The organism is Ectothiorhodosinus mongolicus, assembly GCF_022406875.1.
GTDB lineage: Bacteria > Pseudomonadota > Gammaproteobacteria > Ectothiorhodospirales > Ectothiorhodospiraceae > Ectothiorhodospira > Ectothiorhodospira mongolica.
Genome location: NZ_CP023018.1, coordinates 150,917 through 208,587 on the forward strand (window position 1 = coordinate 150,917; position 57,671 = coordinate 208,587).

At 56.5% G+C, this 57,671-nt stretch carries 54 protein-coding genes, 1 tRNA gene and 1 pseudogene (2 of these 56 running past the window's edge); 16 read left to right on the forward strand and 40 right to left on the reverse strand.

Annotated elements, in window-relative coordinates; translation table 11 throughout:
* The 9 genes from CKX93_RS00510 to CKX93_RS00550 form a co-directional block, all read right to left on the reverse strand.
* A protein-coding gene (locus tag CKX93_RS00510; RefSeq protein WP_234982763.1) for a trimeric intracellular cation channel family protein crosses the window boundary here: on the reverse strand, window positions 1-309 show its 5' portion. The gene continues 279 nt to the left of window position 1, outside the view; the window shows 309 of its 588 coding nt (coding positions 1-309); the start codon lies at window positions 307-309; its stop codon lies off the left edge, out of view.
* A gap of 99 nt (window positions 310-408) precedes the next feature.
* A tRNA-Ser gene (locus CKX93_RS00515) sits at window positions 409-499 on the reverse strand.
* Between the two features lie 106 nt (window positions 500-605).
* Complete coding sequence (csrA, locus tag CKX93_RS00520) at window positions 606-788, reverse strand: carbon storage regulator CsrA (protein WP_076754305.1); 183 nt, start codon at window positions 786-788, stop codon at window positions 606-608.
* 44 nt (window positions 789-832) lie between these two features.
* Window positions 833-2,056, reverse strand: a complete 1,224-nt coding sequence (locus CKX93_RS00525; RefSeq protein WP_076754307.1) for an aspartate kinase — start codon at window positions 2,054-2,056, stop codon at window positions 833-835.
* Window position 2,057: 1 nt separating this feature from the next.
* Entirely contained in the window at window positions 2,058-4,673 is a 2,616-nt protein-coding gene (gene alaS, locus CKX93_RS00530) for an alanine--tRNA ligase (RefSeq protein WP_076754308.1), read from the reverse strand.
* Window positions 4,670-5,119: a regulatory protein RecX gene (locus CKX93_RS00535; RefSeq protein WP_159435508.1), complete on the reverse strand. Its 450-nt coding sequence runs from the start codon at window positions 5,117-5,119 to the stop codon at window positions 4,670-4,672. Before CKX93_RS00535 ends, alaS begins: the two co-directional genes overlap by 4 nt.
* Window positions 5,112-6,143: a recombinase RecA gene (gene recA, locus CKX93_RS00540; protein ID WP_076755173.1), complete on the reverse strand. Its 1,032-nt coding sequence runs from the start codon at window positions 6,141-6,143 to the stop codon at window positions 5,112-5,114. Before recA ends, CKX93_RS00535 begins: the two co-directional genes overlap by 8 nt.
* 90 nt (window positions 6,144-6,233) lie before the next feature.
* Window positions 6,234-6,737: a CinA family protein gene (locus CKX93_RS00545; RefSeq protein WP_076754310.1), complete on the reverse strand. Its 504-nt coding sequence runs from the start codon at window positions 6,735-6,737 to the stop codon at window positions 6,234-6,236.
* A 14-nt stretch (window positions 6,738-6,751) separates the two neighbouring features.
* Complete coding sequence (locus CKX93_RS00550) at window positions 6,752-7,186, reverse strand: host attachment protein (RefSeq protein WP_076754312.1); 435 nt, start codon at window positions 7,184-7,186, stop codon at window positions 6,752-6,754.
* Window positions 7,187-7,269: 83 nt separating this feature from the next.
* Here CKX93_RS00550 and mutS point away from each other — a divergent pair, with 83 nt between their 5' ends.
* Both mutS and fdxA read left to right on the forward strand, forming a co-directional pair.
* Entirely contained in the window at window positions 7,270-9,861 is a 2,592-nt protein-coding gene (gene mutS / locus CKX93_RS00555; protein ID WP_234982765.1) for a DNA mismatch repair protein MutS, read from the forward strand.
* A gap of 81 nt (window positions 9,862-9,942) precedes the next feature.
* Window positions 9,943-10,266, forward strand: coding sequence for a ferredoxin FdxA (gene fdxA, locus CKX93_RS00560; protein ID WP_076754314.1), 324 nt, complete (start codon window positions 9,943-9,945; stop codon window positions 10,264-10,266).
* Between the two features lie 41 nt (window positions 10,267-10,307).
* On the opposite strand, the gene ispF is transcribed toward fdxA, so the two are convergent.
* The 10 genes from ispF to CKX93_RS00610 all read right to left on the reverse strand — a co-directional run bounded on the left by ispF (window position 10,308) and on the right by CKX93_RS00610 (window position 17,908).
* Entirely contained in the window at window positions 10,308-10,805 is a 498-nt protein-coding gene (gene ispF / locus CKX93_RS00565) for a 2-C-methyl-D-erythritol 2,4-cyclodiphosphate synthase (RefSeq protein ID WP_143339900.1), read from the reverse strand.
* Window positions 10,802-11,506, reverse strand: a complete 705-nt coding sequence (gene ispD / locus CKX93_RS00570) for a 2-C-methyl-D-erythritol 4-phosphate cytidylyltransferase (protein ID WP_076754316.1) — start codon at window positions 11,504-11,506, stop codon at window positions 10,802-10,804. Before ispD ends, ispF begins: the two co-directional genes overlap by 4 nt.
* On the reverse strand, window positions 11,506-11,793 hold the full coding sequence (ftsB, locus tag CKX93_RS00575) for a cell division protein FtsB (protein ID WP_076754318.1): 288 nt from the start codon (window positions 11,791-11,793) through the stop codon (window positions 11,506-11,508). The genes ispD and ftsB overlap by 1 nt, the downstream gene beginning before the upstream one ends.
* A gap of 23 nt (window positions 11,794-11,816) precedes the next feature.
* Window positions 11,817-13,094 carry a phosphopyruvate hydratase gene (gene eno / locus CKX93_RS00580; RefSeq protein ID WP_076754319.1) on the reverse strand — a complete coding sequence of 426 codons (1,278 nt, stop codon included), beginning with the start codon at window positions 13,092-13,094 and terminating at the stop codon, window positions 11,817-11,819.
* Window positions 13,095-13,128: 34 nt separating this feature from the next.
* Window positions 13,129-13,977: a 3-deoxy-8-phosphooctulonate synthase gene (kdsA, locus tag CKX93_RS00585; RefSeq protein WP_076754320.1), complete on the reverse strand. Its 849-nt coding sequence runs from the start codon at window positions 13,975-13,977 to the stop codon at window positions 13,129-13,131.
* Window positions 13,977-15,632 carry a CTP synthase gene (locus CKX93_RS00590; RefSeq protein ID WP_076754322.1) on the reverse strand — a complete coding sequence of 552 codons (1,656 nt, stop codon included), beginning with the start codon at window positions 15,630-15,632 and terminating at the stop codon, window positions 13,977-13,979. Before CKX93_RS00590 ends, kdsA begins: the two co-directional genes overlap by 1 nt.
* A 94-nt stretch (window positions 15,633-15,726) precedes the next feature.
* On the reverse strand, window positions 15,727-16,449 hold the full coding sequence (locus tag CKX93_RS00595) for a TonB family protein (RefSeq protein ID WP_076754324.1): 723 nt from the start codon (window positions 16,447-16,449) through the stop codon (window positions 15,727-15,729).
* Window positions 16,446-16,871, reverse strand: a complete 426-nt coding sequence (locus CKX93_RS00600; protein WP_076754326.1) for an ExbD/TolR family protein — start codon at window positions 16,869-16,871, stop codon at window positions 16,446-16,448. Before CKX93_RS00600 ends, CKX93_RS00595 begins: the two co-directional genes overlap by 4 nt.
* A complete protein-coding gene (locus CKX93_RS00605; RefSeq protein ID WP_076754328.1) occupies window positions 16,868-17,260 on the reverse strand; it encodes an ExbD/TolR family protein in 393 nt (130 codons plus the stop codon). The genes CKX93_RS00600 and CKX93_RS00605 overlap by 4 nt, the downstream gene beginning before the upstream one ends.
* A 3-nt stretch (window positions 17,261-17,263) precedes the next feature.
* Window positions 17,264-17,908, reverse strand: coding sequence for a MotA/TolQ/ExbB proton channel family protein (locus tag CKX93_RS00610; protein WP_076754330.1), 645 nt, complete (start codon window positions 17,906-17,908; stop codon window positions 17,264-17,266).
* Window positions 17,909-18,097: 189 nt separating this feature from the next.
* Between CKX93_RS00610 and metK the strand changes: the two genes are divergently transcribed.
* The 3 genes from metK to pdxH are packed head-to-tail and all read left to right on the forward strand — an operon-like array spanning window position 18,098 to window position 21,424.
* Window positions 18,098-19,255, forward strand: a complete 1,158-nt coding sequence (gene metK, locus CKX93_RS00615) for a methionine adenosyltransferase (protein ID WP_076754332.1) — start codon at window positions 18,098-18,100, stop codon at window positions 19,253-19,255.
* A 14-nt stretch (window positions 19,256-19,269) separates the two neighbouring features.
* Window positions 19,270-20,763 (forward strand): phytoene desaturase family protein, encoded by a 1,494-nt coding sequence (locus CKX93_RS00620; protein ID WP_076754334.1) that lies wholly within the window; start codon window positions 19,270-19,272, stop codon window positions 20,761-20,763.
* A 22-nt stretch (window positions 20,764-20,785) separates the two neighbouring features.
* A complete protein-coding gene (pdxH, locus tag CKX93_RS00625) occupies window positions 20,786-21,424 on the forward strand; it encodes a pyridoxamine 5'-phosphate oxidase (RefSeq protein WP_076754336.1) in 639 nt (212 codons plus the stop codon).
* Between the two features lie 22 nt (window positions 21,425-21,446).
* On the opposite strand, the gene CKX93_RS00630 is transcribed toward pdxH, so the two are convergent.
* From CKX93_RS00630 to CKX93_RS00640, 3 genes are read right to left on the reverse strand one after another with little or no spacing between them, the layout of a single operon-like run.
* The gene (locus tag CKX93_RS00630) at window positions 21,447-22,730 is read right to left on the reverse strand and encodes a vWA domain-containing protein (protein ID WP_200799799.1); all 1,284 of its coding nucleotides are present in this window, start codon (window positions 22,728-22,730) and stop codon (window positions 21,447-21,449) included.
* A gap of 4 nt (window positions 22,731-22,734) precedes the next feature.
* The gene (locus CKX93_RS00635; protein WP_076754340.1) at window positions 22,735-23,829 is read right to left on the reverse strand and encodes an AAA family ATPase; all 1,095 of its coding nucleotides are present in this window, start codon (window positions 23,827-23,829) and stop codon (window positions 22,735-22,737) included.
* The gene (locus tag CKX93_RS00640; protein ID WP_076754342.1) at window positions 23,819-24,805 is read right to left on the reverse strand and encodes a hypothetical protein; all 987 of its coding nucleotides are present in this window, start codon (window positions 24,803-24,805) and stop codon (window positions 23,819-23,821) included. Before CKX93_RS00640 ends, CKX93_RS00635 begins: the two co-directional genes overlap by 11 nt.
* Before the next feature lie 136 nt (window positions 24,806-24,941).
* On the opposite strand from CKX93_RS00640, the gene zapE reads away from it, so the two are divergent.
* On the forward strand, window positions 24,942-26,006 hold the full coding sequence (gene zapE, locus CKX93_RS00645; protein WP_076754344.1) for a cell division protein ZapE: 1,065 nt from the start codon (window positions 24,942-24,944) through the stop codon (window positions 26,004-26,006).
* A gap of 47 nt (window positions 26,007-26,053) precedes the next feature.
* On the opposite strand, the gene tilS is transcribed toward zapE, so the two are convergent.
* The 4 genes from tilS to rnhB are packed head-to-tail and all read right to left on the reverse strand — an operon-like array spanning window position 26,054 to window position 32,480.
* A complete protein-coding gene (gene tilS, locus CKX93_RS00650; RefSeq protein WP_076754345.1) occupies window positions 26,054-27,340 on the reverse strand; it encodes a tRNA lysidine(34) synthetase TilS in 1,287 nt (428 codons plus the stop codon).
* A gap of 8 nt (window positions 27,341-27,348) precedes the next feature.
* Complete coding sequence (locus CKX93_RS00655; protein WP_076754347.1) at window positions 27,349-28,305, reverse strand: acetyl-CoA carboxylase carboxyltransferase subunit alpha; 957 nt, start codon at window positions 28,303-28,305, stop codon at window positions 27,349-27,351.
* Window positions 28,306-28,359: 54 nt separating this feature from the next.
* Entirely contained in the window at window positions 28,360-31,878 is a 3,519-nt protein-coding gene (dnaE, locus tag CKX93_RS00660) for a DNA polymerase III subunit alpha (RefSeq protein WP_076754349.1), read from the reverse strand.
* Complete coding sequence (gene rnhB / locus CKX93_RS00665) at window positions 31,878-32,480, reverse strand: ribonuclease HII (protein WP_234982767.1); 603 nt, start codon at window positions 32,478-32,480, stop codon at window positions 31,878-31,880. Before rnhB ends, dnaE begins: the two co-directional genes overlap by 1 nt.
* 101 nt (window positions 32,481-32,581) lie before the next feature.
* On the opposite strand from rnhB, the gene CKX93_RS00670 reads away from it, so the two are divergent.
* From CKX93_RS00670 to CKX93_RS00695, 6 genes are read left to right on the forward strand one after another with little or no spacing between them, the layout of a single operon-like run.
* Complete coding sequence (locus CKX93_RS00670) at window positions 32,582-33,556, forward strand: Gfo/Idh/MocA family protein (RefSeq protein ID WP_076754350.1); 975 nt, start codon at window positions 32,582-32,584, stop codon at window positions 33,554-33,556.
* The gene (locus CKX93_RS00675; protein ID WP_076754352.1) at window positions 33,553-34,650 is read left to right on the forward strand and encodes a DegT/DnrJ/EryC1/StrS family aminotransferase; all 1,098 of its coding nucleotides are present in this window, start codon (window positions 33,553-33,555) and stop codon (window positions 34,648-34,650) included. The genes CKX93_RS00670 and CKX93_RS00675 overlap by 4 nt, the downstream gene beginning before the upstream one ends.
* A gap of 1 nt (window position 34,651) precedes the next feature.
* Entirely contained in the window at window positions 34,652-35,830 is a 1,179-nt protein-coding gene (gene lpxB, locus CKX93_RS00680; protein ID WP_076754353.1) for a lipid-A-disaccharide synthase, read from the forward strand.
* On the forward strand, window positions 35,827-37,662 hold the full coding sequence (locus tag CKX93_RS00685) for a Na/Pi cotransporter family protein (protein WP_076754355.1): 1,836 nt from the start codon (window positions 35,827-35,829) through the stop codon (window positions 37,660-37,662). Before lpxB ends, CKX93_RS00685 begins: the two co-directional genes overlap by 4 nt.
* On the forward strand, window positions 37,637-37,891 hold the full coding sequence (locus CKX93_RS00690; protein WP_076754357.1) for a hypothetical protein: 255 nt from the start codon (window positions 37,637-37,639) through the stop codon (window positions 37,889-37,891). Before CKX93_RS00685 ends, CKX93_RS00690 begins: the two co-directional genes overlap by 26 nt.
* Before the next feature lie 60 nt (window positions 37,892-37,951).
* Window positions 37,952-38,644, forward strand: coding sequence for a PH domain-containing protein (locus CKX93_RS00695; protein ID WP_143339901.1), 693 nt, complete (start codon window positions 37,952-37,954; stop codon window positions 38,642-38,644).
* On the opposite strand, the gene lpxA is transcribed toward CKX93_RS00695, so the two are convergent.
* The 13 genes and pseudogenes from lpxA to rpsB all read right to left on the reverse strand — a co-directional run.
* Window positions 38,628-39,422: an acyl-ACP--UDP-N-acetylglucosamine O-acyltransferase gene (lpxA, locus tag CKX93_RS00700; protein ID WP_076754360.1), complete on the reverse strand. Its 795-nt coding sequence runs from the start codon at window positions 39,420-39,422 to the stop codon at window positions 38,628-38,630. The two genes, CKX93_RS00695 and lpxA, sit on opposite strands and share 17 nt — an antisense overlap.
* Window positions 39,419-39,874, reverse strand: coding sequence for a 3-hydroxyacyl-ACP dehydratase FabZ (gene fabZ / locus CKX93_RS00705; protein ID WP_076754361.1), 456 nt, complete (start codon window positions 39,872-39,874; stop codon window positions 39,419-39,421). The genes lpxA and fabZ overlap by 4 nt, the downstream gene beginning before the upstream one ends.
* 30 nt (window positions 39,875-39,904) lie before the next feature.
* The gene (gene lpxD / locus CKX93_RS00710; protein ID WP_076754363.1) at window positions 39,905-40,885 is read right to left on the reverse strand and encodes a UDP-3-O-(3-hydroxymyristoyl)glucosamine N-acyltransferase; all 981 of its coding nucleotides are present in this window, start codon (window positions 40,883-40,885) and stop codon (window positions 39,905-39,907) included.
* Between the two features lie 13 nt (window positions 40,886-40,898).
* Window positions 40,899-41,426, reverse strand: coding sequence for an OmpH/Skp family outer membrane protein (locus tag CKX93_RS00715; RefSeq protein WP_143339902.1), 528 nt, complete (start codon window positions 41,424-41,426; stop codon window positions 40,899-40,901).
* Between the two features lie 39 nt (window positions 41,427-41,465).
* Window positions 41,466-43,721, reverse strand: a complete 2,256-nt coding sequence (bamA, locus tag CKX93_RS00720) for an outer membrane protein assembly factor BamA (RefSeq protein ID WP_143339916.1) — start codon at window positions 43,719-43,721, stop codon at window positions 41,466-41,468.
* A 56-nt stretch (window positions 43,722-43,777) separates the two neighbouring features.
* Complete coding sequence (gene rseP / locus CKX93_RS00725; protein WP_076754368.1) at window positions 43,778-45,139, reverse strand: RIP metalloprotease RseP; 1,362 nt, start codon at window positions 45,137-45,139, stop codon at window positions 43,778-43,780.
* A complete protein-coding gene (ispC, locus tag CKX93_RS00730) occupies window positions 45,136-46,341 on the reverse strand; it encodes a 1-deoxy-D-xylulose-5-phosphate reductoisomerase (protein WP_076754369.1) in 1,206 nt (401 codons plus the stop codon). The genes rseP and ispC overlap by 4 nt, the downstream gene beginning before the upstream one ends.
* Before the next feature lie 41 nt (window positions 46,342-46,382).
* Window positions 46,383-47,204, reverse strand: coding sequence for a phosphatidate cytidylyltransferase (locus CKX93_RS00735; RefSeq protein ID WP_076754371.1), 822 nt, complete (start codon window positions 47,202-47,204; stop codon window positions 46,383-46,385).
* Window positions 47,197-47,949, reverse strand: a complete 753-nt coding sequence (uppS, locus tag CKX93_RS00740; protein ID WP_076754373.1) for a polyprenyl diphosphate synthase — start codon at window positions 47,947-47,949, stop codon at window positions 47,197-47,199. Before uppS ends, CKX93_RS00735 begins: the two co-directional genes overlap by 8 nt.
* Before the next feature lie 19 nt (window positions 47,950-47,968).
* Complete coding sequence (frr, locus tag CKX93_RS00745; RefSeq protein ID WP_076754375.1) at window positions 47,969-48,526, reverse strand: ribosome recycling factor; 558 nt, start codon at window positions 48,524-48,526, stop codon at window positions 47,969-47,971.
* A gap of 6 nt (window positions 48,527-48,532) precedes the next feature.
* Window positions 48,533-49,261 (reverse strand): UMP kinase, encoded by a 729-nt coding sequence (pyrH, locus tag CKX93_RS00750; RefSeq protein WP_076754377.1) that lies wholly within the window; start codon window positions 49,259-49,261, stop codon window positions 48,533-48,535.
* A 42-nt stretch (window positions 49,262-49,303) separates the two neighbouring features.
* Entirely contained in the window at window positions 49,304-50,182 is an 879-nt protein-coding gene (tsf, locus tag CKX93_RS00755; RefSeq protein ID WP_076754379.1) for a translation elongation factor Ts, read from the reverse strand.
* Window positions 50,183-50,557: 375 nt separating this feature from the next.
* Window positions 50,558-51,313 (reverse strand): annotated as a pseudogene (gene rpsB, locus CKX93_RS00760) (30S ribosomal protein S2); the annotation flags it as partial.
* A gap of 191 nt (window positions 51,314-51,504) precedes the next feature.
* On the opposite strand from rpsB, the gene map reads away from it, so the two are divergent.
* From map to dapD, 4 genes are read left to right on the forward strand one after another with little or no spacing between them, the layout of a single operon-like run.
* A complete protein-coding gene (gene map / locus CKX93_RS00765; protein ID WP_076754380.1) occupies window positions 51,505-52,281 on the forward strand; it encodes a type I methionyl aminopeptidase in 777 nt (258 codons plus the stop codon).
* A complete protein-coding gene (gene glnD, locus CKX93_RS00770; RefSeq protein ID WP_076754382.1) occupies window positions 52,281-54,983 on the forward strand; it encodes a [protein-PII] uridylyltransferase in 2,703 nt (900 codons plus the stop codon). The genes map and glnD overlap by 1 nt, the downstream gene beginning before the upstream one ends.
* Before the next feature lies 1 nt (window position 54,984).
* On the forward strand, window positions 54,985-56,169 hold the full coding sequence (gene dapC, locus CKX93_RS00775) for a succinyldiaminopimelate transaminase (RefSeq protein ID WP_076754384.1): 1,185 nt from the start codon (window positions 54,985-54,987) through the stop codon (window positions 56,167-56,169).
* A gap of 40 nt (window positions 56,170-56,209) precedes the next feature.
* Window positions 56,210-57,031, forward strand: coding sequence for a 2,3,4,5-tetrahydropyridine-2,6-dicarboxylate N-succinyltransferase (gene dapD / locus CKX93_RS00780; RefSeq protein WP_076754386.1), 822 nt, complete (start codon window positions 56,210-56,212; stop codon window positions 57,029-57,031).
* Here dapD and rlmD read toward each other — a convergent pair.
* Window positions 57,006-57,671, reverse strand: the 3' end of a protein-coding gene (gene rlmD, locus CKX93_RS00785; RefSeq protein WP_076754387.1) for a 23S rRNA (uracil(1939)-C(5))-methyltransferase RlmD. Its footprint extends 672 nt past the window's final position; only the last 666 of its 1,338 coding nucleotides appear in the window; its start codon lies off the right edge, out of view; the stop codon is at window positions 57,006-57,008. The two genes, dapD and rlmD, sit on opposite strands and share 26 nt — an antisense overlap.

The following is a 57,671-nucleotide window of genomic DNA, read 5'->3' on the forward strand; positions in this document are numbered from 1 at the left end:
CAGAGCGATTTGGGTGCCTACAGCGCAAAATAGTCCCAAGCCGATGGCATCAGGCCAAAGCATGGCTCGCTCAGTGATTTCTAAATGGCGACTGCGCAAAAAGACGATGGCCAGCAGCGTCAACCCGAGGACCAGCCACAGTAGTTCGACGTTATCCACCCAAAATAAAGGACGCCGGTCCAGCAGCAAATCGCGCAGAGTGCCGCCGCCGAAGGCCGCCACACTGGCCACCACGCCAATACCCACAGCATCCATGCGCTTACGCGCCGCTTCAATCAAACCGGAAGCCGCAAACGCCAAGGTGGCCATGATTTCCACAGCGTATTGGGAAGTGGATAAGAGCGTCGATGACATAGAAAAAGGGGTACGACCCCAATCAAAGGGGTCGTACCCCTTTTTTTCAAAAAATGGCGGAGAGGGAGGGATTCGAACCCTCGATGGGCTTTTGACCCATACTCCCTTAGCAGGGGAGCGCCTTCAGCCACTCGGCCACCTCTCCGGCGTTTATTTTTCTCGCTGAGCCAAGCGGCAGAAAAACACCAACAGGCTGCAACAGGTTCGCGATCTTACCTGCTCACCGCACAGGCGTAAAGCCTAAGAGGAAGTCATGACTCCTCAGAGCTGCCCTCGCGCTGGATACGCTCGTAAATTTCTTCGCGATGCACAGAGACATCTTTGGGCGCATCGATGCCTAGGCGCACCTGATTGCCCTTCACTCCCAGCACAGTAATCGAAATATTATCGCCAATTTTTAGCGTCTCGCCGATGCGACGCGTGAGAATCAACATAGCCACCTCTCCATTTTATGTTAGCAATGACCCAAACGTGGGTATCAGGCTGGCGCTTGTTCGAGCTCGAACGCATCATGCAAAGCACGTACGGCCAATTCCAGATACTTTTCGTCGACGACAACCGATATCTTGATCTCGGACGTAGAAATCATGCGTATGTTAATACCCTCTTTCGCCAGGGTCTGGAACATCTTACTCGCGATACCGGCATGGGATCGCATCCCCACACCGACAATAGAAACCTTAACAATCTTGTCGTCACCGCAAACTTCTCTAGCCCTCAACTCACCCGCAGCTGCCTCGACAATAGCCATCGCTTTGGCAAAGTCATTGCGATGCACGGTGAAGGTGAAATCGGTGGTGGCATCTGCCCCCACGTTTTGCACAATCATATCGACTTCGATGTTGGCATCCGCCACCGCACCAAGAATACGGTAAGCCACACCCGGCTGATCGGGCACACCCGCGACCGTCAGCTGCGCTTCGTTCTGGTTAAAGGCAATGCCCGAGATCAGGGCTTGTTCCATACTTCTTTCCTCGAAAGTGATCAGCGTACCCTCGCCTTCCTTAAAAGAAGACAGGACACGCAAGGGTACATTGTATTTCCCAGCAAACTCCACTGCCCGGATCTGCAACACTTTCGATCCCAGGCTGGCCATCTCCAACATTTCTTCAAAGGTAATGCGCTCAAGGCGCCGAGCATGCGGCACGACACGCGGATCTGTGGTGTAAACGCCATCGACATCGGTAAAGATCTGACACTCGTCGGCCTTCAATGCCGCCGCCAACGCCACAGCCGTCGTATCTGAGCCACCGCGTCCCAAGGTAGTAATATTGCCGTGTTCATCGACGCCTTGGAAACCGGCTACCACCACAACTCGACCGTCTGCCAGATCGCGACGCACACGCGCACCATCAATCTCCTGAATTCGCGCCTTATTGTGGGCGCTATCCGTGCGGATATGCACCTGGGCACCGGTGTATGAACGTGCCGGACAGCCCTTACTCTCTAGAGCCATGGCCAAAAGCGCAATCGTCACCTGCTCTCCGGTAGACAGCAGCACGTCCAGCTCCCGGCCATCAATACCCTGCCTAATCTCCCGCGCCAGACCCAGTAGCCTGTCAGTCTCGCCACTCATGGCCGAGACAACAACAACCACATCATGGCCCTCACGACGCGAGGCCATGACGCGATCAGCGACATTTTGGATGCGGTCGATGCTGCCAACCGAAGTGCCGCCATATTTTTGTACCAAAAGAGCCATGTCAGATCCGGGCCTCCACCCAGGAAGAAACCGAAGCCAGTGCCTGATCCAAACCCTCAGGCGCATTACCACCGGCCATCGCCATATCTGGCCGTCCACCACCGCGGCCACCCACCTGCTCGGCCACCATATTCACCAAATCTCCGGCCTTAATGGTTTTGTTGTGCGCGGCCGTCACCCCCGCCACCAAACTCACTTTGCCTTCAGCAACCGTAGCCAACACCACCACGCCCTCGCCCATTTTGTTCTTCAGCTGATCTACAGTATCGCGCAACGACTTGGGATCTGCGCCGTCCAAACGCGCACTCAGCAACTTAATACCCTTCACTTCAACGGCCTGCTCCAACAACTGTCCCCCAGCATCCGTTGCTAGCCGACCTTTCAAGCTCGACAATTCCTTTTCTAATAGTTTTTGCCGCTCAAGAGACTGTTGCAAACGATCCAAGAACTCGGCAGGGGTTGTTTTTAATAGCGCGGCAGCGGCAGCATGCGCTGATTCTATAGCAAGAACATGCTCCAATGCCGCGGCACCCGTGATCGCCTCTACCCGGCGCACACCCGAAGCCACACCGCTCTCGCCAATGATCTTGAACAAGCCAATATCACCAGTGCGCGCCACATGCACACCGCCGCAAAGCTCCATGGAATAAGGCCCCAAAGTCAGCACACGCACTTCATCGCCATACTTCTCACCAAACAGAGCTGTCGCGCCCGCCGTCAATGCCTCTTTAATCGGCATTACCTGCGCCTTAGCGGGATAATTAGCACGCACCTCACGATTCACCCAAGTTTCGATGCGTTGCAGTTGTTCGCGGGTGATGGGCTCAGAATGCGAGAAATCAAAGCGCAGGCGATCCGGAGCCACCAAAGAGCCCTTTTGCGCCACATGATCGCCGAGAATCTCGCGCAATGCCGCATGCAATAAATGCGTTGCCGAATGATTGGCGATAATGGCCTGGCGCCGCTGTCCATCGACGCGCGCAGCCACCGGCACGCCCTGGCGCATCTCCCCGCGCACCATCTGGCCATAGTGAATGAACACGCCACCCTGCTTGCGCGTGTCCTGCACCTCGAACAAACCCTGATCGGACTCGATAAACCCAGTATCACCCACCTGCCCACCGGACTCGGCATAAAACGGCGTGATATCCAAGATCATCGTACCGCGAGCCGGCGCCAGCAAGACCTCACAAGGCTGACCCGTGGTATCTCCCAGCGCCAGAACATCGCCACTGTCTTCGGTACCGTCATAGCCAACGAAACACGACTCACTCATGCCCCGAGCAAGGTTGCCAGCATCATCCATTTGAAAGCTGCTGGCCGCCCGAGCGCGGTCACGCTGCGCCTCCATCTGATGTTCAAAACCCGCCATATCCATGGCCAAACCCTTCTCGCGGGCGATGTCTCCGGTCAGATCTACCGGGAAACCATAGGTATCGTAGAGCTTGAAAATGAGGCTGCCGGGAATGGTCTTGTCGCGGATCTTGGCCAGACCCTCTTCCAGTTGCCCCAGACCCTGTTCTAGGGTCTCGGCAAAGCGCTCCTCTTCCTGCAGCAACACGCGTTCAACCTGCTCGGCAGCCGCAAGTAGTTCGGGGTAGGCCTCGCCCATCTCAGTGACCAAAGACGCTACCAAAGTATGGAAAAAGGGCTTATCCATGCCGAGCTTGTGACCATGACGGGCAGCGCGGCGAATAATCCGCCGCAAGACATAGCCGCGACCATCATTAGCCGGCAGCACACCATCCGTAATGAGAAAGCTGCAGGAGCGAATATGGTCGGCAATCACCTTTAAAGATGGCGATTCCAAATCTTCGGTCTCCACCGCCTGAGCGGCGGCTTTGAGCAGGTTTTGGAATAAATCGATCTCGTAATTGGAATGCACGCCCTGCAAGACCGCCGCCAAGCGCTCCAAACCCATGCCGGTATCCACCGAGGGCTTGGGCAAGGGTGTCAGCGTGCCGGACTTATCCCGCTCATACTGCATAAACACCAGGTTCCAGATCTCGATGTAGCGATCGCCATCGGCATCAGGCGAACCCGGAGGACCGCCCCAAACCTCTGGACCATGATCGTAAAAGATTTCCGTACAGGGGCCACAAGGTCCGGTATCACCCATTTGCCAAAAATTATCCGAGCCACCGCCGGGATCATCACCAATGCGAGTTAAGCGATCTTTGGGTACGCCGACTTCATTGGCCCAAACGTCATACGCCTCATCATCGGTCTCATACACCGTGACCCAAAGCTTTTCCTTGGGCAGTTTCAACACCTCGGTGAGGTACTCCCATGAGTAATGGATGGCGTCGCGTTTGAAATAATCACCGAAGCTGAAGTTGCCCAGCATTTCAAAGAAGGTGTGATGGCGAGCGGTATACCCCACATTTTCTAGGTCGTTGTGCTTACCGCCGGCGCGCACGCAGCGCTGCGAGGATACAGCGCGTTTATAGGGGCGCGCTTCCATGCCCAAAAATACTTCCTTGAATTGCACCATGCCGGCGTTGGTGAACAGCAAGGTGGGGTCATTGCCCGGGACCAAGGGGCTGGTCGGTACAATCTCGTGACCCTGAGAGCGAAAATACTCCAGAAAACTTTGGCGAATCTCAGCACTTTTCATCGTGTTCCGTTTTTTTCCATGAGCTGCTGAATCATATCCGTTGTAAAACCCCGATACTGCAAAAAACGCATGCGCTTGGCTTTTTCCTGAAAATTACCGGCAACACTGCCCCCAAAGCGGCGCTGATACACCGTTTTGGCCAAAGCTAACCAATCGCACTGTGCCTCTGCAAACGCGGCTTCAATCACCGAGGCGGCCACGCCGCGTTGCACAAGCTCCGACCGAATGCGAACGGGCCCCTGGCCTTGCTGCGTTTTACTACGAACAAACATCTCGGCAAAGCGCTGATCGCTTTGTAAATCTTGCTCTGATAATTGTAACAGCGCCGTGGCAATCTGTTGCTCATCGAAATCGCGCTGCGCCAGTTTTTTCTCAAGCTCCCCCTGACTGTGCTCGCGACGCGCCAAAAGACGCACCGCTACCTGCAGCGCTGTTTCCTCACTCAACTTCAGCTTCTTCCTCAGGGCTAGCGGCAGTCTTCTTGGTCAAGTGTGTGGCGCGTATCTGCCCTTCGATCTCAGAGGCCATCTCTGGATGGTCTTTGAGGAACATGCGAGCGTTGTCTTTGCCCTGACCAATGCGATCGCCTTTGTAGCTGTACCAGGCGCCTGACTTATCGACCAGCCCGTCTTTCACGCCGATATCGATCACCTCACCCAAGCGCGAGATGCCCTCGCCATAGAGGATCTCAAACTCTGCCTGACGAAATGGCGGGGCCACCTTATTTTTGACCACTTTGACGCGAGTCTCATTGCCGACGACTTCATCGCCTTTTTTGATAGCGCCAATGCGGCGAATATCCAAGCGCACTGAGGAATAAAACTTCAGAGCATTACCTCCGGTCGTGGTTTCGGGGTTGCCGAACATCACGCCGATCTTCATGCGGATCTGGTTAATGAAAATCACCAAAGTATTGGAGCGTTTGATATTGGCGGTGAGTTTACGCAATGCTTGTGACATCAAGCGCGCCTGTAGGCCGACGTGAGAGTCCCCCATATCGCCCTCGATCTCAGCTTTGGGCGTCAGCGCAGCCACGGAATCGACCACAACGACATCCACCGCCCCCGAGCGCACCAGCATATCGGCGATTTCCAAAGCCTGTTCACCCGTGTCGGGCTGAGATACCAGCAAATCATCAACATTGACGCCCAGCGCCCGCGCATACTGCGGATCCAGGGCATGTTCAGCATCGACAAACGCGGCCGTGCCACCGGTTTTTTGGCACTCGGCAATCACTTGCAGGGTTAGCGTCGTTTTGCCGGAGGATTCTGGCCCATAAATTTCGACCACGCGGCCCTTGGGCAGTCCGCCCACCCCTAAGGCGATATCCAGAGCCAAAGATCCGGTGGAAATGACTTCGATATCGCGGATCGCGGTGTCATCACCCATGCGCATCACGGCGCCCTTACCAAACTGCCGCTCGATTTGTCCTAGCGCGGCGCTCAGTGCCTTCTTGCGATTTTCATCCAATGCTTTGTCCTCTTGAAGGGGTCGGTCCATGGCTTAAGCGCAAAATTATGGCACAGCGGGCGACCAAATCGCCACGCCATCCATGACCGTTCAAGCGGATTTTTTGGCCGTTAGTCTAAGTAACTCCTGCAACAACACCTTAATCGCTGCATAACGAATCGCTTCTCGATCGCCACTGAAGTGCTCCTGACGTGCCACGGGCGGCTGATCTCGCAAACCCACGGCCAGACAAACGGTTCCTACCGGTTTGGATTCGCTGCCGCCCCCCGGGCCAGCAATGCCACTGACAGCCGCCGCTACCTCAGCCTGACTATTTTTTAGGGCACCGCTAACCATGGCCTCTACCACGGCTTGGCTGACGGCTCCATGCTCTGCAATCAGCTCGGCTGAAACGCCAAGTGCTTGCTGTTTGGCGTGGTTGCTGTAGGTGACGAATCCACTGTCATACCAGTTAGAACTGCCCGGCAGATCGGTGACGATCTTCGCCAGCCAGCCGCCGGTGCAGGACTCCGCCGTCACCAGCATCTGCTGGTTATCCTGTAATTGCTTGGCGAGTTTTTGCGCCAGTAAGCGCAGCGTATCTTCCGGCAACATGCGATGCACTTAGATCAAAGAAACTGCGGCAACTGGGCGCGAATCTCTTCCACGGATTGGGTCGCTAAGTTCTTACTGACTTCCTCGACCACGGCCTTTTGTGTGGTCGGGTTCATGCCTTGCCGCAGCTCTCCCAGAAAAGCAGGTGCAGCGATGATATAGAGTTTTTCAAAATCGCCGCGAGCCCGCCCCATGTTTATGTGTTCGCACAAGGTCTTAGCAAAGCGCGTTGCCTCGTGTTTTTTCGGCGGGTTTTCCTTGCCCATCGCATGGCGGCCATCACCAGCGCTGTCAAACACCCGGCCCGGCCGGTCCGATTGCATGCTTTGCTCGTGGAGCCGTGACTCTGGATGCGCAAAATCCTGCAGCTCCTGAAGCTCACTGAATGATTTGTCGGCGCTGAAAATACGCGCCCGGCTGGCGTCTGCCACCAATACCCATGCAGTCATTATTGCCTCCCTCAATACACATTGACGTGATATTAACGATAACATTAGACCCTTCAATCTGCGTCCTGATATAACAACGCCCCATGGATCTTGCCTCCCACACGCCGATGATGCAGCAGTTCTTGCGCATCAAGGCCGAGCACCCCGATGTGCTGCTGTTCTACCGCATGGGTGACTTCTACGAGCTGTTTTATGAGGATGCCACACGCGCCGCGCGCCTGTTGGATATCACCCTCACACATCGCGGCCAATCGGCGGGGAAAGCCATTCCCATGGCCGGCGTTCCTGTGCATGCCGCGGAGAATTACCTGGGGCGTCTGATGCGCCTCGGCGAGTCGGTGGCCATCTGCGAACAAATCGGCGACCCAGCCACCAGCAAAGGGCCCGTCGAGCGCCAAGTAGTGCGCATTGTTACGCCGGGGACAGTGACTGATGAAGCGCTTTTGGATGAGCGCCGCGACAATCTTTTGGTCAGCGTCTATGCCGACCCGGCTGGGCTGCACTATGGTTTAGCGGCTTTGGACCTGGCCTCGGGGCGGTTTTTTATCGAGCAACTCGGTGGCAGTGAGGCCCTACTGGCGGAGCTTGCGCGCCTGCAACCCGCCGAATATCTGCAATCTGAGGATCAGCAGATTCCGGGCCACGAACATCCGGCCCTGAAGCGACGCCTGCCCTGGCATTATGAGCTGACGGCGGCGCGTGAGCTGCTGTGCCGGCAATTTGGCGTTCATGATTTGGCCGGTTTTGGTGCGCAAGATTTGCCGCTGGCCGTGTCGGCTGCCGGCGCCCTGCTGTTGTATGCTCAAGAGACGCAAAAATCTACGCTGCCGCATATCGATGGCCTTCAGGTGCGCCGCTTGGAATCAGGCATCACGCTGGATGCCGCCACCCGCCGTAATCTAGAGCTCACCCGCAATCTCGCCGGTGGCCAAGATCACACTCTATATGCGGTATTGGACCAAACGCGCTCGGCTATGGGTTCGCGTCTGCTGGCACGTTGGCTACACGAACCTCTGCGTGACAAAGCCATGATCAGCGCCCGCCATGACGCGGTTGCAACGGTTATTGCCCAAGCCGCTGCTGCCGGCCTGCAGACATTGCTTGCTGGCATTGCCGATATCGAGCGCATTCTCACCCGTATTGCCCTGGGCTCAGCCAGACCCCGAGATCTGGCGGCGCTGCGCGATACCTTGGGCGCCTTACCGGCGCTGCGCAATCAACTCGACCCCCTGCAAGCCGATCGCTGGCGGGCTCTTGCCGAGGACTTGAGCGCCAATCCAGTGAGTTTTGAGCTGCTGACTCGCGCCGTTATCGGCCAACCCCCGGTGTTGATTCGTGATGGCGGTGTGATCGCCGAAGGCTATGATGCCGAGCTCGATGAACTGCGCCAACTATCGCAAAATGCCGATCAATTTTTACTCGATTTAGAGCAGCGCGAGCGCGAGCGCACCGGGATTCATAATCTCAAGGTTGCTTATAACCGCGTACATGGCTATTACATCGAGATTGGCCGCCAACATGCCGATAGCGTGCCGCAGGACTATCAGCGCCGCCAGACTCTTAAAGGCGCTGAGCGATACATCACGCCTGAGCTTAAAAGCTTTGAGGACAAAGTGCTGTCGGCACGCGAGCGGGCTTTGGCGCGGGAGAAACAGCTTTATGAAGACCTGCTACAGGGCCTGCAACCCGAACTGCCGGCTTTGCGGCAAACGGCCATGGCCCTGGCTGAGATTGATGTGTTGGTGAATTTTGCTGAACGTGCCGAGGCGCTCAATTACACCCGGCCACTACTCGTTCACCAGCCGGGCATCGAGCTGTTGGAAGCACGGCATCCAGTGGTGGAGCGGGTTTTGGATGAACCCTTCGTGCCCAATGATCTGCGCCTGAATGATGAACGCCGCATGCTGATCGTTACCGGCCCGAACATGGGCGGCAAATCGACCTATATGCGCCAAGCCGCTCTGGTGGTATTGATGGCGCACATCGGCAGCTATGTTCCTGCGCGCCAGGCACACATCGGCCCGATTGATCGGATTTTTACGCGGGTTGGCGCCAGCGATGATCTGGCCTCTGGGCGATCGACTTTCATGGTGGAGATGACCGAGGCCGCGCATATCCTGCATCACGCCACGGAAAACAGCCTGGTATTAATGGATGAGATCGGACGCGGTACCAGTACCTTTGACGGCCTATCCCTGGCCATGGCCTGCGCCGAATACCTTGCCAAGACCAATCGGGCTTTGTGTTTGTTTGCCACCCATTATTTCGAGCTCACCAGTCTGCCAGAGGCGTTACCCGCCGTGGTGAATGTGCATATTGATGCCGTGGAACATGGCGAACAACTGGTGTTCTTACACGCCGTCAAAGAAGGCCCGGCTAACCAAAGCTATGGGCTGCATGTGGCAGCTCTGGCGGGCGTACCCCGCGCGGTGATTCGTCGTGCCCGTCAGCATCTGCAACACTTGGAGGCCAAAGCCTTTGGCCCGGCAGGATCCAGCCAAGCGCCGACGCCGCAATTGGGCTTATTTGATAGTCCGCCTGCCCTCGATGCTGAACTGCAAGCCGAGCTGGAACGTTGGGAGCGACTGCGCCCCCTCATCGATGAGTTCGATCCCGATCAAATGACACCGCGTCAAGCGCTGGAGCTATGGTATCAGCTCAAGGCCTTGTGCTAACCGGGGTTATTGTCGAAATTTCCGGCGCGTATCTATATTATTCCGGATTGATTGCCACGCCAGATTCAATGGAGATGGGCTATGACCTTTGTCGTGCTGGAAAACTGTATTCGCTGTAAGTTCACCGATTGTGTGGAAGTCTGTCCTGTTGACTGCTTCCATGAGGGCCCCAATTTTTTGGTGATCGACCCGGATGAGTGCATCGATTGCTCGTTATGCGAGCCTGAATGTCCAGCGAATGCGATTGTTCCGGAAGACGAAGTACCCGAGGGTCAAGAGCACATGATCGACCTGAATGCCGAGCTTTCGCCGCAGTGGCCGGTCATCACCCGCAAGAAAGATCCCCTGCCCGACGCCGATGACTGGAACGGTAAGCCCGACAAACTGCAGTACCTCGACAAATAATGCAAAAAGGGGACCAAAAAAGGGGACGGATTTATTTTTTGTTAAAAAAATAAATCCGTCCCCTTTTTTGTTATTAAGACCACGGCGTGGGCGGCGATGCCTTCTTCGCGGCCAGCAAAGCCCAGGCGTTCGGTGGTGGTGGCTTTGACGTTGACCCGCTCGACGGGGATCTCGCAATCTTTCGCTAAGTGCGCGCGCATCTGCGGGATGTGCGGCCCCATTTTTGGCGCCTGAGCGATAATCGTGGCATCGATATTGCCGATCTCAAAACCTTGGCTTTTGATTAACGCCACAACCTGACACAGCAGGATCCGGCTATCGACACCCTCGTAGGCGGGATCTGTGTCTGGGAAATGCTGACCGATATCACCCAAGGCCGCTGCGCCCAAAATCGCATCAGTGACCGCATGCGCGAGCACGTCTCCATCCGAATGAGCCTTGAAAGCACGGTCATGCGGCACACGCACTCCGGCCAAAACCAAGTGATTCCCCTCGGTAAAGGCATGCACATCATAGCCATGACCAATACGCAGATTCATTGCTTCGATCTCCAATAAAACTCCGCCAACTCAAGATCTTCCGGCCGGGTAATTTTGATATTACGCGCGCTGCCTGCAACCAACTTGGGCGCATAGCCCGCTCGCTCCATCGCACCGGCCTCATCTGTGACCAAAGCCCCGCCGGCAATGGCCGAGCTCAAGGCTTGATGCAGCATACCTAGACGAAACATCTGCGGCGTCAGCGCCCGCCAAACACCGGTGCGATCCAGCGTCTGCGCAATCTGCCCCGCGCCGTCATCCCGTTTCAGAGTATCCCCAACGGGCGAGGCCAGGATGCCGCCCACCGCATCATCGCTCAGCGCCTCGATCAATCGGTCTAGATCGGTTTGCGACAGACACGGACGGGCGGCATCATGCACCAACACCCAATCCTGCTCCTGGGCGCCTGAGGCCAGCAAAACTTCTAAGGCATGACACACGGAATGGCAACGCTCTGCGCCACCTGGCGCTATCAGTAAAGGCTTGGACGCTCGGATATCTAACTCAGCAAACCAAGGATCATGCGGCTGTAGCGCCAAGGCCACACCAGCAATCGCCGAATGCATCAAAAACGGCTGCACACTACGTTCTAGAACGGCTTTGCCGGCCAAAGTCAAATACTGCTTAGGGCGATCGGCCTGCATGCGCTGACCCACACCGGCGGCCGGAATCACCGCCCAATAACGACTTTCAGTGGCCATCAGGGCTCCTGACGCGGCTGGGTGACAATATGGAAAAAGGTCTCACCCTCACCCACCATGCCCATTTCCAAGCGCGCACGCTCCTCAATGGCATCCAAACCGGTTTTCAGATCATCCACCTCAGCTTGTAGCGCCTGATTACGTAGGCGCAACAGCTCATTGCTGGCCTCTTGCTCGGTTACCGCAACGCGTAGCTGCAAGACCTCGGGGATACTGCCCTCACCAAACCAAAGCTTGGCCTGCAAACCCAGCACCACCAAAGCCAAACCGATCAGGACCAGTCGCATGCTCAGAGTCTAGCAAAAACGCCCTAAAGGTTCTTAAAAGCCGCCCGACCCGCATAACGCGCCGCATGACCCAGCGCTTCTTCAATGCGAATCAGCTGGTTGTACTTAGCGACGCGATCCGAACGCGACAACGAGCCGGTCTTGATCTGACCGGCGCCAGTGGCCACCGACAAATCAGCGATAGTGACATCCTCGGTTTCACCCGAGCGATGCGAGATCACGGCAGCAAATCCCGCCTCTTGGGCCATTTTGATCGCCTCTAGCGTCTCGGTCATGGTGCCAATCTGATTGAGCTTGATGAGAATGGCATTACCAATCCCCTCATCAATGCCCCGGCGCAGAATCTCGGTATTGGTGACAAACAAATCATCACCCACCAGCTGCACCTGTGCACCCAATCGCTCGGTTAACTGCTTCCAGCCCGCCCAGTCGCTCTCATCCATGCCATCCTCGATGGTGATGATGGGGTACTGTTCGACCCAATGTGCCAGATAATCCACCATCTGCGCCGCATCCAAAGACTTACCTTCGGAGGCGAGTTCATAACGGCCTTCTTTGAAAAACTCAGATGCCGCGCAATCCAATCCCAAATAAATATCTTTACCCGGCACAAAGCCCGCCTGATGAATGGCCTCCAAGATGGCCTCAATGGCTGCCTCATTGGAAGGTAGATCTGGGGCAAAACCCCCTTCGTCCCCCACCGCCGTGGATAATCCGCGCCCAGACAATACTTTTTTCAGGGCATGGAACACTTCCGCCCCATAGCGAATGGCCTCGGCCACACTGCTGGCACCCACCGGCAAAATCATGAATTCCTGCATGTCGACGCTGTTATCGGCATGCGCACCACCGTTGATGATGTTCATCATCGGCACGGGCAGCATATGCGCCTCAGGCCCACCCAAATAGTGATACAGCGGCACACCCTCATCATCGGCATTGGCATGCGCTAAGGCCATGGAAACGGCCAGCAAGGCATTAGCACCCAACCGACCTTTGTTCTCACTGCCATCCAAATCACGCATGCGCTGATCAACTACCGCTAAGTCGGTGGCTTTCATGCCCAGCAACGTCTCGCGGATCTCGCCATTAATATGCGCCACGGCCGTTTGCACGCCCTTCCCACAATAGCGACTGCCCCCATCGCGTAGCTCCAAAGCCTCGCGCGATCCGGTGGATGCGCCTGAAGGCACGGCGGCGCGCCCCATAGCACCCGTGGTGAGACGCACATCTGCCTCGACGGTGGGATTGCCGCGCGAGTCGACGATTTCGCGGGCCCTGATATCTGCAATCTCAGTCATCGGTTGTTTCGCCTATCATAATTAACCAATTTAATTAAACTTCAGCCCTAAGATATTGATCTTCAGGATATTCATTCTGCTTAACCACTGAATCCAACTCCATCAAAATCTGCAAGAGCTCACGCATTTTCCCCAATGGCCAAGCATTAGGCCCATCGGATAAGGCACGATCGGGATCCGGATGGGATTCCATAAATAAACCTGCGACACCCGACGCGATGGCCGCGCGCGCCAGTACAGGCACAAATTCACGTTGACCTCCGGATGCCGTGCCCTGCCCCCCGGGCTGTTGCACGGAATGCGTGGCGTCAAACACCACGGGACAACCCGTCTGACGCATCACCGCCAATCCGCGCATATCCGAGATCAAGGTGTTGTAACCAAATGACACACCCCGCTCACAAACCATGATCTGCTCATTGCCTGTGGCACGGGCTTTTTCAACAACATTGGCCATATCCCAGGGCGCGAGGAATTGCCCCTTTTTGATATTTACCGGCACACCGGCCTGCGCCACACGCTGAATAAAGTTGGTTTGACGACACAAGAAGGCCGGCGTTTGCAGCACATCCACCACATCCGCGACTTCATCAATGGGCGTGTCCTCATGAACATCGGTTAAAATCGGCACATCCAGCTGCGCCCTAACCTTGGCCAAGATCTCTAAGCCCGCTGCCATGCCCGGCCCACGGTAACTACTGGCCGATGAGCGGTTGGCTTTATCAAACGAAGATTTATAGATAAACGGAATCCCCAGATCCCCGGTCATCGTCTTTAAGGCCGTTGCGGTCTCAAAGGCCATTGCCTCGCTCTCAATCACGCAAGGCCCGGCGATCAGGAAAAACGGCAGGTCATTGCCAACGGTAAAATCACACAAGTTCATCAGGCTTGACTCAAGGTTTGGCGCTTATCGTGATGCACACGAGCGGCGCGGATAAATCCGGAAAACAAGGGATGTCCATCGCGCGGTGTCGAGGTGAATTCCGGATGGAACTGACAGGCCACAAACCAGGGGTGGTCGCGCAACTCCACCATCTCCACCAAGCTGTCATCCATGGATTTGGCCGAGATCACCAGACCCGTCTGCTCCAAGCGTTCTAAAAACTGATTATTGAATTCATACCGATGGCGATGTCGCTCAGAAACGATCTCTTCGGCGTAGGTCTCGCGAGCCAGCGTACCCGATTGCAACCGCGCCTGTTGCGCTCCCAAGCGCATGGTTCCGCCGAGATCATCATCGGCACTGCGTTGCTCGATTTGCCCATCGGCTCCCTGCCACTCGGTAATCAGGGCAATCACTGGATGGGGCGTATCACCTTGAAATTCCGTGCTGTGCGCGCCAGTTAGCCCCGCCACATGACGCGCATATTCAATGACCGCCACCTGCATGCCCAAACAAATGCCTAGATACGGCACGCGCTTCTCACGTGCATAGCGCACGGCATTGATTTTCCCTTCCACGCCGCGTGAACCAAAACCGCCGGGCACCAAGATGGCATCCACCGCCGCCAAGGCCTTCTGCGCTTCCTCATCACCAGTTTCCAGCTTCTCGGAATCGATATATTCAATATTCACCTTAGTGCTCGTGTGAATGCCGGCGTGGGTCAACGCTTCATTGAGCGACTTGTAGGACTCCGTCAGCTCCACGTACTTACCCACCATGCCGATGCTGATCTCAGCTTCTGGAAACTCCATGGCATTCACCACTTCCCGCCACTCCTTGAGATCCGCTGCTGGGGCCTCTACGGACAGTTTCCGGAGCACAATCTCATCAAGCTTTTGGGAATGCAGCCAAAGCGGAATTTTGTAGATGTTGTCGACATCTATCGCCGAGATCACTGCTTTTTCCTCGACGTTTGTGAACAAAGCAATCTTGCGCCGCTCCGCCTCGGGCAAGGTTTGATTCGAGCGGCACAGCAAGATGTCAGGCTGAATGCCGATGGAGCGCAATTCTTTCACCGAATGCTGCGTGGGTTTGGTTTTAATCTCACCCGCTGCCGAGATATAAGGCACGAGCGTAAGATGCACAAACAGTGCATGTTCCCGCCCCAGCTCCACACCCATTTGTCGGATCGCCTCCAAAAATGGCAGCGACTCGATATCACCCACCGTACCGCCAATCTCTACCAGCGAGATATCCGCGCCTTCCGAACCCTCACGGATACTGCGTTTGATCTCATCGGTGATGTGCGGGATGACCTGCACCGTGCCGCCCAGGTAATCGCCGCGGCGTTCCTTGCGGATCACATTTTCGTAGATTTGTCCGGTAGTGAAATTGTTGCGCCGCGCCGTGCGCAGGCGCACAAAACGTTCGTAATGCCCCAAATCCAAATCGGTCTCAGCCCCATCATCGGTGACGAAGACCTCGCCATGCTGGAATGGACTCATGGTTCCAGGATCCACATTAATGTAGGGATCCAGCTTCATCATGGTAACTTTCAGTCCGCGCGCCTCGAGAATCGAACCCAGTGAGGCAGCAGCAATACCCTTGCCCAGGGAGGAGACCACACCCCCCGTAATAAATATAAAACGCGTCATGAAAGTGGTTAACCCGAAGTGATGACGCTAGCGCGCCAGATGGCACGATAGATTAACAGAATGCCCCCCCGCGCCTCAATCATAGCGACATGCCTCACATCAGTGAAAAAGCGATGGGCACGACGACTTCGAAGCGATCGCCAGACAAGTGTGAAGGCATAGGAGGCAACGGAGAAGCGCGTTGCAACAGCTCCTCAACCTCGTCATCGAGAAGGCGATGCCCAGAACTTTGATCAATACGCGTTGCCAGTACTTCACCTTGTCGGCTCACGGTAAAAAACACCATGACAACGCCGGATTGTCGCCGCAGCAATGCTTGACGCGGGTACTGTTTATGTCGATCTAGCCAAGCCTGAATCGTTCGGGTGTAATCTTCGCGGGCCTGCAGATCACCACCCCTATCCAGGGCCTGACCGCCCTCAACTTCTGGCACGAATTGCGTCGGTGGCGTCACAGGCTGTGGCGGCGGAGGCTGCACCACCGGCTCCGGTTCCGGTTCCGGTTCCGGCTCGGGTTCCGGCTCGGGTTCAGGCTCGGGTTCCGGCTCGGGTTCAGGCTCGGGTTCCGGCTCGGGTTCAGGCTCGGGTTCAGGCTCCGGTTCCGGCTCGGGTTCCGGCTCCGGCTCGGGCTCCGGTTCAGGCTCCGGCATAGCCTCGACCGCCGGTGCCAAATCAATCACGATGCCGCCAGCACCCTCATCAATCGCGCCAGCTGCGGTGGTCGGCGGCATGCGATACCACCACACCAACACCACAATATGCAGCGCTAATGCCACCCCTGCGGCAATGGCCCAATGACGCGCCGTGATGCGCCTCATAGCCCATTCCCAACCACAGCCAATAGAGTGATGCGTTGAATTCCAGCATCCCGCAAATGGTCCATCAGCATCAGTAGCTGCTCGGTCGTGACTGAGGCATCTGCTTTAATGTGCACACGAAGAGCGTCAGTCTCACCACCCAGCGCTGTGATGCGCGTGCGCACGGCCTCGGTCAGGGAATCCAGCGGCACTATCGTCTCATCGAGGGCGGTCTGCCCCTGAGCGTCCAGCAAAACCAAAATATCGCGTTCATCCGAGGCTTGAGTCACCACCGAATCAGGCGGATCCACATTCAGTATATTCTGCGCCTCGAGAACGCCGGCCACCATGAAGAAAATCAGCAGCAAGAACACAATGTTGATCAATGGGATCATCTGGTTATCGTCGTGGCGAGCGGTGACTGCTTCAGAGAGACGAATCATCGCGCCAACCTCATTGAGCCCGGGCTCGCCAGACGCACCGCATCGACGACATTCACCAGCATTTGCAGATCCACCGCAGGATCGGGTTTTACTAGAACGTGCAGTTCTGGCTCATCCGCCACCCGCGAGCTGAGCTCAGCACCCAAGACTGACCGCTCAGTCAGGACATTATCAACAAAAATCTGGCCTTCGGCATCGATACGCACATTGAGCACAACTACCTCCGAGACAGGGGCAGCGGACTGCGCGGGAACGCTTAAAGGCAAAGCCGTCCAATCCAAAAAGCTGGTGGCCAGCATAAAAAATACCAACAGGATAAACACCACATCAATCAGCGGCGTCAGGCTGATCATGGCGCGACCCTTAGGTTTAGGGGCTTCCAGCTGCATGCTTTAGCGCGCCGCCTGGGTAAACACTCGCGTCAAAGAATCCTGTAAATGGTGGCGAAATCCGTCCACCCAACGCTCGAGGCCATTGAGCACCGCCACAACAGGAATGGCTACCGCCAAACCCACAGCCGTGGTGGTCAAAGCCACCCAAATCCCCCCCGATAGGATCGAGGGATCGACGCGCGCGCCAGCCGACTCCAATTGTTGGAAAGCCGCAATCATCCCCAAAACCGTTCCCAGCAATCCGAGTAACGGGGACAGCGTGCCGATCACCTCCAGGGTACGAAATTGGGAACGCAGCGACTGTAAAACCTCAGAAGCCTGGCGCATCACTTCTTCGCGTAACACAGGCTCGGGTAGCTGCGCCTTTACTTGTCCATTTATCGCATGACTGATGACGCCAGCAGCGGGATTTTTTACATCCGCCAGGCCTTGCAAAGCCGCTTGGCTATCACCGCTTTGCCACAGCATCATGGCTTCATCAATGGCCGCATGATCGTGAATTTTCAGGCGCATGAACTGCGCTATCTTCAGCAAAATCACGGTCAGCGCCAGCACCGACATGAGCATCAAAACCACAACAACCGGGCCGCCCAAGTTAATCAGACCAAACAAACCCTGTATCCAACCCCCAGATCCCTGGTCCATCAAGCACTCCTTAAATCATTACAACGCATTGCGAGAAGCCGAGAGTGTAACCAACCTTTCGCAGAAATCACATTTTCTTGATACCGGACCTACCCGGACCTCACTGCTTCGGGTATCTTTGCCGGTTGGAAACCATTGGGGGGTGTCACTTGAGGCGCCCGATAAGAAACAAAGGGGAGCGCCGCGCTCATGAGTAAGAACTACTTATTTACCTCCGAATCTGTGTCTGAGGGACACCCAGACAAACTCTGCGACCAGGTCTCTGATGCGATTCTGGATGCTTATCTGGCGGCGGATCCCAAAGCACGTGTGGCAGCAGAGACCGTCACCAAGACCGGCATGGTGCTGGTCGCCGGCGAAGTAAAATCCACGGCGCAGATCAACCTCGAAGAACTGGTGCGCGAGGTCGTGTTGGATATCGGGTACAACCACTCTGACACGGGTTTTGATGGACATACCTGCGCGGTGCTCAATGCTCTGGGCGCGCAATCCATGGATATCAATCAGGGCGTCGATCGTTCCCGACCTGAGGATCAAGGCGCTGGCGATCAGGGCCTGATGTTTGGTTTTGCCTGCAATGAGACCGAGACATTGATGCCTGCACCCATTGACTTCGCGCATCGTTTGATGCGCCGCCAGGCCGAAGTGCGCAAAAACGGCACCCTACCCTGGCTGCGTCCCGATGCCAAAAGCCAAGTCACCTTCCACTATGAAGGCAGCACGCCAGTGGCCATTGATGCGGTGGTGATCTCTACCCAGCACGGCCCGGATGTCTCTGATAAAGAGCTTCACGAAGGCGTGATGGAAACCATCATCAAGCCGGTTTTAGGCGAGCGCTGGCTGCATAAAAATACGCGTTTTCATATTAACCCCACGGGCAAGTTCATTGTCGGTGGACCGCTGGGAGACTGCGGTCTGACCGGGCGCAAGATCATCGTCGATACCTACGGCGGCATGGCACGGCATGGCGGTGGTGCCTTTTCTGGCAAGGACCCCTCCAAGGTCGACCGTTCGGCCGCTTATGCCTGCCGCTATGTCGCTAAGAACATCGTTGCCGCGGGGCTGGCGGATCGCTGCGAAGTTCAGGTGTCTTACGCCATTGGTGTGGCCGAGCCCACCTCGATCAGTGTCGAGACCTTCGGCACCGGCAAGATCGATGAAGCCCGTCTGACCGAGCTGGTGCGCAAGCACTTTGACCTGCGTCCCTACGGCATTCTCACCATGCTGGATCTCGAGCGGCCCATCTACCGCCCAACCGCCGCTTACGGCCATTTCGGTCGTGAGGACTTGGGCGTGAGTTGGGAGCGCACCGACCGCGCTGAGGCGTTAAAAGTCGCCGCTGGGTAAGCATCCCCACCTCAATGATAAATAGCACTGCCTCTTCGCAACGCGCCGTCATTATCGGTGCTGGTTTTGCTGGGCTGGCGGCCGCAGCCACCTTGGCGCAGGCCGGAATGCGGGTCACGGTGCTGGAAAAGCATGACATCCCAGGAGGTCGCGCGCGGCAATTCTCGGCGGAAGGTTTCACCTTTGACATGGGGCCAAGCTGGTATTGGATGCCGGATGTCATGGAGGATTTTTTTGCCGGTTTTGGTCGCCGCTGCGCCGATTATTTTTCCCTAGAGCGACTTGACCCTTCCTATCGGATCTTATTTGGGCCTGACGATGTGGTGGATTTGCCCGCGCGCGTGCCCGATGCCATGGCTTTGTTCGAGTCGATTGAACCGGGCGCCGGAGCCGCTTTGGCGCGTTTTTTGGATGAGGCCAAGATCAAATATGAGGTGGGTATTGGCGAATTTGCGGGCAAACCCTGTTTGTCGTTTATGGAGTTTGCCGATCCTCGCCTACTGAAATACCTCTCATCCATGCATCTGCTCCGATCCTATCGCAGTCATGTATCCCGGTTTTTCAAGCACCCGCGACTGCATCGCCTGCTGGAGTTTCCCATCCTCTTTTTAGGGGGTACGGGCAAGAGCACGCCAGCCCTCTACAGCATGATGAATTATGGTGACTTGGTCTTGGGTACCTGGTATCCCAAGGGCGGCATGTTTGAGTTGGTCAAAGCCATGCACCAACTGGCCGAGGAAATGGGTGCTGAGTTTATGTTCGATACCGAGGTGACCAGCATTCACACTCAGGGGCGCCAAGTAACGGGGGTTGAGGCTGATGGCCAGCATTTTCCCGCGGACTTTGTCCTAGGCGCCGGAGATTATCACCATATCGAACAAGAACTGCTGCCAGCCCAATCCAGGCAGTACAGCGCGCGTTATTGGCAAAACCGAGTCATGTCACCCTCGGCGCTGATTTTCTACCTGGGTATCGACAGACCTCTGCCGGGGCTATTGCACCACACGCTCTTGTTTGATGCCGACTTTGAGGCCCACGCAGCGCAGATCTATGAACAACCCGCCTGGCCAACTCATCCAGCGCTGTACTTGAACGTCACCTCAAAAACCGACCCCAGTACTGCCCCCGAGGGTATGGAAAACTTGATGGTGCTGATTCCTGTGGCCACAGGTCTTGAGGACACGGAGGCGACCCGGGCACATTACCAACGACTGGCGCTTGAGCGTATCAGTCGCATGGTGGACTTTGATGTGGCGCCACATGTCATTTATGCGCGCAGCTATGCGCATAAGGACTTTGTCGGTGATTACCACGCCTTCGGCGGCAACGCGTATGGTCTGGCGAATATCCTCAAACAAACGGCCTTATTAAAACCTCGCCTGAAAAGTCGGCGCCTAGACAACCTATACTATGCCGGTCAGCTGACAGTTCCCGGCCCGGGCGTGCCGCCTACCATCCTGTCAGGCCGCAGTGCGGCGCGGGAAATCATCAAACGAGCTAACCGTTAAAAACATCATATGGATGACATGTATGGCCCAAATTGACCACCGCCAGACGCGGCGCAGCTATACCCGCGGAGCCTTGGACCGCAGTGACCTCAGCCCTGATCCTTTGCTGCAACTCGGGCGCTGGCTGGATGATGCGGCTGATCAACCCGATGCCACGGCGATGATTCTCGCCACCGCTGATGCGCAGGCCAGGCCTTCCGCACGGGCGGTGCTGCTTAAGCATGTTGATGCGAAAGGTCTTTGCTGGTATTCCAATGATATCAGCCAAAAAGGCGAAGAACTTAAAGTGAATCCTTATGCTTCTTTGTTGTTTTTTTGGGCACCGCTTGAGCGCCAGATTCGGGTGCAAGGCCAAGTGGAAAAGCTCTCAGCGGCCGAGGCCGATGAATACTTTGCCAGCCGACCACTGGGCAGCCAGCAGGCCGCGGTGGCCTCGCTGCAAAGTCACCCGGTGGAAAGCCGAGAGGCATTAGAACAGCGCCTTGCTGAGGTCGAAGCGCGCTACCCTGCCCCGCCTATCCCACGTCCCGAGAGCTGGATTGGTTATCGTCTGGTTCCCGAGCGTTTTGAGTTCTGGCAAGGGCGGGAAAACCGTCTGCATGATCGACTGGTTTACACCCCGTTGGGAGACGGCTGGGAAATACAGCGGCTGATGCCCTGAACCAAGTGAGCGCTCAGACCAACTAATCGATCAGCGGTAGGGTTTCTCCGAAAGGCGGCTTGGTTTTGGCAAACTGCGGGGAAAGCAACCAAAGCACTGGGCAGCCGGGTTGATAGTCGGCTGGACCTTGAAGATCAGTGAGTACCAAACACATATCCGGGCCGTGACGCTCAGCTTCGATCAACAGGGGCGAAAAATCCGTGCCGCCGCCTCCCTCAAACACGATATCTTCTAAACGTCGCCGACCCAACTCCAAAGTCTCGACTGCGCGCACATGATCATCGCCAATGATCAAGGTGAGACTGGCCTCGGTACGCCGCACAATGGCTTCAACCTCAGTCGCAAAACGTGCCAATAAGGCCTCGTCAATGGACCCAGAAACATCGACGATCAGCGCCAAGCGTGGCACCTTGCGAGCACTAACCCGGCCTGGCTCCCAAGGCAGCCGCCGCCCGCCTGCGGTACGTCCCTGGTTGGCTAACCAAGACCGTGCCGGCCGAGACCATGAGGTTTCTGGCAAGCGCGCCAGGCCCCGGGCCACCCGCGTACGCAGGATGTGTTCCCACGGCGTACGCAGCCGCGGCATATCCGCCAATAACGCCCGCAGCATGGAGAACTCGCCATCACCGGCATGGGCGCGCACCATGCGCTCGCGCCACTCGCGCGTATGATCGGCCTTATCCTCCGCCGCCTCAGACTCCTCCGCCGGCAAGAGATCCGCGAGAATCCCCGCACCCGAACGCCGCAGGCGATCAGCCAGATACCCATCCTCCTGAAATGGGGTACGACCCCACTTATCCACAGGGGTCGTACCCCGTTTGGGGGTGGGGGTCGTACCCCGTTGGGTGAAGCGGCGGTAGAGGCTTTCGACGTCCCATTGCAGCAGCGAGGATTCGGGGCTCTCGCGGATGTGTAGGTGTTCCTCGAGCAGCGCCTCGAGGAACACAGAGCCGGCGGGTAGCTGAAGCCAGGGCAGGTGGCTCAGGCTGCTATTGATGATGGCATCGGCACAGATGTTGTAGAGCTGCAGGTCGACCTCACCGATCAGGCGGCGCAGCTCTTCCAGGCGCTGGCTGTGACGCAAAGCCACATGCAGAACCTGATGCGCGACCAAGCCCACCTGCTCTTCCAGTGGTCGCTGTGCGAATAAGGGGCCGTAAAAGACGCTGTTACCGTCATTGGCGATAATCGCCACCTCGGGGCGGTCATCGACATCATGGTGCTGCATCCACAAAGCCAGTCCTCCGGTTGATGGTGCATACTCCACCATCACTTGGATGGCACGGGTGCCTCGGTGGCCGCTCAATGGCTTAGGCCTCGCGTGCCGCCATATAGTTTTGATAGGCAGCGCTGCCCAAAATACTGTTTTCCAGGCCCTGAGCCAGACCGCGCTGCAACAATAGTTCCATGGTCAAGGTCTGAGCTTCTCGCACAGGCAACGCCGCCTCACCCTGCATCTCCGGGAATTGCTCGACAATCGCCAAAGCGCGCTGCATCCGCGACTCATCGGTCACTGCCGCTACCAAACCATAAATCATGCCATAGAGCGCATCTAAGCTGCGTGGCAGCAGAGCACGGGTCTCATCGCCAGGCTGCGCCGCCAATAGCTGCGTCACATCCACCCCCGCCTGAATTTCGGCTAAGACACCAAACAATTCAGCGGCATTGGCCGCCCCAATACGCCCCTGAACAAACAGGCGTTTGACGCGATCTTCCAGCGGGCTTTTCAGTACCTTAGAGACATCTTCCCAGCCCCGCGGACTGGCGCCCACCAAATGGTCTCGCGCCAGCTGCGTCTGCGTGTCATCCAAGCGATCAGCGCGCACCCGCAGATAAGCCATTACCTCGGGCGCCAGATCATGCTCGAGCGCATACTGCAAAAACGCCTCAATCGCGGACTGCACATTGAAATGAAACATGCGATCGGCCAGCGCCGTACCCATGTCATGGCTGACGGCGCCATGAAACCGTGCATTACCCGCCGCCACCACCATCCAGCCATCGGGCAGGCGGTAATGCCCCACACGACGATCGAGAATCAACGAATACGCCGAAATCTGCAGCCGCTGATCCGCCGCCGTCAACTCGTCCAAGAATAAGATCCCTTCAGGCTGGTCCGCCTCCGGCAAGAACTCCGGCGGGAACCAGACGGTGCGCTCTTGCTGCTCATCGGCATATATCGCACCGCGAATATCCACCGGCTCAATCGTGGTTAGGCGCAGATCAATCACCGGCGCCCCATAATGTTCGGCTACCTGCGCCACCACTGAGGACTTACCCACGCCGCGCGTACCCCACAGCATGGTGGCTCTATGGCGCAGTGCTGGATCGGCATATTGCGCAATCAACGCCTCTTTTACCGAGGCAATCGACACTGCTGGGATATTCATCGGATCAGCCTGCATGCGTCTTCTCCATGGCGCCCTGCCAATGCGCCGCCGTCAACGGTTTAGGCCTAGGCGGTATCTCAAAGCGCGGCACTTCCCACGACCAAACCAAAAACGTCAGCACCAACAAAACCGGTGGGATATTGTTCACCCACATCGGCACTTGATCGGGCTCACCGACATCAAAAGCCCACAGCATCAGTGCCATGCCCAGCAAAATCAATAAACCGAGCTGCAACCACAGACTGCGCCACCAAAATACCCGCCAGCGTTGCCAGAAAAACTGGCGATGAAACCCCTCGGGATGCATCCCCTCCAAGACCGCCTGCAAGTGCGCCACCCCTTCCAGAAACAGCGCCTCAGCCCGTTCGGATCGCAAGGGCTGGCGTTGTGGCAGCTTCAGACTGCCTTTCCAAGCCGTGCTAAAGCGCTGCAAGGGCCGCCAGGCATGCCCCAAAACACTCAGCAAATCATCCGGCAAGTCCACATCGCCCTCGGCATGATGGCTAATTAGCACCGGCGAGGAAGCGCCCAAACTACTACCCGCCTCCAAAGTAAACTCGCGCCCGGCAATGGTGGTTTGCGCCAACACCAAAATCCGCTGCCAAGCCACTTCGGCACCAGGGCGGGCGCGGTTTTGCAGACGATAGGAAAACCGCACATCGGCGCCAGACTGATGATGATAATGCATACTCGGGTCGCATTGCTCCAGCCCCTCATACACCTGCGCCGCTTCCCGACCCCGCACCTCAAGCGTTGCCTCATGGCCATCGGCGAAACATAAGTGACGCCAGAGTATGAATTCCTTAGGCGCGGGGTTGTGCAAACTGAGTTTTTGGATATGCGCAGGAAGCCCGGGCACTGCTGGGACCTCCAAGCTTTCAAAGCGAATAATGCGCTTGGCCCGATCCGATGCCGCCAAATCCACCCGCTGACCATCGCGGGCAAAAACCGCAACCAAAGTCAGCATTTCATGGTGGGTAAGCGGCTTCACAGCGGCAGAAAGCTCATAGGTGTTGTAAAGCGTTGTTATGCATCACCCTAATTTAACCAGCCACGCTCGCAGTGACCAGCCTTAGCTCGATAAGCTGTGCTATGCTGCGCTGCACCTAAATCCTGCGTTTGTGTTTATGGTTGCCAGCGAAATCCAATTTGACCCAGCCCAAGAGCGCGCCTTGACGAGCTTGAGCAGTTTGGCCCAGCGCCTGCAACAACCGGCCGAGCCTGCCAACAACGGCTTGTTAGCGCGACTTCGCGGACGGGCAGCACAAAAACCCAACGTGCGGGGTTTGTATCTCTGGGGGCCAGTAGGCCGTGGCAAGACCCTGCTGATGGACCGCTTCTATGAGGACCTAGCGGACATTCCAAAGCGCCGCCTGCATTTTCATCGCTTTATGCAGCAAGTGCATGCCGATCTCGCAAAGCGCAAAGCCATGCAAGACCCCTTAGCGGATATCGCCCAGCAATGGGCCGATGAAGTGCGCCTGCTGTGCTTGGATGAATTTTTCGTCGCCGACATCACCGATGCCATGCTGCTTTATCGCCTTTTGGAGGCGCTCACTGAGGCGGGCGTGACTTTAGTCACCACTTCCAACGTACCGCCGGATGAGCTCTACCGCGATGGGCTGCAGCGGGCCAGATTTTTGCCAGCGATTGAGCTGTTAAAACAGCACTTAGAAGTCGTTGAAATCGATGGCGGCACGGATTATCGCCTGCGCCATTTGGATCATGCGCCGGTTTATCAAGTACCCGCCGATGCATCGGCCCATGCGGCCTTGCTGGCTTCTTTTGAGGCATTAGCGCCCTGCACCGGTCGCGAAGACGTCTTGATAAACATCAACGAGCGTGAGCTGCCGGTCAAACGCCTCAGTGATGGCGTGGTTTGGTTTGATTTTGCGGTGTTATGCCAAAGTGCGCGCAGCGCCGCTGATTATGTGGAAATCGCCCGCGAGTTTCATACCGTGTTGCTCTCGGATATTCCCCTGTTGCCGTTAGAGCAGGACAGCGCTGCCCGGCGGCTAATCACCCTAGTGGATGAGTTTTATGATCGGCGCGTGAAGCTGATGATCTCTGCTGCCGCGCCCGCTGAGCAGCTTTATCAAGGGCATAAACTTAAGTTCGAGTTTGAACGCTGCATCAGTCGCTTGTTGGAGATGCGCTCGCAGAGCTATCTGGCCGAGCCCCATCTGCCCTGAGCTTTGCCAGTGCCAGCGGGCGCCCTCAGACATGCGCGATAGAGGCGCTACCCGGCCGCTGACTCGCAGCGCCAAAATCCCCACACAATCACCAACTCATCACCTTGATATAAAAGCGGGATACGATCCCGCTCCCACGGCGGCACACCGGCCTCTTGCAGCAATTTTTTCAAACTGTGGGTCTGACCCCGCAGCCGGCAGCGCTCACCGCCCTGTCGCAGGCGCACCGTAAAAGGCTGCTGTAGCGCCTCAGGCGCGACCCCATAGCGCTGACGCAGCACCTCAGGCTCCAATCTCACCGCCAAGGGCTCAATCCAAATGGGGTCGTACCCCATCCATTGCCATTGGCTGGTGGGATCTAGCGGACCCAAGGGTTTTAAGGCGTGGATGCGCTGGCGGTAGACGCGCAGTTCGGCGCTGGGCCAAGCGCAGAGGATTTGCGCATCGGCGGCGGCGCTGCGCAATTGCGACAAGAACTCTCGCAGGCGGGCCTGATTGGGCAAAGGCAGACCGCGCTCGCGCAGCCAGCCGCGCACGGCATTACGCTGGCGCTCAGAAGGCAAGCGCAGCAAGGCCGCTGCATCCAGGGTCCCATCCACCTCGGTACTCAAGTCTTCCACATCCTCACGAGCGCGCTCGGCCAAAAGGCTTTCGGCTTCGGCCTGCAACCCCGAAGCACGGCATAGGGTGGCATCCACCCCCGGCCACCGCTGGCGCAGCATTGGCATCACCTGATGACGCAAAAAATTGCGATCCGCCCGCGCCACAGCGTTGCTCTCATCCTCGACCCAATGCAATTTATGCTGCGCAGCATAAGCGGCGATATCTGCCTCGCTCAAATCCAAAAAAGGTCGCCCATGCCACCCACCGCCAAACGGTTGAAAACGCGGCATCGAGGCCAGCCCCGCAGGTCCTGCGCCGCGCAGCAATTGCAGCAATAGTGTTTCAGCCTGATCGCGCGCGTGGTGGGCTGTTAGCAACAGTCCACCCGCCGGTAAGGCCTCTGCTAAGGCAGCATAACGCAGCGCCCGCGCCTTGGCCTCTAAGCTCTCGCCCGTATCCGGACGCGCGTCGACCTGAAGCAAGCGTAATGGCACGCCCCAGTCATGACATTGCTGCGCGCAATGCTGCGCCCAAGCATCGGCTTGAGCACTTAAGCCATGGTGGACATGTACCGCAGTGAGCGGGGGAAGAGATGACGTGGCTGAGTGCTCAGAGCAAAGCAGATGCAGGGCATGCAGCAAAACACTGGAATCCCGTCCGCCACTGTAGGCGACCACCCAGGCGGTCGCGGGCGGACCTTGTTTTAAGGTTGCTGCGATTGTGTGCAGCACATCCAGACCTAGCCCTTGAACTGTCCGTAACCCATCAGGCGTTGGTAACGACGTTCCAGCAATGCATCCATATCCTGTTCCTGCAGGCGCGACAAGGCCGCCAACAGGCTTTGCTTTAAGGTCTCAGCCATCATATCCGGATCACGATGCGCACCGCCCAGGGGCTCGGGCACAATTTCGTCAATCAACTTGAGCTCTTTGAGTTTGCTGGAGGAAATACCCATGGCCTCAGCCGCATCGGCGGCTTTTTCGGCGCTTTTCCATAGGATGGAGGCGCAGCCCTCAGGGGAGATCACCGAATAAGTACTGTATTGCAGCATTTGTACATGATCACCGACGCCAATGGCCAAAGCACCACCAGAGCCACCCTCACCCACCACAGTACAAATAATGGGTGTGCGCAGCTGTGACATTTCCAATAAATTGCGAGCAATGGCCTCGCTCTGCCCGCGCTCCTCGGCACCGACACCGGGATACGCACCCGGGGTATCGATGAACGTCACCACCGGCAGCCCAAAACGCTCCGCCGTGCGCATCAAGCGCAAGGCCTTGCGATAGCCTTCAGGACGCGGCATACCGAAATTGCGCAGAATCTTTTCCTTGGTATCTCGGCCTTTCTGATGGCCAATAATCATCACCGGCTGATCATCAATCCACGCCGGGCCGCCGACAATCGCCGCATCATCGGCATAGGCGCGATCGCCGTGCATCTCCTCAAAGCCGCTGCACAAGCGCTCGATATAGTCATGCGTGTAAGGACGCTGCGGATGCCTGGATAGCTGTGAGACCTGCCAGGTGGTGAGCTTGCTGAATATGGAGCGGGTCAAACCCTCGCACTTCGTTTCCAGCTTAGCGATTTCGTCCTCGATACTGATCTCACCGGCATCACCCACGGTGCGCAGTTGTTCGATCTTCGCTTCCAGCTCAGCAATCGGTTGTTCAAACTCTAAAAAATCTGGATTCATGCAAGCGCCTAGTGTTACGTCGAGCAAGTGCGGCATTGTACACGGGCAAAACCCTTAGCGGTAATGCACGCGTACATCCGTCACCCCCTCAAGATTTTGCAGCTGACGCAGCAAGGCTTCATGCGGCTTAACCTGCCAATCCGGGGCCAAGCGCAGCACCGCTGCCGCCTGCTGGTTTTTATAGTGAATATAGACCGCGCAGTCACCTCGGCGAAAAGCATCCAACTGACCGCGCAGTACCGGCATCAAACCGGGATCCGAGCGCCCATTGAGGTGAATCTCTAGGCGCTTGGCATACGCCTCACGCGCTTGATCCAAATCCAGCACTTGGCGCGCTCGCAGCCGCAGACCGCCACTGAAATGATCGATCCCCGCCTGCCCCTCAACAATCAACAAACGATCCTTACTCACCAAATGCTGATAGCGCTGCGCCTCATCGCCAAATAGAGCCACTTCAATGCGGCCACTGCGATCATCCAAGGTCACAAACAGCATGCGCCCGCCATTTTGTGTGCCGCGGCTGCGCACCTCAGCCACAAGGCCGGCAATCAGCACCGTCTGCTCTTTAGAGCGCCGCCCCCCGCCAGCGCCCATTCGTGCCATCTCCGCCTCACTGCCCACCTCACTCAATAAATCGGCGATGCGCTTACCCGTTAACTGAATCAGTTCCCCCTCATAGCGCAAAATGGGGTGACCGGTCAGATACAAACCCAGCGTCTCTTTCTCGGCCTGCAGGCGCGACTCTTCATCCCACTCCGGCACTTCCGCTAGCAGCTCGATAACGCTCTCCTGGGTAGCCGCGCCGCCAAACAAGTCCTCCTGCCCCTGAGCTTGGTCACGGGCATGTTGCTCAGCTCGAGAGATCGCTTGTGGTAGGCGCTGCATGAGCGTGGCGCGATTAGGACCGATGGAATCCAAAGCACCCGCTCGGATCAAGGCCTCAAAAGTGCGCCGATTGAGCTTTTGGCCGTCCATGCGCAAACACAAATCCTCCAGACTGGCAAAAGCACCGGCTGCCTCACGGGCATCAATCAGCGCCTGGATCACCGACTCCCCGACGCCTTTAATCGCACCTAACCCATAGATAATGGTGTTCTCACGCACAGTGAAGCGAAAAGCCGAGACATTGATATCCGGCGGCCGCACTTCCAGCTCCATCGAGCGGCACTCATCAATCAAATTGACGATCTTATCGGTCTGATCCATATCTGCCGACAGCACAGCGGCCATGAACTCGGCGGGATAATGGCATTTAAGCCAAGCGGTTTGATAAGACAACAAGGCATAAGCCGCCGAGTGCGACTTGTTGAATCCATAGCCAGCGAATTTCTCCATGAGATCGAAGATGTGCGTGGCAATGCCCGAGTCGACGCCGCGCTGCAAAGCGCCACTAATGAAGATCTCGCGCTGCTTGGCCATCTCCTCGGGCTTTTTCTTGCCCATGGCGCGGCGCAACAGGTCCGCCCCGCCCAAGGTGTAACCCGCCAGCACCTGAGCAATCTGCATCACCTGTTCTTGATACAAAATCACCCCATAAGTGGGCTTTAAAATCGGCTCAAGCTCAGGATGCGGATATTCCACCTTGGCGCGGCCGTGTTTGCGGTTGATGAAATCATCCACCATGCCCGACTGCAGCGGACCGGGGCGGTACAAAGCCACCAAGGCAATAATTTCTTCAAAGCTGTCGGGCTGCAGACGTTTGATCAAATCCTTCATGCCGCGCGATTCCAGCTGGAAAACCGCCGTTGTTTCATGGCGCTTTAATAAGGCATAGGTCTCGGGATGATCTAAGGCGATGTCTTCGATCAATATCGGCTCTTGACCTTGGCGTTGGCGCGAGGCGTTGACGCTTTGCACCGCCCAATCAATGATGGTCAGCGTGCGCAAGCCCAAAAAGTCAAACTTCACTAAGCCGATGGCTTCCACATCGTCTTTATCAAAATGGGTCACCACACCCTGCCCACCGGGCTCACAAAACAGCGGCGAGAAGTCGGTCAGCTGGGTGGGGGCAATCACCACGCCACCGGCGTGTTTGCCGGCATTACGCGCCAAGCCCTCGAGCTTTTTCGCCAAGTCCATCAGCTGGCGCACCTCTTCATCATTGTCATAGGCCTCGCGTAGCTGCTGCTCCTGCTCCATGGCCTTATCCAAAGTGATGCCGATTTCGGTGGGGATCCACTTGGCAATGCGATCACCAAAGCCAAACCCTAAGCCCAGCACCCGCGTCACATCGCGCACCACAGCGCGCGCCGCCATGCTACCGTAGGTAATGATCTGCGAAACGCGCTCACGCCCATAGCGACTGGCCACGTAATCAATCACCCGGTCACGGCCCTCCATACAAAAATCGATATCAAAATCGGGCATGGACACACGCTCAGGGTTCAAAAAACGCTCGAATAAGAGCTCGTAGCGGATGGGGTCCAAATCAGTGATCCCCAGGGCATAAGCCACCAAGGATCCCGCTCCGGAACCGCGCCCCGGACCCACTGGCACGCCGTTCTCCCGAGCCCAGCGAATAAAGTCGGCAACAATCAGAAAATATCCAGGAAAGCCCATCTGACAAATCACATCCAGCTCACGCTTTAGGCGCTCCCGATAAAACTGGCGTTGCTGCTCGGGCTCGGTCTCGGACACGACGATGCCACGCGCAAAGCGCGCATCCAGGCCCGCCTGCGACTGAGCACGCAGATACTCATCAACGCTTTGCTGAGCAGGCACGGGGAAATCTGGCAAATAGTTTTCCCCCAAGCTAATGGGCAGGCTGCAGCGCCGCGCGATCTCCACGGTGTTCTCAATCGCTTCGGGAATATCGGCAAACAGCTCGGCCATCTCTTGGGCGCTGCGCAGATATTGCTGTGGGCTATATAGCTTGGGACGACGCGGATCATCCAGCACGCGCCCGTCATGGATACACACCCGCGCCTCATGCGCCTCAAAATCCTCCGAGGTCAAAAAACGCACATCATTAGTCGCCACTACCGGCAAATCCTGTGAAGACGCCAATGCCACTGCAGCCTCAATATAGCGCGCTTCATCATCCCGCCCGGTGCGTGTGAGTTCTAAGTAAAAGCGCTGCGGGAAGATGGCTTGCCAGTGCTGCGCCCATTCTTGCGCTAACTCGGGTTGAGCCGACAGCAAGCCGCGCCCGATCTCGCCGTCTCGCCCGGCCGAAAGGGCAATCAAGCCGTCACAGGCCTCGCGGGTCAGCCACTCACGCGCTAGGATCGGCTCGCCACTTTGCTGGCCTTCCTGATAAGCGCGGCTGATTAACCGACAAAGGTTGGCGTACCCCTGCGTGCCCTGACACAGCAATACCAAACGCGTGGGCGCTTCCGAGGTCGTGGGGTGGGCCAGCAAAATATCGGCACCGATAATGGGCTTGATTCCCGCCGCCGTGGCGGTTTTGTAGAACTTCACCATGGCAAACAAGTTGCAATGATCGGTGATTGCGCAAGCCGGCATGGCTTTTTGCCGCAGCGACTCCACCAATGGTTTCAGCCGCACCACGCTATCCACCAGCGAAAATTCGCTGTGCACCCGCAAATGAACAAAGCTTGGTTGATCGCTCATCAAGAATCTGCTGCTAAAAGACGCTGTACGGGGGCAAAACTTCGGCGATGCACAGGACTTACCCCTCGCTCTGCCAAAGCTGCCAAATGCCTGGCGGTAGGATACCCCTTATGGACCGCAAATCCATATCCCGGAAATTGCTGATCCAACGCCAACATCAAGCGATCGCGAGTCACCTTGGCAATAATGGAGGCGGCGCTGATGGCCGGCAACAAAGCATCGCCACGCACCAAAGCCTGCACTGGACAGGCCAACTTAGGTGTCCTATGTCCATCCACCACCGCTAGACTGGGAACGTCACTCAGCGCTTCGACTGCCCGCTGCATGGCCAGCAGACTGGCCTGAAGAATATTCACCGCATCGATCTCAGCCGGTGTGCACATACCCACCGCCAGATCGAGAGCCTCATTAGACACGGCATCAAAAAGCTGTTCGCGGCGCCTGGCGCTGAGTTTTTTGGAGTCGTTCAGGCCGGCAATGGGTCGTTTGGGGTCGAGTATCACGGCCGCGGCCACCACCGGCCCCGCCAAAGGACCGCGTCCCGCCTCATCGACCCCGGCCAGGCCCGGCAAATGCAAAAGGCTTAAGAGTTCTGCATCCACACAAGACCTTCACAATCCCGTAAACTAAGCAATGAAAAGCTTAGCATAGGCGCACACCCAAAACTGGGTTCCATGACGCCGAAGTGTTGCCGGAGTGGTGTATGAAATCAGTTCCTTGTGCGGTCATTGGCGTGGGCTATCTGGGCCGCTTTCACGCGCAAAAATACGCAGCGATACCGCAAACCGAGCTTATCGGCGTGGTCGATACAGACCCGGAACAGGCGCAGCGGATTGCCGAGGAAACCCAAACGCAAGCCTTCACAGATTATCGAGAACTGCTCGGCAAAGTCGAAGCCGTCAGCATCGTTGTGCCCACCACCCTGCACTTTGAAGTCGCGCGGGACTTTTTAGACAGCGGCGCGCATGTATTGGTGGAAAAACCTATCACCACCACCACCGAAGAAGCCAAACAACTCATTGATTTGGCCAAAACGCGAAATCGGATATTGCAGGTCGGCCATCTCGAGCGGTTTAATCCGGCGTTAATGGCGCTCACCGAAGAGCCCCTAGAGCCCCTGTTTATCGAATCGCATCGCTTAGCACCGTTTAAACCTCGGGCCACCGATGTGAATGTCGTCTTGGATCTGATGATTCATGACATCGACATCATCTTAAACATGTTGCGCTCGCCTATCACCGACATGGCTGTCAGTGGTGCCTGTGTGCTCTCCGAGGCTTTGGACATCGTCAACGCCCGCCTGGCCTTCGCCAATGGCTGCGTCGCCAATGTCACCGCCAGTCGCGTCAGCCAGAAAACCGAACGCAAAATGCGCATCTTCCAAAAACAGGCCTATTTCTCGGTGGATTTTCAAAACCGCGAGCTGGCCATGCACAGCGTCGATCGTGATGCTTCCGCCCAAGATAAGCTACATTTTGACTCCAAAACTCGCGTGTTTGCCGCCGCCGATGCCCTTCTCGCCGAAATCCAGGCCTTTATTGCTGCCATCCAGGGTGAAGCCGAAGTGGTAGTCAGCGGTGAAGATGGCCTGCGCGCTCTTCAGGCTGCGTATGACATCACCCAACACCTACAAGCCAATATCACCCAGCTGGCCAACAGGGAGCCCACAATCCAATGATCCCCATGGTGGACTTAAAAACGCAGTATGAAAGCCTCAAAGAAGACATTGATGCCAGCGTCTTAGACGTGTTGGCGAATACGCAATTTATCTTGGGGCCCAATGTTCAAGCCTTAGAGGCCGAGGTCGCAGCTTATCTAGGCGCGCCTCATGCAGTGACTTGCGCCTCAGGTACCGACGCCTTGCACTTAGCCTTGCGCGCCGCCGGTATCGGCCCGGGCGATGAGGTGATCACCAGCGCTTTTACCTTTATCGCTACCGCCGAAGCCATCGCCTATGTGGGCGCGACACCTGTTTTCGTCGACATCGACCCACGTAGCTTTAATCTGGATCCCGACCTCACCGAGGCGGCAATCACCCCGAAAACGCGTGCCATCATGCCCGTGCACCTGTTCGGCCAGCCCGCCGACATGCCGCGTTTTAGCGCCATGTGCCAAGCTCATGATTTACTGCTCATCGAAGATTGCGCACAATCCTTTGGCGCGCGTATTGGCGAGCAACAAACCGGCAGTATCGGCGACATGGGCTGTTTCAGTTTCTTTCCCAGCAAAAATCTTGGTTGTTATGGTGATGGCGGTCTGGTGACGGCTCGGGATGAGGCCCAAGCAGCGCTCCTGAAAAACTTAAGAAATCACGGTAGCGATGTTCGCTATCATCATGATCGTATAGGTTATAACAGCCGTCTTGATGAGATGCAGGCCGCCATCCTGCGGGTTAAACTAAGGCATATTGATGCCTTTAATGCGGGACGCCGCCGCGCAGCTGGCGACTATCGCCAAGCCCTCAAGGATGTCCCTGATCTGCACATCCCCCATGAGGACGGCATTGGCGAGCATGTCTACCACCAATACACCCTACTCTCGCCGCGACGCGATGACATCATGAAAGCCTTGCAAGCGGCGCAAATCGCCTGCGCTATTTACTACCCCATTCCGCTACATCAACAAAAAGCCTTCACCGACTGGGCAGAGCCGGTGACGCTACCGCACACAGAAGCCGTCGCCGCTCAGTGCTTGTCCCTGCCCATGTACCCCGAGTTGCCCGAAGAAGCAATTGCACAGATTGCCGATGTCATCCGCACCAGCTTGCGCTGAAATGCCACAGGATACTGGCCATATCATGGTGGTGGCCGGCGAATCCTCAGGCGATCTGCACGCAGCCAATATGGTGCGTGCGCTTAAGGCGCTGCGGCCGGGATTACGCTTTAGCGGTATGGGCTGCGAGGCCATGGCTGAGGCGGGCGTGGCGCGCCAAGTCGACGCCAGTCGTTTGGGCGTGGTTGGGCTATGGGAGGTCTTGGCCCAATATCGGCAGATAAAAAAAGCACTCAACACCCTCAAACAAGCCTTGCGCCGTGATCCGCCCGATCTCTTAGTGCTGGTGGATTATGTTGAATTTAATCTGCGTCTGGCCAAGGCCGCCAAAGCTTTGGGTATTCGCGTGTTGTTTTATGTGAGCCCACAGATCTGGGCCTGGCGCTCGGGCCGGGCGCGCAAGATCGGCGCAGTGATTGACGCCATGGCGGTGCTATTCCCCTTTGAGGTCGACATCTACCGTCAACACGGCATCCCCGTGCGTTATGTGGGTAACCCCTTGGTCGATGTGGTGCGGGTTGACGGTGATCATCAGTCATGCTGCCAGTCCTTAGGACTAGACCCTGAGCGACCGATTTTGGGGCTACTCCCCGGGAGTCGCAGCAGCGAACAAAAAAACCACTTACCCATCATGCTAGAGACTGCGGCGCTGCTGCGACAAGCCCTGCCCGAACTGCAAGTGGCAGTGGCCTTGCCGGCAAAACGCCAGCTGTCGGCGTCACTTCAAGAGCAATTGGCGCGGCAACCCGATATTCGGCTGTGCAGCGGACAGACTTATGCGCTGATGGCCGTCAGTCGCGCCTTAATTGTGGCCTCAGGAACCGCCACCCTAGAAGCGGCACTGATGAAAACCCCCATGGCCATTATTTATCGCATCTCACCGCTGAGCTACGCCATTTTGAAGCGCCTGATCCGTATTCCCCACATCGGCCTGGCCAATATCGTCGCAGGTAAACCCGTGGCGCCCGAATACATTCAAGCCGCGGCGACAGCTGAAGCGCTGAGTGCCTGGGCACAACGCATACTCAGTGATGATCGCTATCATCAACACATGGTTGAGGACTTAGATATCGTGCGCGAACGTCTGGGGGCGTCGGGCGGCTCGGAGCGCGTAGCATGCATGGCGCTAGAACTCTTGGATCACGGCCGCTTACTGGAGGAAGAAGCGGCCCCCTCATGATCCGCCGCCACGGTATTTGGGCCGCGCTGCTGATTCTGGCTTGGGGCTTATGGATTAACCCCGATTTAAAAACCATTGCCGGCGGCGTCGCCCTGTTTTTGTTTGGCATGGTCTGCTTGGAGCAAGGCTTTAAAGCCCTAGCCGGCGGTTTGCTTGAGCAGGGCCTGCGGCGCAGCACCGATCGGCTTTGGAAAAGCATCGGCTTTGGCATCGCCACTACCAGCCTGACTCAGTCCAGCACCCTGGTATCGTTAATCACCATCTCCTTTGTCAGCGCCGAGATGATCAAACTCGCTGCCGGCATCGGCATCATCATGGGCGCGAATTTAGGTACCACCACCGGCGCTTGGCTGATTGCGGCTGTGGGCTTACGGGTCGATATGGCGGCTTACGCCCTACCCGCTTTGGTATTTGGCGTTGTGCTGGCTCTGCAAAAGAGCCTGACGCGCCGCGGTTTGGGTTACATCATCCTCGGCATAGGCTTTCTGTTCTTCGGTATCGCCTACATCAAAATAGGCTTTGACACCTTCCAAGATGGGTGGGATTTATCGCAGTACATGATCCCCGGTTTATTAGGCGTACTGATTTTCACCGGTATTGGCATGGCCATGACCGTGGTGATGCAGTCCAGCCATGCCACCTTATTGGTAATCATTGCCGCACTGGCCTCCGGGCAGGTTAGCTATGAAGCGGCTTTGGGCATGGCCATTGGTGCCAATCTCGGCAGCGCTGTCACCACTGCCATCGGTGGCTTGACCGCCAACTTGGCCGGTAAGCGCCTGGCGCTGGCCCATGTGTTATTCAATGTATTCACTGCTGCAGTAGCCATTGCTCTCATTCAACAAATGGTCTGGATGGTGGACTATCTGGCGGGTTTTCTCGGCATTCAAGATGATCTTTTGTTTCAACTGGCCTTATTCCACACCCTGTTTAATGTTTTGGGTGTGTTGATGCTCGCTCCGTTTGTGGGATTAATGGAGCGACTGCTCACCCGCTACGTGCAGTTTGATTCACCCAATCGCGCCAAGCCCCGCTATCTCTACCCCGGCGCCTTGGAAACACCCGCTACTGCAGTCAGCGCGCTCAACAAAGAGGTGAGTCATCTGTACGACAATGCCCATGACTTAATCACCCATGGCGTCAGCCTACGGCGCGCCACCATCGCCTCTAAAGATTCACTGGAGGATGCGGTGCGCAACACGCGCCGCATTATCAGTCTCGATGTCGATGATGAGTATGAATACAAGGTCAAAAGCCTACACAATGCCATCATCGCTTTTATCAGCGAGATCCAGGGTCAAGCGCTCTCGGAAAACGACGGCGCGCGCATCTTTGCCCTGCAGCAGGCCAGCCGGGATATTGTCGAGGCGGTGAAAGCCACCAAGCATCTGCACAAGAATCTCATCCAATACGGCGTCTCATCACAGCCTACAGCGCGTCATGCCTATGATCGAATCCGCCTGCAGATCGCGCAAACCTTGCGTGAGATCGGGGCCCTGAGGGCGCAGGAGAGCGAGACTGTCACACGATTGTCACTCGATGCATTCAAAATCAGCGTGGAAAATTTCGCTAAAACCCTAACGGCACAGATCAATCAAAACGTGCGCATGCGCGCACTATCCCCTGCCGTGGCCACCTCGATTCTGAATGACGAAAAATATGCTGTGGAAATTTGCGTTAATCTACTCGATGCCGCAGCTGCCCTGCTCCAGCCCGAATCCGCCCAAGAGCGTGCCGCTGAAGGCACTCTGGCGCTGGATGAAGAAGATAGGGCGCAAATATCAACAGCCCGGGAGGCGGTCGATCATGGCGACCCAAAATCTACTCGCTAAGCTGACGGATTTTCTGCTCGCTGATGCCTCAGCCCAGCGCAAAGAAATCGAATCCATCAGTAAGGTGCTGAAAAAACTCAAACAAAAAGAAAAAGAGCTCACCCGACAAATGGCCGAATCGGGTGATGAAAGCGAGCGGCAAAATCTGCAAGCGCAGCTGGAGGTCATTGCCGTACAAAGGCGCAAGGGCCGGGAGCGCGTGCGCGAGATTCGCGACCACAAAAACTGACCCGGGCCACCAAGTTCCCCGCTTGCCTGTTCTATACTGGGCAAAAATGGGAGATCAGCTGTGCGCACATCGGCAAGAAAATTCCTGTACGTCTTGGCCGTCTTGATTGTCCTGGTCACCGCGAGCAATTTATTTTTGGGCGTCCACTACTTCGGCGCACTCCTGGGTAATCAGTTTTTACTGGCTGGCATTTTGTTATTGCCCCCGTCGCTTTTTATTTGTTTGTTGGCTATCGCTTCAGCGCGTGCCCCGCTAGCCCAAGAATCGCTGGCCCGCGATGAAACGATTATTGCCGAGGCGCGTATGCACTGGGGGGTTTGGCTAGCACCCCTGTCGCTGCTTGTATTGTGCTTTGCTCTGGTATTTGGGCCGGTCGGATTAAGCGGTCAAGTGATTGCCGCCGTCTTATATCTCTTGGTTTTGCCGGTTTTATTGGTGCGCAGCATCGATATGCATATGAACACCGAGCTGGTGATTACCCAACGCCACCTTTTGAGCATTCATGGCTTATTATTGCGGCGCGTCAAACGCATCAAGCTCGATGACGTGTCAGCAGTCGGATTGGATCAAAATATCCTCGCCCGCATGCTGGGAATGGGCCGTTTAGCCATTGTCTGCAGCAGTGGGAGAATCATCAAACACGGCGGTATTGCCGACCCCAACCGCCTGCGCAGCATTCTCGATCCCACCTTACCTCACCCGCATACCCAGCAGACCAAAGCCAAAGAAAAACCGCTTACTCTATCCCAGTGACCTGTCGACCACTGCGCAAAACGCCGCGCTTGCTGGCTTGAATAAACGCCACGAACTCCTCCACTTCGGGATGTTGCGCCATCAAGGGGGCTAATTGCGCCGCCCCGGCCGATCCTTGACGCTGCCTAACCATGACGCGAAAGGCGTGTTGTAAGGCTTGAATCGCCTCTGCACTGATTCCAGCGCGGCGCAACCCTACTTTGTTGATGCCGATGGCGCGCGCGTAATTCCCTGAAGCCAAACAAAAAGGTGGTAAATCACGATTCAGCGCCGCGCCCATGCTGGTGAAAGCACGTCGCCCAATCAAAGAAAACTGGTGAATCAATGAAAACCCACCCAAAGTGGCATGATCGCCAATTTCGCAATGACCCGCTAATGAGGCCGCATTGGAAAAAATCACCCCATTACCCACCTGGCAGTCATGCGCCACATGCACCTGGGCCATAAATAGCCCATCCGAGCCGATACGGGTCACGCCGCCGCCTTTCTCTGTGCCGCGACTCATGGTGACACCCTCACGAATCACGCAGCGATCGCCCATCTCTAAGCGCGTCTGCTCGCCGCGATAGCTCAGATCCTGGGGATCTTCACCCACCGATGCAAATTGAAAAATCTCGCAGTCAGACCCGATTCGGGTATCAGACCCAATCACCGCATGCGGGCGAATACGCGTGCCACTGCCAATCTCACTGCGCGCGCCAATGATGCTATAGGCACCCACCTGCACATCCGCATGCAGCTGAGCGCTGGGATCGATGATGGCCGTTGGGTGAATCATGCATCGATGTCCTTACCCGCACACATCAAAGTCGCCGTGGTGACGACCTCCCCATCCACGGTGGCCACTGCGGAAAAGCGCCAGATTCCGCGCACCACGCGCAGCAACTCAACTTTGAGATGCAGTTGATCACCTGGCTCCACCTGGCGGCGAAAGCGCGCTTCATCAATGCCCACAAACAGGTAAAGCTGTTGTTTGCTGGTCTCGCCACGATGCTCTTGCGTCTTAAACGCCAAAAGCCCAGTGGCCTGCGCCAGAGCCTCAAGAATCAGCACTCCAGGCATCACCGGCTTTACCGGAAAATGCCCCGGAAAATAGGGTTCGTTAATGGACACATTTTTGATCGCTTCTAAAGACTCGCCCGGGGTACAGGCGGTAACGCGATCCACCATGAGAAACGGAAAACGATGCGGCAGGTAACGCAAAATCTGATGTATATCAAAAGCTTCCAAAGTATTATCCTATAATGATCTAAGCTGCGCTCATCTCTTTACCAATCGTCTCAGAGAGGCCAACTGCTTATTCCACAAGCGCGCTGGTGCGTGCGGAACCCCAGATGAATAAACCCCTTTTTCGGTAATCGTACGGGTCACCAACGTCATAGCGGTGATGGTCACCCCATCGACAATTTGCAAATGCCCCAGTATACCCGCTCCACCGCCAATCGCGCAGTGTCGACCGATGTGTGCACTGCCGGCAATACCCACGCACCCAGCAATCGCTGTATGCGCCCCTATATGCACGTTATGGGCAATGTGCACTTGGTTGTCGATAATCACCCCGTCCTCGATCACTGTGTCCTCGAGAGCACCCCTATCGATGGTGGTATTGGCGCCAATCTCGCAATCATCACCGATCGACACCGAACCGACCTGCGGAATGCGCAACCAGCGCCCGTCCCCGTTTACAAAGCCAAAACCATCGCTGCCGATCACCGCTCCGGGCTGAATCAGATTCCTAGCCCCCAATCGCACGCCATGGCCAAGCACAACCTTGGCTAACAACCGAGAATCGGCGCCAATCTCGCAATCATCACCGATGCTACAACCGGGCCCCAACGTCACCCCCGAGCTGACGCGGACATTTTTCCCAATGACTACCTGGGCCTGAATGCAGGCATTGGGATCTATGGTGGCTGTGGGATCCACCACCGCACTGGGATGGATACCTGGCTCAAGCACGGGTACAGGATGTAATAGGCGAGCCACTTTGGCATAAGCCAGATAGGGATTAGTGACCACTAAGCTAGGCACAGGGCATTGCGCTGCGTGTTCAGCATTGAGTATCACTGCTGATGCCCGCGTCCGCGAAAGGTCGCGCTGATAATGCGCACTCGCCAAAAAACTGATGTCACCCTGACCCGCTTGACTGAGCCGGGCAACCCGCTCAATTTCAACACCCGAGACTTCGCTGCTGAGTGTGGCATCAATCGCTCTGGCGATATCACTCAGACAAAGGCTCATCGTCACGCCAATCTCAGTTGCGCTGTTGCGACTGAGCCCGCAAGGCCTCTAGAACCCGTGGCGTGATATCAATGCGATCATTGGCAAATAACACATTACGCTCGGTCACCACCAAATCCACATCTTCTTGCTGTGCCAATTCGAGAATGACGTTGTGCACTAACCGCTGCAAAGTCGCCAACTCTTCGTTGCGGCGGGCATTCAGATCATCTTGAAAAATATCTTGCGAGCGCCGGAAGTCTCGTGAGCGACCGCGGAAGTCTCGCTCTAGCCGCGCCCGTTGTTCAGCAGCCATCACATCGATATCGCGTTCTAAACGTCGCTGCAGTTCCTGCAAGGCATCACGTTCAGCCACGAGCTCAGCATCGCGCGGCGCAAACTCTCGCTCTAGAGCCTGCATCGCCGCCTCAGCCTGAGGCGATTGCTCCATAATCTGATTGATATTGACGAAGGCAACGCGCACCCCTTGCTGCTGCGCCAACAAGCCCGCAGGTACCAGCATAAATAACAAGGCGATCGCCAATAAATAACGCTTTAACATCAAAGAAAAGAACCCCATGAAGACGTTTGCAACCAGCGGCTAGAAGGAGGCACCGATGTTGAATTGGAAGGACTGGGTGCGATCCTCAGGCTTATCATTTAACGGCTTGGCCAAACTGAAAGTCAACGCACCCACCGGCGATAACCAAGTCATACCCGCGCCCACCGCATAGCGGATCTCTCCCGCATCAAAATCATCATAACTGGCATAGACTTGGCCGGCATCCAAGAACAGACTGACACGCACACTCGGCATATTGTCTAAAAAGGGCGGCGGGAAGATCAGTTCAGCCCCACCGGCAACGCGAAAATTACCGCCAAAGGCATCATTATTGGAGTCTGTCGGCCCCAGACTAAAATCGCGAAAACCGCGCACTGAGCGCGTGCCACCGGCAAAGTATTTTTCGAAAAACGGCAAGTCGCTGGTATTGCCATAGGCGTCGCCATATGCCGCCTCACCATGCAATTTTAAAGTCAGATTCTCGCGCACCGGCAAGAAATACTGATTGCGATAATCCACCCGATAGTACTCCAGATCACTACCCGGCAGTGCCACTTCAAGATTAACCCGTTGCAAATTACCCCGTTCAGCAAACACCGTGCGATCGCGTGTGTCGTGCGTCAAACTGGCATTCAGGGTATACAAATTGAAATCGGGACCATCATTGTCTCTGAGAAAATCCGTGATTTCATTGGGCGTACGGTCCGAGGTCTTAATTCTGACACTCTCGAAACCGGGGGTGATGCGGAACGTATTAAACTCGGTCAGGGGGATGCCATAGGTCACACTCAAGCCAAATCGGTCTGAGGAGTAACGAGAGATATCGGCTTCGGCCGCATCGGTTTCGCGATAGAAAATATCAAAGCCGCGGCTGACCCCATCAATGGTGTAATAGGGATTAAAGAACGAGAAACTATAAATGCGGTTCACACTGCTGTTGTTAAAGGCCACTGACACACGGTTACCGCTACCAAAGAAATTATCTTGAGATAAGCTGGTGTTAAACAGTAGGCCTTGGCTTTGGGAATACCCCAGACCGACCATGAAGCTACCTGACAAGCGCTCGGTAACGCTGATATCTAGGTCCACCTGATCATCGGTTCCCGGCACACGCCGAGTCTCTAAATTCACATTCTCAACATAGGGCAAGCGCTGCAAGCGAACCCGTGAGCGCTCGACATTCGAGGTGGAATACCAACCGCCCTCCATCTGCCGCATTTCCCGGCGAAACACTTCATCTTGCGTGCGGGCATTACCCGTGAAGTTGATGCGTCGCACATAGACGCGCTGACCGGGATCGACAAAAAAGGTCAATGCAACCTCATTGCCCTCTTCGGTGAGTTCAGGGATGGGGTTCACATTCGCAAAGGCATAACCCTCATCCCCCAAACGTCGACTGATGGCATTGGCCGAATTGGTGATCTGACGCCGTGAGAAGACATCACCCGGAGCAATCTCCAATAGAGACCGCAGCTCCTCTTCCGAGACAATTAAGTTCCCAGCGAGATTGATCTCTCTGACCACATATTGCTCACCCTCATCCAAGTTGATCGTGACATAGATATCGCGACGGTCCGGTGTCAACGTGACTTGGGTGGAATCGATATTGAAATTGACATAACCATCATCCAGATAGCGCGAGCGCAAGGTCTCCAAATCTCCAGCCAATTTCTGACGCGAGTACTGATTGCGACGCGAAAACGGGTTGTACCAGCGCTTGCTACCCGATTCCAGGCGACGCGTGAGTTCCCGCTCCGAGAGCACTTCATTGCCGACCACACGCACTTGTTGGATACGCGCTACGCGGCCCTCAGCGATATCAATCACCACGTCGACGCGATTGCGTGCCAGGCTTTCGACCTCAACATCAACTTGCACGTTGTATTTGCCGCGGGCGAAATACTGCTGCAGCAGTTCATTCTCCATGCGCTCCAGGACCGTACGGTTAAACACACGACCGCGTGCCATGCCCACCTGCCGCAATGCATCGAGCAGCTGATCCGTTTTGATATCACGATTACCGCTAATGCGAATCTCGTTAATCGCGGGCCGCTCTTCCATCACAACGATCAGCACATCATCGCGACGACGCAGCGAGACGTCAGAGAAAAACCCAGTGGCAAATAAAGCACGGATAATATCGGCACTTTGCCCGGCGGCAATGCTGTCGCCCACGCTCACTGGCAAGTAGGTCAATACCGTACCTGGAGCAATACGTTGCAAGCCCTCAAGCTCAATATCGGCAACCACAAAATCCCGATCGACCGCCACACTCGGAATGGGAGCCAGGCTCATTACCAGGGCCAGTGCCGAAGCACCCATCAGTCGTTGCATCTTTGAGCGCATGAAGTTCAACCAAAAATCCGTGTGAAATCATTATAGAGTGCCAGAGTCATCAACAGGCCAATCATGACAATCCCGATCCGCTGGCCGATGGCTTCAAGCGCCTCAGATACCGGACTACCCTTAATGACCTCGACCAGATAATAAAGCAAATGCCCCCCATCAAGCATCGGTATGGGCAATAAATTAATGATTCCCAGACTGATACTCACCAATCCGAGAAAGCCCAGAAAAGCTGCCAGGCCCACCGACGCGCTCACCCCAGCATATTCAGCGATGCCCACGGGTCCGGCCAAATTACTCAGGGCCGCCTCACCGGTCAGTAAGCGCCACATCACCCGCAAGGTCAGCACACTCATGTCCCAAGTGCGTTGCATGCCTCGTGAGACAGACTCAAATATGCCGTAACGAACCGTGGTCTGCAGCGCAACCACAGCCGCTTCATCAACATAAGGAAAAGCCCCAATCATGCCAATGCGCTGTCCATTATCGAACCGCTCGTCGGTGCGCAGGCGCGTCTCAAAGACCCGACCTTGGCGTTCAATCTCGAGTTGTATCTCTGCATTGGGACGCTCGCGCACGCTATTCACCCACGCGGTCCAAGTGCCAATTGCCTGTCCATCCACCGCCCTGATGCGATCCCCCGGCATCAAGCCCGCTCGCGCCGCCGCGCCGTCTGGCAATAATTCACCCAAAACCGGCTCAGACCAAGGCTGTAGCGCACTGATACCCAACTTACCCAGCAGCGGACCATCACCCAACAACAAGCGAGAATCGCGGATATTTAAAGTGCGCCAAAACTCCTGACCGGAATCTGTGCGCACGCGCACCTCAATGGGATCGCCATTCATGCCCTGATCAATAAGGTTTAACGCCACCTGCTCCCAAGTTGGTGTGGCCCGGCCGCCCACTTCGATGATCTCATCGCGTGGCTGAAAACCCGCCTCCGCAGCCACCGAAGCCGGCTGCACCTCGCCAATCACCGGCCGCACGCCTTGCATCCCCACCAAAAACATCAGAGAAAACGCGAAGATGGCAAACAGAAAGTTAGCCGCCGGACCCGCCGCGACAATCGCAGCGCGGCGCCCCACCGTTTGTCGATTAAAGGCCCTCGGCAAATCCTCGGCCGCCACGCTCTCATCGCGCTCATCAGCCATCTTCACATAACCGCCTAAGGGGATAGCGGCTAGCGCATATTCGGTTTGATCAGCCCCAGAGCAGCGCTGAAATAAGGGCCGGCCGAAACCCACGGAGAAGCGCAAGACCTTAACGTTGCAGCGGCGCGCCATCCAATAATGCCCATACTCATGCACGGTGATGAGAATGCCAATGGCCAGTAAAAATGCCGCAATGCTCAACAAAAACATCATAAATGTTTCACCCAGGGTTTTTGTTGAATGGCGTCCTGTGCCGCGCACCGCGCATTGGCATCGGCGGCCAACACCGCATCAATTGAATCGGCAGCGTGAATCGCCTCACTGGATAACACCGACTCAATCAAATGGGGAATATCCGTAAACAATATCTGCGTAGTCAAAAATGCCTCCACCGCCACTTCATTAGCGGCATTCAACACAGCCATCGCTGTGCCACCGGTCTTAAATGCCTCATAAGCCAAACGCAGGCACGGAAAACGCTGCAGATCCGGCTGCTCGAAATCCAGGCGCGCCACAGCAAACAAATCCAAGGTCTCTACACCGGCATCAATACGCTCCGGCCAAGCCAGCGCATGGGCAATCGGCGTGCGCATATCCGGATGTCCCATCTGCGCCAGCACCGAGCCATCGGCATAAGCGACCATGGAGTGAATCACACTTTGTGGATGCAACACCACCTCGATCTGATCCGGTGTCGTATTAAATAGCCAGCAGGCCTCGATCAGTTCCAAGCCCTTATTCATCATGGTGGCAGAGTCCACTGAAATCTTACGCCCCATCACCCAATTAGGATGGGCGCAGGCCTGATCCGGAGTCACCGCCTGCAAATCCTGGTGCTGCCAACTGCGAAAGGGCCCTCCCGAAGCGGTCAACAAAATGCGCTTGACACCCACGGAGGCTAGGCCACGCTGAAAATCAGCCGGCATACACTGGAAAATCGCATTGTGCTCGCTATCAATGGGCAGCAGTTGGGCGCCATTTTCACGCACTGCGTCCATAAACAAAGCACCGGACATCACCAGCGCCTCTTTATTCGCCAACAGCACCCGTTTGCCACTCTTGGCTGCCGCCAAGGTCGGCAGCAATCCCGCCCCGCCCACAATGGCCGCCATCACAGCCTCGGTCTGCGGTAAGCTGGCCACGTGACACAGCGCATCAACACCAGCCAAAGCTTGAGTCTGTAAACCGGCCTGCTCAAGCCCCTGCACCAACACATCCAGCAAAGCCTCATCGGCCACCACCGCATACTCAGGGCGATGGACTTGGCATTGTTCCACCAAGCGCTGTACATTGCCATTAGCCGTCAAAGCGATCACCCGATAGCGCTCGGGATGGCGAGCAATCACGTCCAGCGTATTCACGCCAATCGTGCCGGTCGCACCGAGAATAGTGATGCCCTGGGGGGCTACACTCATTGAATCACCTTCGCCTAAGGATAACGGGTTTGCACAAAGCCTTATCTTGCCACAATTCCGGCCCAGAGCAGACCCAATAAGAATACCGGCGCGGCGGCCGTAAGGCTGTCAATACGATCCAAAATACCGCCATGTCCCGGCAACAGACGGCCACTGTCTTTGGCATTAGCGGCGCGTTTTAGTAGGCTTTCAAATAAATCTCCGACGACCGAAATCAGCGCAGTGATCAGGCACAAGCACACAAAAATAAACCAAATACTCAGCTCCAAGCCAAACCAGCTGGCACCCAGCAATGACAGCACAGCCACACCCACCAAGCCGCCCAAAAGACCCTCACGGGTTTTGCCTGGACTGATGTGAGGTGCCAGTGGCTGGCGCCCAAAGCGCTTGCCAGTGAAATAGGCGGCGGTATCTGCCGTCGCAGTTAACAACAAAAGAAATAGCAGCCAACTTGGGTGGATAGCTTGCAAAATAATCAAAGCCAAACCCGAGGGTACCAAGGCGACCAAACCGGCCGCGCCGAGCCCCCAACGCCGAATCAAAAGCTGTTTTTCTTGCGGCGGCTGGCCCACAGCGATAATCACCACCACCACAGCCCAAGCCAGCGCGGTCAGAAGCAATAGCGTCCCGAGCATAGAAGCGTCGACCCAGAAATAAAACCCAGCCAAAGCCATGACACTGAGTGCCGCGTAGCCCGTTTTTAACAGTGGATGGGTAATCGCCGCTAGACCCGCCCATTCCCAAGCGCCTAAGGCCACCACCATCATAACGCCTAGAGCAAATCCCAAGGGTGGCAATAAAAAAATCGCCGCCAATACGCTCAGACCCAACACCAAGGCCGTGATCAAACGCTGCTTAAGCACGCTCCTGCCTATTGAGCTGCTCATCAATGTGACCAAAACGCCGAGAGCGCGAGGCGAAAAACTCGAAGGCTTGATCCATATCCGCCGATTGCATATCCGGCCACAAAATCGGCGTGAAATAGAGTTCGGTATAAGCCATTTGCCACAACAGGAAATTACTGATGCGCTGCTCGCCCCCAGTGCGAATCAGCAGGTCGGGATCTGGCATGGCCGCTGTCGATATGTGCTTGCGAAGGTGCTCAGGCGTCACATTGGCAGCCTCCACGCGCCCAGCGGCGATGTCCTCAGCCAGGCTCAAGGCGGCCTGGGTGATGTCCCAACGCCCGCCATAGCCTACAGCCACAAAGAGGTCCATGCGCTGATTGTCAGCGGTATCGGCCTCAGCCTTGGCCATGGCTTTTTGCAGCTTTTGAGAAAAGGCTTGGCGCTCGCCAATGAAGTTCAGGCGGATGCCTTTTTCGATCAAATCTGGCACTTCCTTGCTCATCGAGCGAATGAATAAATCCATCAGCGTACCGACTTCAGCCTGCGGCCGCTTCCAGTTCTCACTGCTAAACGCAAACAGAGTCAGCACCTTGACGCCATGCTCGGCACAATAGCGCACAACCATACGCGCCGGCTCGATGCCCCTCCTATGCCCCTCGGTGCGAGGTAAGCCGCGGCGCCCGGCCCAACGACCATTGCCATCCATAATAATGGCAACATGTTCTGGGGCACCCCGGGTTGTGGAAGGAATATGAGTCACAATACCCGCCTACAAAGACCTAGATGGCCATGAGTTCTTTTTCTTTTTGTTCTAGCACCTGTTCGACACGCGCCACGTACTCATCGGTGAGCTTTTGCACTTCATCCTCACCGCGACGCTCATCATCTTCGGAGATTGCTTTATCTTTGACCAGCTTTTTCATCTCGTTATTGGCATCCCGGCGGATATTGCGAATCGCCACCCGCGCATTCTCCGCCTCATGACGCACCACCTTAACCAAATCTTTACGGCGTTCCTCGGTTAAAGCCGGCAAGGGCACACGAATCACCGTGCCAACGGTTGCCGGATTCAAACCCAGATCTGAGTTCATAATGGCCTTCTCAACCTTGCCGACCATGTCCCGCTCCCATGGGGTCACGGTTAGCGTGCGCGCATCTTCGGTGTTGACGTTGGCGACCTGATTAATCGGCACATCACTGCCGTAGTATTCGACCATGACGTGGTCCAACAAACTGGGGTGAGCGCGCCCAGTGCGGATTTTCGCCAACTCCAGTTCCAACGAATCAACGCTCTTGCCCATCCGCGTTGCTGTATCTTTCTTGATTGCATCCAACATCGTGCATCATCCCCTTTCGATCAACGTGCCCACCGATTCGCCGGTCACCAGGCGCATCAATTCCCCTTCGCGGAAGATATTGATGACCCGCAGAGGCATGTGATTGTCGCGGCACATGACAATCGCCGTGGTATCCATCACCTCAAGGCGGCGGTTCAATACATCATCATAGGTGAGGCGCTCAAAGCGCTGCGCATTAGCATTGAGTTTGGGATCCGAATCATAAACCCCATCCACTTTGGTAGCCTTAATCATCACATCCGCGTTCATTTCAATGGCGCGCAAGCTGGCGGCGGTATCGGTGGTAAAAAACGGATTGCCGGTACCCGCTGCGAACACCACGATTCGGCCTTTCTCTAAATGCCGAACGGCGCGGCGGCGGATGTAATCTTCACAAACTTGGTTGATTTTCAGCGCCGACATCACCCGGCAGAATTTACCGAGCCGCTCTAGCGCATCTTGAATCGCCAGGCCGTTCATTACCGTGGCCAACATGCCCATATGATCGGCGGTAACGCGGTCCATACCACCCTGAGCCATACCGGCGCCGCGAAAGATATTGCCGCCGCCGATAACAATGGCGACTTCAACGCCCTTAGAACTCAGCTCGCCAACTTCGCGAGCGACGCGGGTTAATACATCTGGGCAGATGCCATACCCTTGATCCCCCATCAATGCCTCTCCACTGAGCTTTAGGAGAATGCGTTTGAAGATGGGCGCCTTATCAGGGGTCATGGCTTAGCCTTGTTGTCGTGAAAAAATCCCGCCTAGTTTACCTTAAGCGCCCTTGGCTTGCGCCATGACTTCTTCGGCAAAATTCTCTACTTTCTTCTCAATCCCCTCGCCCACTTCATAACGCACGAAGCGCTTGACGCTGGCACCAGAAGATTTAAGCAGATCGGCGACGCTCTGATCTGGATTCTTCACAAACGCCTGACCCAATAAGGTCACCTCGGCCAAATACTTGCTTATCCGCCCCGTCACCATCTTCTCAACGATCTCCGCGGGCTTGCCGCTCTCTTCAGCCTGGGCACGGAAAATGGCTTTTTCCTGCTCGAGCAACTCCTGAGGCACATCATCGGCATTGACACACACCGGGCGGCTGGCCGCGATATGCATGGCCAGATCTTTAGCCAAGCTTTCGTCGCCCCCTTCCACCTCGATCAAGACACCAATACGACCACCGTGCAAATAGGCGGCCAAATGTCCGGCACCAGCACTCATCGACTCAAAGCGACGCACTTGCACGTTTTCACCGATCTTGGCGATCAAGGTGGCGCGCTGTTCTTCCCAACTGCCGGAGGCGCTGCTCAGCGCCATCAGTGCCTCAACATCGGCAGGCTGATGGGTCAAAGCATCTGCGGTAATTGCTTGGGCAAACTGCTGGAAGTTCTCGTCTTTGGCGACGAAATCAGTTTCGCAGTTGACCTCTAAGATGACGCCCTGCTTGGCATCAGCACTTAACTTGACGACAATCTGACCTTCAGCCGCCACACGGCCGGCCTTCTTTACGGCCTTGGCCGCACCGGATTTGCGCATCGCCTCAACCGCGGCTTCCATATCGCCACCGGCTTCGCTGAGGGCTTTTTTGCATTCCATCATGCCGGCGCCGGTTCTCTCGCGCAGCTCTTTGACCATGCTCGCTGAAATTTGCATTACTGACTCCTGAAAATCTTGGTACGGGTTCGAGCGCAGCCAGCCGGGGACAATGCCCCCGGCAGCGCACTCATACGATTAAGCCTGGCTGTCTTCCGACGCGCTATCGTCGGCAGCGGCTGCGTCTTTCTTGCTGGCGGCTTTCTTGGCAGGCGCCTTAGCCGGCGCCTTGGCTTTCGCCGGTGCTTTGGCTTTGGCTGGTGCCTTGGCCTTCGCAGCCGGTTTTGCTTCGGTCTCGCTGACTTCTACAGCCGCCGCCTCAGTGGCCTCCGTAGCTACTGCTTCGTCGGCCACAACGGTTTCAGCTTCAGCCGGTTTTTCGGCGACCTTGCGCTTAGGCTTTTCGGTCACCTCGGCTTCGGACTTGCTGCTCTTGGCACGAGCCTTAGGCTTTTCTGCTGCCGCGGCTTCATCCACCTCAGCAAATTCCTTGGCTGAGCTGGCGCGTGCCACTTGACGGCCTTCCAAAATCGCGTCAGCCACGGCCGTCACATAAAGCTCAATCGCCCGCATCGCGTCGTCATTGCCAGGGATAACGTAATCAACGCCATCCGGAGAATTATTCGAATCCACAACGGCCACCACCGGAATACCCAGTTTATTGGCTTCGTTGATGGCGATTTTTTCATAGCCCACGTCGATGACAAACAAAGCATCAGGTAAGCGCGGCATATCTTTAATACCGCCCAAGCTGCGCTCGAGTTTTTCCATCTCACGGGTACGCATCAAGGCCTCTTTCTTGGCCAAGCGCTGCATCGTGCCGTCGGCCACCATCGCTTCAAGATCTTTTAGGCGGCGAATGGACTCACGCACGGTCTTAAAATTGGTGAGCATGCCGCCCAGCCAACGCTGATTCACATAAGGCATTTCGCAGCGAGCGGCATGAGTCGCCACCAATTCACGCGCCGAGCGCTTGGTGCCGACAAACATCACGCTACCGCCATTGGCGGCCATCTTGCCCAGATAGTTGATCGCATCATTGAAATGCGGCACGGTCTGTTCAAGGTTGATGATGTGGATTTTGTTGCGGTGACCGAAAATGAAAGGCTTCATCTTCGGGTTCCAGTAACGGGTCTGGTGACCGAAATGCACGCCGGCTTCGAGCATCTGGCGCATGGTAACGCTGGGCATGAGTAAACTCCTAGTTAAGGGTTGGGCCTCCATACACCCCAGAGCAGCAACCCCATTCTCATGAGGCACCCCGCTGTCCGTGACGGTGCATGTGCGGATTTAAATTTGCGTTTGCAAGCAACGCGGGCGCTTTATACCATAACCGGCTTATTGCCACAAACGCCTCATGCCGCCGACCAAGGCCTTGCCTCATGCCCGTCACCATCAAAACCGCCGAAGAAATTGAGCAGATGCGCATTGCCTGCCGCAAGGCTGCGCAGGTGCTGGAGATGATTGAACCCTTTATAGAGGCGGGCGCAACCACAGCTCAGCTGGATGAGCGGTGCCACGACTACATCACCCAAACCCTAGGCTGCACGCCTGCCCCCTTGAACTACCGCGGCTTCCCCAAATCCATATGCACCTCGATCAACCATCAAGTCTGTCACGGCATCCCCGATGATCGCCCCCTGAAAGACGGCGACATCATCAACGTCGACATCACCGTGATCCATGAGGGATTTCATGGCGACACCAGCCGCATGTTCATGATCGGCACGCCCTCGATTCAAGCGCGACGGGTGGTGGATATTGCCCATGAAGCGTTGTGGCGCGGCATCCAAGTGGTGCGCGCCGGGGCGCATCTGGGCGACATTGGTCATGTCATCCAGCGCTATGCTGAAGCACAACGCTGCAGCGTGGTGCGTGAATACTGTGGTCATGGCATTGGCCGCGCCTTCCACGAAGACCCGCAGGTGCTGCACTTTGGTCAGGCCGGCAGTGGCCTACAGTTAGAATCGGGCATGATTTTCACCATCGAGCCCATGATTAACGCCGGCAAGCGCCACACGAAAATTTTGGCCGATGGTTGGACCGTAGTCACCAAGGACCGCAGCCCCTCAGCGCAATGGGAGCATACGGTATTGGTGACAGATTCGGGCTGTGAGGTACTGACCCTGCGCAGTGATGAACAGGTTCCCGCAGCCTGATGTCCGCCCGCCTGCACGCCCTACCCCCGAGCATCCGCCATCGACTGGACTGGCCTGCCATCGAGTCAACGCTGCGTGCCTGCCAAGACCCTCAGGTCGCTGCATTTAGCCAAGCCGTAACGACGGTACGCGAGTGTCTCTCTACAGCTTTTAATGACGGCTGTGATGTCGCTGACTTGGTGCATGCGCAAGCTTTCACTACCGATAGACTGCTGATCACCCTGTGGGAGCTGCTGGGTTTGCAAGCCAACACCAGCGTCGCCTTGGTGGCCGTGGGGGGCTATGGGCGCGGTGAACTGCATCCCGGCTCGGACATCGATATTCTGATTTTGCATGACATTTCGCTGGATGAGGCGGCCCAAGAGGGCCTTAGCCGCTTTTTCACCCTGCTTTGGGATATGGATTTACAACCTGGCCACAGCGTCCGCAGCATCGACGAATGCGTGATCCAAGCAGCAGCGGATATCACCGTGGCCACCAACTTGGTGGAATGTCGGCCGCTGGCCGGTAATAAGCAGCTGCTGGAGCGCTTGGAAGCCCTGATCGCACCCCAACATATGTGGAATAGCCGGGCCTTTTTTGCCGCCAAACTCGAAGAACAAACCGCCAGACATCAGCGCTATGGCGAGACCGCTTATCGCCTCGAGCCCAATATCAAGGAAAGCCCCGGCGGGCTGCGTGATATCCAAATGATCGGCTGGGTCACCAAACGCCAATTCGGCAGCGGCGCCTTTGAAAAACTCGTCTCTCAGGGATTTCTCACCCTCGCGGAATACGAAGACCTCATGGCGGGCCAGTCCTATTTATGGCGGGTGCGCTTTGCCCTGCACATGCTCAGCGGGCGTAAGGAAGACCGCTTATTGTTTGATTTTCAGCGGCGTATGGCGACGCTTTTGGGCTTCACCGATGTGGATAATAACCTCGCGGTTGAGCAATTCATGCAAGAGTATTTTCGCAATGTCATCCGCCTAGAGCGCCTCAATGAAATGCTACTGCAACACTTCCGTGAGGCCATTTTGCTGGACATGGAAGACGATGACATCATCCCCATCAACCGCCGCTTTCAATCCCGCCGCGGTTATCTTGAAGTCACCGACCCCCAGGTATTTTTGCGCTATCCACCGGCGCTGCTCGAGGTTTTTTTGCTGTTACAGCAACACCCGGAGCTCAAGGGCATTCGCGCATCCACCATTCGTCTGATCCGTACCCACCGCGATCTCATCAATGACGCTTTTCGCGCTGACCTAGGCTGTCGCAGCCTGTTCATGGAAATTCTGCGCCAGCCACACGGCGTCACGCGACAACTGCGGCGCATGAACCGCTATGGCGTGCTGGCTCGCTACCTACCGGCTTTTGGCCAAATCGTTGGACGCATGCAGTACGACCTTTTTCATGTGTATACGGTCGATGAGCACACCCTAACGGTGATTCGTAATCTGCGGCGTTTTGCGATTGCAGAACACAACGAAGAAGTCCCCGAGTGCTCACGTATTTATCGCCTGCTGCCCAAGCCGGAGCTTTTGTTGCTGGCCGGGCTGTTTCACGATATCGCCAAGGGCCGCGGTGGTGATCATTCGGAATTGGGCGCTGAGGATGCGCGGCGATTTTGTATGGACCATGGCTTATCGATTTACGATGCCAACTTGGTCTCGTGGCTGGTGAAATCACATCTGCTGATGTCACTCACGGCGCAGCGCCGCGATATTTCAGATCCCGATGTGATTCATGAGTTTGCCCTGCAAATGGGCAATGCCATGCGCTTGAACTACCTGTATCTGCTGACCGTGGCGGATATCCGCAGCACCAACCCAAAGATGTGGAACTCTTGGAAAAACGCCCTGCTCTCAAATTTATATGATGCCACTCTGCGGATGCTGCGCCGCGGCTTGGAAAACCCACCGGATCAAGACGAGCTTTTGGGTGAGGTGCAAATGCACGCGCTGAGCATCCTGCGTCAGCGGGGTATTGATGAGCCCAGCTGTCTGGGTTTGTGGGCGCAGCTGGATGCCGACTACTTCTTGCGCCACTCAGCCGATGAAATTGTCTGGCATACCCTGGCTATCCATGATGCGCAGGAGGCGGATCTACCCTTGGTGCAAGTGCGCGAGGAGACTGCGCGCGGCGGCACAGAGATTTTCCTGTATACCCGCGACCATCCCAATGTGTTTGCACAGACCACTACGGCGCTGATGCAACTGGGATTGGATATCGTCGATGCCCGCATTATCACCACAGCCACGGGCTACAGTTTGAACACTTTCTTAGTTCTTGAAGACTCAGGCGGCGTGATCCATCAAGCATTTCGCGCCGCGGAGATCGTCGATTATTTGCATCAGCACGTCGCCGACCCACAGCGCGCGCCCAAGCCGATTCGGCGCAGCCAGCCGCGGCAATTGAAGCATTTTGATGTGCCCACCCATGTGCATTTCGATGCCCAGTCGCAGCGCCAGCGCACAGTATTACACGTCACCACCGCAGACCGCCCGGGACTGCTGGCCAAAATCAGCTTGGTGCTGACCGATTGTGGCCTGCGGGTACACAACGCCAAGATCGCCACCGCCGGCGAGACCGCAGAAGACGTGTTCTACGTCACCGATCTGGAGGGCGAGGTCATTAGCGACCCGCAACAGCAGGCGCAGATTCGCGATAAGCTGGTAGCGGCACTAGAAATGCCTGCCGCCCCCAGTGTTGTCAACGCGTGATATGAATCCGCGTCTGCAACAGCTACAGCCCTATCCCTTCGAGCGCCTACGCCGTCTGTTTGCCGGGATTGCGCCGCCCGATGATCGCCCGGTGATTAGCCTGAGCATCGGCGAACCGCAACATCCAGCGCCCGAGGTGGCGCAACAAGCACTGGTCAACTCCTTGACGGGCCTTGGCCGCTACCCGATGACGCGCGGCGTGCCGCAGCTGCGCGAAACCATCGCCGACTGGCTGATGCAGCGCTATGCACTTGGGGCTCAAGGCATCGATGCCGAAAGTCAAGTGCTACCAGTGAACGGCACGCGCGAGGCTTTGTTCGCCATCGCCCCCTGTGTCGTCAATGCCAGCCGCCCGCGCCCCTTGGTGTTCATGCCCAACCCCTTCTACCAAATCTATGAAGGCGCAGCGATTCTCGCTGGCGCTCAGCCGCGCTTCATGAATCTCTTTGCCGAGCAGGGTTTTTTACCGGATCTGGACAGCATCCCCGCTGCCGATTGGCAGGACTGTCAATTGTTGTACGTATGTAGCCCCAGCAACCCGGCCGGCGCCATCATGCCCGAGGCGATGATGCAACAGCTCTTAGATTTGGCTCAGGAGCATGATTTCGTGATTGCCGCCGATGAATGCTATGCCGAGATTTATGGCGGCGAAGCACCCCAGGGCTTCTTGGGGGTAGCCGCACGCATGGGACTGACGGATTTTCGCCGCTTATTGGTGTTTCACAGCCTATCCAAACGTTCCAATCTGCCGGGCCTGCGTTCGGGCTTTGTGGCGGGTGATGCCCAGCTCATCGAGGCGTTTCACCTGTATCGCACCTATCATGGCTGCGCCATGGCCCCGCCCACTCAGGCCGCCAGCATCGCCGCCTGGCAGGACGAGGCTCATGTGATCGAGAACCGGCAGCGCTATACGGCGAAGTTTCAGGCCGTGCAGCCACTACTCGAGACGGTGCTGCCAGTGCAAGCACCGCCAGCGGGATTTTATTACTGGGTGCGCACGCCGGACTGCGATGAACAATTCACCCGCGAGCTATATCGCCAACAAGGTGTGGTGGTGTTGCCCGGCAGTTATCTCTCCCGCCCGACGCCCGAAGGCGACCCTGGCGCGGGTTTTGTGCGCCTGGCGTTGGTGGCCGAAGAAAGCGAATGTGTGGCCGCAGCAGAACGCATGCGCCAATTCCTGTAAACTCGCGACCTCAAGTTTGATTGATTCTGGAGCATTGAGCATGACCGATATTCAGCAACGCATTGAAGAGGCTTTCGAAAACCGGGTGGACATCAATCCGCGTAATGCCGAACCGGCACTGCGTGATGCGGTGATGGAAGCACTGGATATGTTGGATCGCGGCACAGCTCGGGTCGCTGAAAAGCGCGATGATCAGTGGGTGGTCAATGAGTGGCTGAAAAAAGCGGTATTGCTGTCTTTTCGCATCAATGACAATCAGTTCATCAAAGGTGGCTTCACCAATTACTATGACAAGGTCGATGCCAAATGGGCCGACACCAATTCCCGTGAACTGCGCGAATCCGGCGTGCGCATTGTGCCGCCAGCCACCGCCCGCCGCGGCTCATACATTGCTCCTGGCGTGGTGCTGATGCCCTCCTACGTCAACATCGGCGCTTACGTAGATAGCGGCACCATGGTCGATACCTGGGCCACGGTTGGCTCCTGCGCGCAAATCGGCAAAAACGTGCACCTCTCTGGCGGCGTGGGGATTGGTGGCGTGCTGGAGCCGTTGCAAGCCTCACCCACCATCATCGAAGACAATTGCTTTATCGGCGCTCGCTCGGAAGTGGTCGAAGGCGTGATCGTGGAAACCGGTTCGGTGATCTCCATGGGTGTTTATATCGGTCAAAGCACGCGCATTTATGATCGCGAGACCGGTGAGATCAGCTATGGCCGCATCCCCGCTGGCTCGGTCGTAGTCTCCGGCAACCTGCCCTCTAAAGACGGAAAGTACAGCCTTTATTGTGCCGTGATTGTGAAAAAGGTCGATGAGAAAACCCGCTCCAAGGTGGGCATCAACGAGCTTTTGCGCGACCTTTAACAAACAGCGCCATCGACTCAACATGCGCGGTGTGCGGGAACATATCCATAACGCCCGCACGCTCAAGCACATAGCCATGGGTGTGCACCAGTTGCTCGGCGTCACGCGCCAGCGTCGCCGGGTTACAGGACACATACACCAAGCGCTCTGCCCCTGAAGCAGCCACTGCCGGCAAGGTGGCCAGGGCGCCGAGACGTGGCGGATCCAGCAGCACGCGCTCAAACCCATGGCTTGTGAGATGGGTTAGCGCTCCAGCATCGGTGAGATCGGCTGCCTTAAATTGCACATTACTCAGGCCATTGAGGCGCGCATTGTCGGCCGCGCGCGCTACCATGGCGGCGTCGCCCTCCACGCCCAAAACGCTTTGCGCGCGACGCGCCAGCGGCAAGGTGAAATTGCCAAGGCCACAAAACAGATCCAAGACCCGATGCTCGGGCTGCACATCCAGCCAAGCCATCGCCTGGGGCACCATAGCGCGGTTAATGGCGCTATTGACCTGAAAAAAATCCAGCGGCGAAAACTTGAGACTGACATCAAATTCGGGGTGGCCATAGGCCAATTCCTGGGGTATTTGCGGCCACAGCGGCGTCACGCTCTCAGGTCCTGCTGGCTGCAAGTACACCTGCAGGCCCTCGGCCTG

Bases quoted from the DNA above. Each gene is read 5' to 3' on its own strand.
- csrA (WP_076754305.1), bottom strand. From the start codon at position 788: ATGTTGATTCTCACGCGTCGCATCGGCGAGACGCTAAAAATTGGCGAT.
- CKX93_RS00525 (WP_076754307.1), bottom strand. From the start codon at position 2,056: ATGGCTCTTTTGGTACAAAAATATGGCGGCACTTCGGTTGGCAGCATC.
- alaS (WP_076754308.1), bottom strand. From the start codon at position 4,673: ATGAAAAGTGCTGAGATTCGCCAAAGTTTTCTGGAGTATTTTCGCTCT.
- CKX93_RS00545 (WP_076754310.1), bottom strand. From the start codon at position 6,737: ATGTTGCCGGAAGATACGCTGCGCTTACTGGCGCAAAAACTCGCCAAG.
- CKX93_RS00550 (WP_076754312.1), bottom strand. From the start codon at position 7,186: ATGACTGCATGGGTATTGGTGGCAGACGCCAGCCGGGCGCGTATTTTC.
- mutS (WP_234982765.1), top strand. From the start codon at position 7,270: ATGGATCTTGCCTCCCACACGCCGATGATGCAGCAGTTCTTGCGCATC.
- fdxA (WP_076754314.1), top strand. From the start codon at position 9,943: ATGACCTTTGTCGTGCTGGAAAACTGTATTCGCTGTAAGTTCACCGAT.
- ispF (WP_143339900.1), bottom strand. From the start codon at position 10,805: ATGAATCTGCGTATTGGTCATGGCTATGATGTGCATGCCTTTACCGAG.
- ispD (WP_076754316.1), bottom strand. From the start codon at position 11,506: ATGGCCACTGAAAGTCGTTATTGGGCGGTGATTCCGGCCGCCGGTGTG.
- ftsB (WP_076754318.1), bottom strand. From the start codon at position 11,793: ATGCGACTGGTCCTGATCGGTTTGGCTTTGGTGGTGCTGGGTTTGCAG.
- eno (WP_076754319.1), bottom strand. From the start codon at position 13,094: ATGACTGAGATTGCAGATATCAGGGCCCGCGAAATCGTCGACTCGCGC.
- kdsA (WP_076754320.1), bottom strand. From the start codon at position 13,977: ATGAACTTGTGTGATTTTACCGTTGGCAATGACCTGCCGTTTTTCCTG.
- CKX93_RS00590 (WP_076754322.1), bottom strand. From the start codon at position 15,632: ATGACGCGTTTTATATTTATTACGGGGGGTGTGGTCTCCTCCCTGGGC.
- CKX93_RS00595 (WP_076754324.1), bottom strand. From the start codon at position 16,449: ATGAGGCGCATCACGGCGCGTCATTGGGCCATTGCCGCAGGGGTGGCA.
- CKX93_RS00600 (WP_076754326.1), bottom strand. From the start codon at position 16,871: ATGATTCGTCTCTCTGAAGCAGTCACCGCTCGCCACGACGATAACCAG.
- CKX93_RS00605 (WP_076754328.1), bottom strand. From the start codon at position 17,260: ATGCAGCTGGAAGCCCCTAAACCTAAGGGTCGCGCCATGATCAGCCTG.
- CKX93_RS00610 (WP_076754330.1), bottom strand. From the start codon at position 17,908: ATGGACCAGGGATCTGGGGGTTGGATACAGGGTTTGTTTGGTCTGATT.
- metK (WP_076754332.1), top strand. From the start codon at position 18,098: ATGAGTAAGAACTACTTATTTACCTCCGAATCTGTGTCTGAGGGACAC.
- CKX93_RS00620 (WP_076754334.1), top strand. From the start codon at position 19,270: ATGATAAATAGCACTGCCTCTTCGCAACGCGCCGTCATTATCGGTGCT.
- pdxH (WP_076754336.1), top strand. From the start codon at position 20,786: ATGGCCCAAATTGACCACCGCCAGACGCGGCGCAGCTATACCCGCGGA.
- CKX93_RS00635 (WP_076754340.1), bottom strand. From the start codon at position 23,829: ATGCAGGCTGATCCGATGAATATCCCAGCAGTGTCGATTGCCTCGGTA.
- zapE (WP_076754344.1), top strand. From the start codon at position 24,942: ATGGTTGCCAGCGAAATCCAATTTGACCCAGCCCAAGAGCGCGCCTTG.
- CKX93_RS00655 (WP_076754347.1), bottom strand. From the start codon at position 28,305: ATGAATCCAGATTTTTTAGAGTTTGAACAACCGATTGCTGAGCTGGAA.
- dnaE (WP_076754349.1), bottom strand. From the start codon at position 31,878: ATGAGCGATCAACCAAGCTTTGTTCATTTGCGGGTGCACAGCGAATTT.
- CKX93_RS00670 (WP_076754350.1), top strand. From the start codon at position 32,582: ATGAAATCAGTTCCTTGTGCGGTCATTGGCGTGGGCTATCTGGGCCGC.
- CKX93_RS00675 (WP_076754352.1), top strand. From the start codon at position 33,553: ATGATCCCCATGGTGGACTTAAAAACGCAGTATGAAAGCCTCAAAGAA.
- lpxB (WP_076754353.1), top strand. From the start codon at position 34,652: ATGCCACAGGATACTGGCCATATCATGGTGGTGGCCGGCGAATCCTCA.
- CKX93_RS00685 (WP_076754355.1), top strand. From the start codon at position 35,827: ATGATCCGCCGCCACGGTATTTGGGCCGCGCTGCTGATTCTGGCTTGG.
- CKX93_RS00690 (WP_076754357.1), top strand. From the start codon at position 37,637: ATGGCGACCCAAAATCTACTCGCTAAGCTGACGGATTTTCTGCTCGCT.
- lpxA (WP_076754360.1), bottom strand. From the start codon at position 39,422: ATGATTCACCCAACGGCCATCATCGATCCCAGCGCTCAGCTGCATGCG.
- lpxD (WP_076754363.1), bottom strand. From the start codon at position 40,885: ATGAGCCTTTGTCTGAGTGATATCGCCAGAGCGATTGATGCCACACTC.
- CKX93_RS00715 (WP_143339902.1), bottom strand. From the start codon at position 41,426: ATGTTAAAGCGTTATTTATTGGCGATCGCCTTGTTATTTATGCTGGTA.
- bamA (WP_143339916.1), bottom strand. From the start codon at position 43,721: ATGAGCCTGGCTCCCATTCCGAGTGTGGCGGTCGATCGGGATTTTGTG.
- rseP (WP_076754368.1), bottom strand. From the start codon at position 45,139: ATGATGTTTTTGTTGAGCATTGCGGCATTTTTACTGGCCATTGGCATT.
- ispC (WP_076754369.1), bottom strand. From the start codon at position 46,341: ATGAGTGTAGCCCCCCAGGGCATCACTATTCTCGGTGCGACCGGCACG.
- frr (WP_076754375.1), bottom strand. From the start codon at position 48,526: ATGTTGGATGCAATCAAGAAAGATACAGCAACGCGGATGGGCAAGAGC.
- pyrH (WP_076754377.1), bottom strand. From the start codon at position 49,261: ATGACCCCTGATAAGGCGCCCATCTTCAAACGCATTCTCCTAAAGCTC.
- tsf (WP_076754379.1), bottom strand. From the start codon at position 50,182: ATGCAAATTTCAGCGAGCATGGTCAAAGAGCTGCGCGAGAGAACCGGC.
- map (WP_076754380.1), top strand. From the start codon at position 51,505: ATGCCCGTCACCATCAAAACCGCCGAAGAAATTGAGCAGATGCGCATT.
- glnD (WP_076754382.1), top strand. From the start codon at position 52,281: ATGTCCGCCCGCCTGCACGCCCTACCCCCGAGCATCCGCCATCGACTG.
- dapC (WP_076754384.1), top strand. From the start codon at position 54,985: ATGAATCCGCGTCTGCAACAGCTACAGCCCTATCCCTTCGAGCGCCTA.
- dapD (WP_076754386.1), top strand. From the start codon at position 56,210: ATGACCGATATTCAGCAACGCATTGAAGAGGCTTTCGAAAACCGGGTG.